This window comes from uncultured Methanobrevibacter sp. (assembly GCF_900314615.1).
Classification (GTDB): Archaea; Methanobacteriota; Methanobacteria; order Methanobacteriales; family Methanobacteriaceae; genus Methanocatella.
Genome location: NZ_OMWA01000022.1, coordinates 1 through 57,671 on the forward strand (window position 1 = coordinate 1; position 57,671 = coordinate 57,671).

Here is a 57,671-nt window from a genome sequence, read left to right on the forward strand (position 1 = left end):
GAGTGAATTCAGCCAATTAGATAGAAATGATATGCATCATTTAACTATTTGAATTCAAATAATTATCAAATTTCAAGTACACATTCTCTTCAAATTTTCTAAAAATTTTTTGTTATGTGAACTTGTTGTTACAACATCAACATTACATTTTAAAGATTGTTCTAAATCATGAATAAAATCAACGAAATCTATTAAACCTTTGATTTCACCTTTGTTTATTAATAAATCTATAATTACTTCTACAAAAGATTATGAAAAACATTGGAAATCCAAATATATATTATAATCCAAAAACTCTTTGGAAACATAATACTCTTTTTAATCCCAACCCACAATAAACAAGTGAATGAAAAATTTAATTATTTTAAATTTCAAAAAGTAGTGTAGAGAGAACAAAAGTTATATAACTATTACATGAGTTTTCATAAAAACTCTCTCCAAAATTATAATTAATTAATAATTTCATTTTTAAATTATATATAAATAGCTATTTAACTTAAAAAAATCATTGATGTAAAAGACACAACGAATGAAAACTGCGTTCATCTTAAACTATAAGAACGTTAACAATAACGATAGCTAAGAAAAAACTGAAATTTACTTTAACATCAGATTTCAGGATTTAAAATCTAATTCAAAAATGAACTTGATATATATGCACAACTTAGAATTAACTTCAACATCACCAAACCCCAATGTTAAAGTAAAAAGCCAATAATAATATTATAAGATGGAGAGTTACTTTTGATTTAATTAACTTTAACGTTAACAATAACGATAGCTAAGAAAGAACTGAAATTTACTTTAACATCAGCATTTCAGGATTTAAAATCTGATTCTAAAATGAGCTTGATATATATGCACGACTTAGAATTAACTTCAACATCACCAAACCCCCCGTTAAAGTAAAAAACCATAAAGAATATTATAAGATGGAGAGTTACTTTTGATTTAATTAACTTTAACGTTAACAATAACGATAGCTAAAAGAAAACTGAAATTTACTTTAACATCAGCATTTCAGGATTTAAAATCTGATTATAAAATGAGCTTGATATATATGCACGACTTAGAATTAACTTCAACATCACCAAACCCCCCCGTTAAAGTAAAAAGCAATTAATAATATTATAAGATGGAGAGTTACTTTTGATTTAATTAACTTTAACGTTAACAATAACGATAGCTAAAAGAAAACTGATATTTAATTTCAAACATCAAAACTTATTATCAAATTCCAACATATATCCAATTAACCAAAAGGGAGGAATATTTAATGAATAAGAAAATAGTATTCGCATTAATTATAGTGGGCTTGCTTGCTGTTTCAGCAGTCAGCGCTCAGAATTCATTATTCCTAAACGGCAATAATGATGATTCAATGTATCAAGTCTCATTGATGCAGGCTTTCATGCATGGAGAATATGACGGAGTAATCACAGTAGGAGATTTAAAAACACATGGTAACACAGGTCTTGGAACATTCGAAGGGGTAAACGGTGAGATGATAATTCTTGACGGAGTCGTTTATCAGGCAGCAGCTGACGGAAGCATTAACGTCATGCAAGATAACGAAACCATACCATTCGCTACAATCACCAACTTTGATGAAGATGGAAAAATAGACAATATAAACGCCAAGGACTTTGACGATTTAACAAGTCAGTTAAACAAGGAAATCAGCAAAAACAGCGCAAATAACATGTACGTAATCAAACTCAAAGGTGATTTTTCAAACATTACAGTCAGAAGTGTTGAAAAACAGGAAAAACCATATAAGGAATTCACAGAAGTTGCTGCAGTTGACCAAAAAGTATTCAACCACACTGACCAGACCGGAACAGTTGTAGCTGTATACTTCCCGGAATACATGAATGAATTAAACATGCACGGCTGGCATCTTCATTTCCTGTCTGACGATAAGACAAAAGGAGGGCATGTTTTAAACTTCACTGATTTCAAAGGATCCGGACAAGTTGATGAAATCCATGAATTCAACATGATACTTCCAAGTGATGACTCATTTGCAAAAATGAATTTCACAGAAGACATGACCAATAAAATAAGCAGCGTGGAATAACTCTCTTTTGAGTTATTCTTCTTTTTTTATCAGAATTATTTTTAATTGATTAAACACACTCAGAATATAGATTAACTGATTTTAACTACCAATTATCTTAAAGAACATCGCCACCACATATTCTTCCATACATTATTGATTTGACATGTAAAATTGTTTTGGGATTAAATCAACATCACTTATGAAACATTCAAACTACAATTCCCGAAAAATAGAAAAATTTTATATCTATGAACAGATATAACATATAATAGAATTCTAAATTTATGATATTTTTTGATAAATTGAATTCTAAATTAATGCAATTTATAGTCCTATGGTGTAATGGCAATCATACGAGTCTCTGGAACTTGTGACTCCGGTTCGACTCCGGATAGGACTATTTCATTATTTTTAAGAAAAAATAGATAATAATATTGAATTTTTTAAAAAAAAACATTTTTCAATGGGGCCCGTAGCTCAGTCTGGCAGAGCACTTGGCTCTTAACCTTGTTGTCGCGGGTTCAATTCCCGTCGGGCCCGTTTTTTATTAAACAATTTTACACTGAACATCCAATCATCTTTTTTAATGTTTCTTTCAAAAAAAAACGAAATTATGAATAAAACACATTATATATAATAATTTAGTGAAAAATGAACATAAAACTAAACAATAAAATGCAACTGCTGGCCATGTTTATTATTTCTACAAGTATCTTAACAGTGGCACAGTCAATAATTACAACAGCATAGTTTATTTAATGAGTGACTTTTCGACCTCATCAACACAGGCACAATGGTCATATTCAGTATTCCTACTCGTAGTGGGCGTAATGATCCCATTAAGTGCTTACATATCCCGAAGATTCACTGCAAGGAAAATATTCATCTTTTCATCGATTATATTCCTCATCGGATCAACCATTTGTTATTTATCAAATTCCATAATTGTTTTGATTATTGGCAGGATTCTTCAGGCAATTGGAAACGGTGTTATAATGCCCTATGTTCAGATTTTGCTTCTTAGAACTACTCCTGAAGAAAAATGGCAGACTTATATGGGAGTATACGGTTTGATAATTGGAATAGCTCCGGCCATAGGTTCATTTTTAGGAGGATTTGTCATAACTATCTATGGATGGAGAGCACTGTTTTCATTTTTCACAGTAGCAACAATAATTCTTTTGGTTTTAGGAGCAATATTTGTAAAGGACAATGCTTCAACTGAAAATTATCCACTTGACTATCCATCTGTCGTATTGTCAATAATCGGATGTGCCGGCGTAATGCTTGGTTTTACAAATGTTGCAGATTTTGGATTTGTACATTATCTTGTAATTTTGCCGATAATCATAGGAATTGCAAGTTTAATCCTATTTGTAAATCGTCAATCAAAATTGGAAAAACCTTTGATTAACTTATCCATACTTAAAAACAAGTATTTCTCAGCAGGTACAATATTCATTTGCATTCTATTTGCATGTTTAAACGGATGCACAGCGCTTCTTCCTATATTCATACAGGGAGTGGCTAATCATTCCGCAATCTTTTCCGCTTCAGTGCTTCTGCCTGGAGGATTATTAATAATTGCATTTAATATCGTAGGTCCAATTCTTACTAATAGAATTGGAATCAAAAAGGTCCTGATTATGGGATGTATCATTTCAATAATAGGATTTGCAACAATGATGATGTACACTCAGGATTCTTCATTTGAATTTATCTTAATAATGCAAGAATACCATGACCTCTTTTGAGGTCGTGGATGAATTGCACGGGGAGTGTACTTCTTTTGAAAGTAATTTTTAAGACGTATTTTTCTTATTTTGTTGCTTTAAATTTGTTATTTTTATTTTTGTATCTTATTCACTGTATTTTTTTTCTCATTTTTTTTAGGCGAATACTTTTCACACGCTCTCTCGCGATTATGTATTATATAACCATCATTATAATATATATTTGTCAATCAGAAAAAAAGTTTTTTTTCTGTGTGGTTAGATTGGGAGTTGTGATTTTTTTATGGTTTATCGTGCTTGTAAACATCGTGTTTATCCTAATCAAAAGCAGGAACGATTGTTTAATGAATATTTGGGACATTCACGTTTCATTCACAATAATGTAATTGGAGAGATAGAGTACAACAGACGCATAGCCAATCTATTCAATGCTTGTGCACCATATGTTAACAATAAGTATGTTGAATCTATATTTAACTATTTAAGAGTATGGTATCCTTTTATTAATGAATTGGACATTAATACAATGCAGGCATCTTATAAACCGGTTCTGATTGCTTATGAGAACTTTTTTAAACGAGGTTTTGGACATCCCAAGTTTAAAAAGAAAAACAGTGCATCACAATCAGTTAAAATCAACAACATCAACAACAGAATACGTGTAGAAAACGGAAAACTATATTGGAGGCCATTTGGATGGATTAACCTCAAAGGTTATCGGCCTGAAATAACTGGCAAAATCAAATATATAATACTTAAAAAACAAAACAGCCAATGGTTCATAATTGTTCAATATGATGCCCCGCTGCCGGAACCGCTCCCTAAAACCGGGAAAGAAGTAGGAATTGATTTAGGTGTTAAAACATTAGCAACACTTTCAGATTTTAAAGCAAAAGCCACGCTAAAACTAAATGAAATCAATGCTAAAATTAAAAAAACACAAAAAATCCTAAAACGCAAAACAAAAGGCAGCAGACAATATCAAAAAATCCTAAAAACACTACACAAACACATAAACAAAAAAAAACAACATCAAAAGAGAATACTATCATAAAATAAGCAAAGAAATAGTTGAAGAATACGATGTAATCAAAATGGAAAATCTAAACATAAAAGAAATGATTCTAGATCAGGATTACAGCAAAGGACTACATGAAGTAAGTCTAGGCATATTGAAAAACATGATAAAATACAAATGCGAACTATACAGTAAAAATTACATTGAAATACCAAGATATTATCCTTCATCACAAATATGCCATGTCTGCGGATACAGAAACAATGACTTAACCATTGACCAACGAAACTGGCAATGCCCACAATGCGGAACAATACTCGACCGAGATGTCAATGCCGCCATAAACATTTTAAACTATGGAAAATAAATATATAAAGATAATATTATATTTAAATGAACCCTGAGACCCAGGGGGATAGCTCGGTAAATTCTAGGACTCACAAGAGAACTACAGCCCGAGAATCTCCGTCGTCTACACGACGGGGAGGTTCAAGACCATAACCCAGTCAATCCGTTTTATCGGTGCAGGTTTGTCACTGATGCCCGCCACAACATGGGCTTTAACTATGGTATCCGACAAAGTCGAAGATGGAACTGCAGTCAACAATACATTAAGGCAGATTTTTGCGGCAATAGGCTCATCAATGACAGTTGTTATAATGGCTATTTTGGCAGGAGGCGCCATAGGCCATAATTTCGCTTCAGTCACAGGATTCAATCAGACTTCACTGATTCTGCTGATTTTACATGTCATCATGCTTATTTTGACTGTCATATTTATTGACGATAAGGAAAAAATTGAAAGTTCAAGTTCAAACTCATAACCAATGGCCAATAAGAAACTATAAATAACAGCCATTACAACGTATTTTTGTGATAAAATGAACATTAAAAGCATAATCGGAAAAAGCGTAATCGATAAAAGAGCTGAAAAAATAGGAAAAATAGAAGATATGGATTTAAATACTCAAACAGGACAAATCAACAGTGTTTTAATCGATTTAAAAACAAATATACGCAGTCAAGGAAAAATCATTGTGGAATTTGAACATGTAACCACAATAGGAGAATACGTTTTCATTGACATAGCAGTTGAATAGGAATGTTATCTGGTTACTGAAACATTCCCTTCATAAATGCACGGCTGATATTTTCCATTTCCGGCAAATGTGAAATTACTGTAACAGTGCACATCACCAGAACCATATTCGGCATTTACTACCTTAAATTCACCCTTTTCATCAGTAGTGGCATTAATGATATTATGATCAGGTGTTTGAATACAAACTGTCTGATTTGAAACGCCATAACTGTAAGCATCCATCAGCATACCGGCAAAAGTGCCGTTTTCAGCCACCTGAGTTTCGTTTATAATAATGAATGTTGAAACATTATTGTTGAACTGGAACCAGAACACTCCCATGCAGATTACAAGAGCGACAAGTAAAATTATTAGATAATAACTTTTCCTCTCCATAAAATCACCTTAGTACTATATTGGAGGAAAACTAAAATAAAGTTAACTTTTTGATTGAATCGCTTCACGGACCTTGTCAACTGCAATCTGCTTTTTGGCAGGAAAAGCTGCAATTTTTACTTTAAGATGAATTGCATCGCCTTTATCCAGAATGGTCCATTTTTCATCAAGAGCGTCAGCTTTGTCAAACCTTAAAAACCAGTTACCTTTTTCATCCATTTTGCGCTCTAAATCAGCATTCAATTTTTCCAAATCTGTCCATTCTAAAAGTGTGTTAAAAAAAGTCTTTGTGTATCTTTTTTTGGATACAACGCCAGATAAAATAATAATCTTATCTTCAAGTAATCCTTCGGCCTCTTCAGCTTCGATTTCGGCTTCAGGAAGAATATTTAAAATAGCTTGAGAAATCTCATCAACGCTTTCATTTTCATATACGAAAGCTCTGAATTTAATATTATGAATCATTTTAATCAAAAAAAAGGAATTGAAGAAAAATTAGATTTTTCTTCTTCTAGCTTGTTCTGAGCCTTTTCCTTTAGATTTGATTCCACGTCCTTTGTTACCAGCACTGGTTAAGCCTCTGAGAGCTCTGTTAGTGTGTTTTTTGGAGCAAATCCAATTGATTTTTTTATCGTTAATGATAGAAGGACTTTGTGGATCTACTAAAATTACTTCGTAATATTTATGTTTTCCTGTAGACCATACCCAGTAAGAGTTTAATACTTCCATGTTAGGGTATTTTTTAGCTACACGTTCTTCAGCAATTCTTTGAATTGATTTAGCTTGGGTAATTTTGTTTACACCCATTCTTTTAGGTTTACGACCGTTGAAGTGACGGGTTTTCCTTCTTCCACCACGTCTTACTCTGGCTCTTACTACAATGAAACCTTTTTTAGCTCTGTAACCTAAACTTCTAGCTCTGTCGAGTCTGGTAGGTCTGTCAATTCTTTGAACTGCTCCTTGTTTATTCCATTTAGGAGCTCTTTGCCACATGAGTTCACGTACGTAGGACTCATCTGGGTTTTTCCATGCGTCTCTAATATATTTATACATAATAACACCTTTTGTTCAGCCACTAGGGCCACATCCATATGGGAAATTATCCCAAAAAAAGTATTTTAGTACTGCTAAAAAATAACAGTAATCAAATATTTGTTTTATGTATTTATAAACGTATCGATATTTGAGGTCATTTTACCTGAAATCTGATTTCCCAATACAAATAAGTTTTTTCAATAGAATTGTAACTTCGGCGTTTAAGTACTGCAGGCAATAATCCATAATAAAGTTGTTAATATTCCGTTTAATTAATTTAAATGTTTTATTTAAAAAAGTTAAATTTAATCAGGCCAATATAATTTAATAACCTCAAATTATTATAGTTTAAAGTTGAAAACACACAATAATTAAGATAATCCTGCAACGCCTCTAATGACCAAACTTCAGTTATTGTGAAAATCATTTTATACAATTTAATATAAAAAATTATTTGAGAGTGTAAAATATGAAAATGCCAGATGAAATTGATTCAAAATTACTTGCACCATGCGGAATTAACTGCATAAGCTGTGAAAAATATCAAAACCCATGTGCGGGCTGTTTAATCAGTGATGATGGTAAAAACAAGGCCAGTCTGAAATGTAAAATCAAAACCTGCTTTGACAGCAAGAATTTCAGCTATTGCGGACGCTGCAGTGAGTTTCCATGCCCACTGATGAAAAAGCATTCAAAAAAATACGTAAAAAGGCATGATTTAAACACGCTAGACAGTGCCAAAAGAATCAAAACGACAGGAATCGGTCGCATGATGAGTCAGGATAGGGAAAGGTGGACATGTCCTGAATGTGGAGGCGTTGTTAAGTTCCAGACAAAAGCCTGCAGTGAGTGCGGATTTAAAGTTGATTAAAACAAATAGTTGATTGATTATTTTAACAGTTAATGTAATCATCATTGATTTAAAAACAGCTTACTTTAACATTAACGTTTTTAATTGAAAAAATTACAATTAAATTTGTAATATGTATATGAAAAATAATAGAAAGGAGTAAAATAACTCCTTTAAGGTCAACCAGAAACCATTACCAGCTCACCGGTAGTCGGATCTTCATAGACTTTTCCAACTTCATTGTATCCACTGTCCTCAAGACCTCCGGCACTGGTATAGTTTTGAGAAAAAGTATCTGCAGTAGAAACATCTTCTGTAGACTGTGACTGTGTAATCATATCCGGATTAACTGATAATGCCATGATTGCAAAAATCAGAAATCCTAAAGCAAGAACCAGCATTGCATCTGAAAGGTTGTTTAAACCACTCATAGGGTCGTCATCAACAGATTCAGAAATTCTTCTTCTTTTTCTAAGCATCAAATCACCATTTGTTTATTGTTTCAAGTTCAGCTTCAGCAACAGTTTCAACATCAATCAGTTCGGTTTCATACCACTGTTTTTTGTATTTGGAAATTAAAAACGCTAAAGCTCCTACAGTCAAACCTGTTACGGTTGTATCAAAAGCAATTGTTAAAGATTCCGCAAGAGTTGCAATATCACCTGTTCCTAATGCAGCAAGTCCAGGACCCAATGGAATTAAAGTTCCCAAAAGACCTAAACTAGGACCTACCTTAACTAATATATCAGTTTTATTAGTTTTTTTGATTAAACTAGTCTCCTGAGCAGATATAAGTTCGCTTGCTAATGCTTTTCTTGCATCTGGCCCGATATCATAGTTGTCTGCAATCCTTGTTAGAATTTCCTTTTGATAGTCGAATAAATCACTATTTTTAATTTCTTCCTTCATCTGATTAACATTAGCTGAAAATGAAACACGCCTGATTAAATCTTCCAAATCTTTTGATTTGATTGGTTTTCTTGACATATATTCATTTATCAGTCCTCCAAAAGCAAGAATGACAATTATTATTGAAATTACCAATAAAACAACAACCGGTGTCAGAAGGCTTTCGGAAAGTATATGAATAAATGAAGTCAATGCTTCAGTCCCTTGAATTATCATGAATTTCCTCCTTTTCTATCATTTACAAGCACACCAATGACCAAAATTACAATAACAGCTATAATTACATAAATCAACTGATAAGTTGGAGTCAATATTAAAAATGCACTAAACATTCTATAATTGAGATTTAGTGTAGAATAATAAGTCATTGAAAAAATAAACATTAATATTGAAAACAAAATCATGTATTCTCCAATTATTACAGAGTATTGTCTTTTTGCATGATGCAATAATTTTGAAAGTTGATATACACCAAATAGAATAATAAAAATCAATAAAGAATATAAAATCATTTCAAAAAAGCTTAAAGTTGCTTGAGATGACAATAATACAGTTGAAATTAGAAATAAAACTAAAACAGGATACAAAGAAGTTTTTAATTTATCGTTTTTAATAAAAAATAACATCATCGCAAACAATGAAATGGCAATAACTAAAAACAGATATCCAAAATAGTCCAATAAAAATGATAATGATGGATTCAAGTATGTAGAGGCATTCATCAAGACAAATGTAATGACAGCAAATGCAAAGGAAGATATACTAACTTTTACATTGCTGATTTTAAAATCTCCAATCAACAAAGCAATATTGCCTGCAAATAGAACCAATATTACTAACAGATACCCCCCAATCAGATTCATTATTCCAACCCATATTCTTTATCTAATTAAATATTAATCAACATGAATATATAAACATATCGTAATGAATAATTTAAAAATTAAATAATAATATAATTACAGTCAGTTTAGTCTAAAAATTAATTAAAATAAGAATTAGTTAAATTAAGTAAAAAATTTGGAAAAAAAGAAAAAAATAAGAAAAAATAATGATTAAAAAAATTTACAACATTATCATTCTATTAGCTCGTAGTATGAACCTTCCGCACAGGACTTGCAGACCGGTTTTCCACCAATCAACTTATGACGTCCGTCAGATACCTTTTCACCACAGACTGAACAGAATGCTGTTGTGTAAGGCTTTCCTGGCATATCACCGGGAGTCAGTTCTATTTTTACCTTATCCACTTTGAACAGCTCTTCAGGAGGAGTTCTTCTGAAACGTGCAATCATTTCCTCTTTTGTTTCTTCATCCTTGAATTTTTTGTTTGCATCAGCATCAGTAATTCTTAATGCCTCACCAGTATCCTGGTTCATGAATGTTGCTGCAAATTTACCATAATACATCTGTTTAAGAGTTCTTTTACCCATTGAACAACCTGTAACTGACTGAACTGCATCGGACATGCATCTGTCAATTTCCAGAAATACAATCAGGTTTTTATGTCTTTCATTCAAGGGCATTCCAAGAAGTTCAAGACCGTACATTGCAAGCTTTGTTCCGATTGCAATTCCTCCGCAGACATGTCCGTGAAATTCTGCAGCTTTTGCCAATTGTTCATCATAATCTTTTTCATTCATATTTTTCACCTATAAATCTAATATTAAGTTTGTTTTCATCGGTACACATACTTTTCTTTTATCGTCGAGTTCTATCAGTTTAACATCGATTGAGTATGCTTTTTTTAAGTTTTCTTCAGTTACAACATCATCAGGAGTTCCAAAATCAATGAAATGCCTGTCTTTCATAATAGCTACTTTTGTTGAGCTTAAAAATGCATGATCTGGAAAATGTGATGACATGATAATTGACAATCCGCTTTTGGAAAGATTGTCTATAATTTCCAGAAGTTTTATCTGGTTTCCAAAGTCCAAATGAGATGTCGGCTCATCCAATATAAGAACGTCAGGTTTCTGACATATCACTCTTGCCAGAAATACCAGCTGTCTTTCCCCACCGCTCAAATTTGTATATTCTTTATCTTTCAGGTCTTCTATTCCTAATGTTTTAAGGGCTTCAAGAGCTATTTTTTTATCTTCCCCTTTGGGGGAATCCGTCAGATTCAGATATGGTGCCCTTCCCATCAGGACAACGTCAAATACCTTGAACGGAAATGACGGAACATGTGATTGAGGAATATAGCCAATATGTTTAGAGATTTCCTTAAATGATAATTTTTTAATGTTTTTGCCATTGACAAGAATTTCTCCGGAATTTATGTCATGCAATCCATTTAAACATTTGATTAAAGTAGTTTTGCCTGTCCCGTTCGGTCCGAGAATGCATAACACTTCGCCGCTTCCAATGGAAAAGCTGATATCTGAAAATATTTCCTCATCGTTATATGAAAATGAGATGTTTTTTACATCAAGCAGTTTATTTTCTATGACCATTCTGAATAACCCCTTTTAAGTAGATACAGAAAAATCGGAACGCCTATTATTGCTGTTAAAATACCAATCGGAATTTCAATAGCTATAACAGCTCTTGATATATTGTCGATTAACAGAAGAAAGCTTGCACCCAAACTTAATGATGCTGGAAGCAGTATCCTGTTGTCCGGCCCTACAATCATACGGGCCATATGAGGAATGATTAAACCTACCCAACCGACAATTCCGCTTATGGAAACTGCAGCTGAAGTCAGCAAAGTACATCCTGCAATGATTAAAAGCCTGATTCTTGAAGGATTAAGACCAAGTGACTGTGCCTCCTCATCACCCATTGCAAGCAGATTCATATGCCATCTGAGCACCAAAAGAATTACAAGACCTATGATGACCGGAATGACAATCATGAGAATTTTATCCATATTTATGGAAGCCAGTGATCCCATAAGCCAGTATACGATTTCAGGCAACTTGTCATCAGGATCTGCTATGAATTTGATTGCTGAGATTAATGAATTGAAAAATGCTGATATTGCAACCCCTGACAAAACCAGAACCAATATTCCGCCTGCTTTATATGTTTTTGATATCAGATAAGTAATTGAAACTGATATAAGACCAAAAATAAATGCAAAAAGCTGAGTTATTATATTGGTGCCACTAATTAAGATAGCTAATGCCGCTCCAAATCCTGCACCATTAGATACACCCAGCAAATCAGATGATACCAATGGGTTTTTAAAAATTGACTGGAATGCCGCTCCTGAAATAGCAAGACATGCCCCTACAAGAAATGCGCCGATGATTCTTGGAAGCCTTATCTCATAAACAATTGTTGTAATTGTTGATGAAACTTCCATTTGCGGAAATATCGGACACAGCAGTGTCTTTACCACATCAACAGGACTGACAGGATATCGTCCTATTAAAAATGAAGCGAAAAATAAAATTATTGGAAAAAAGATTAAAAGTACAATACTTATAATCTCTTTTGTTTCTTTATCCATAAAATCACTATAGATTTGATTCCTTAAGTCCTGAATCCAATAAAATCTGTTTTGCATCGCTGTCGCTTAAATCAATATGATAGAAGTTAGAGTAAAACTCTTTTGTTGCATCAACCATATTAATATCGCCATAATCTTCAGGATAGAGAACTTTTGCAGTCCACGGAACGCCGATAATCATGTTTGCTCCAACAGGCCTGTCAAACCATTTGAACGGAGACTGTGGAGAGAGATAGACTTCATGATTTTTGACTGCATCGATTTTACCCCAGTTGGAGTCATTGTAGACACCTGCATAAAACTCAGGATCATTTGTAATGATTTTTTCAGGATTCCAGCTTATTACCTGTTCCATTGACACCTGAACACCGCTGGTTGTATTTCCCTGAGCGACTGAATCTGCAACATTTTTTCCGCCGACAAGGTCAATCAGCTGGCCGTGAGTGGAATGTGAAGGATTGGTCTGAAGTCCGTCATCACCCTGAGCATAGTAAACAGTCTTCTTATCGCTGTCAGACAGTTTGGATGCCTTGTTATGTACAATATCCAGATACCTGTTGTTAAAGTCATTGAGCTGGTTTGCCTTGTCCTGTGCACCAACGACTTCACCCATGAAGAGTATGGATTCACCTATTTTTTCCACATTTGTTGTATCGTTTACTGCAATGACAGGAATTTTACCGAATTTGGTCTGACGTTCATTGACAGTTGACAGGTCCCCGTCACCGCCTTCATCAATGGATTCTATTACAATATCAGGTTCAGCTGCAATAAACTCCTCATAGCTTCCGTCCTGTGTACCGTACCAACCGCCGATTACAGGATAATTCTGGTATTGGCTTGGAACGTATTTCAATTCAGCATCTGTCCACTGGAAGTTGACTGCTTTCAGTTTATCAGGTGCAATCATATACAGTACAGTAGTCATAGGAGGGCTTGTTGCAACGATATTTCCTACAGAAGCAGGTATTTCAACTGATCTGTTAATCATGTCAGAGACATTTTTTGACCCCTGAGTTTCTACGGTCGAAGGAGTCAGAAACATATGAGTAGCCACACCGGCTACGACTAAAACAACTAATAAAAGTATAATTACCTTAATTTTCTTTTCCATTTAAAAACCCCAAACATAAACTATCGATAAGAATATATATTAACAAAGGTATTTAATAACTTTTCTAAAATATCAAATAAAATATAAAAAAATAAATAAAAACTTTTAAAAATTTAAATATAATAATAAATAGATTAATTTAATTAAAATACTTATTTTTCAATTGAAATTTATATAATTAAAGAATATTATCGTTGATAATATATTTCAAAAGGTTTATTTCAAAAATTCACAAAACAACTACATCAAAACGCCAAACACCCCTGGAAACAAAATTAATTTAAACAGATAACCGATTAATAATTTTAATAGTTATTAATGAAAGCGTATTTTAAAATGATGATTACTTTAACATTAATGAATTGGCAATGAAAAAAGCTTTGAATAATATTGATGAAGGCATATGAAAAAAGAAAAAAAAGAATAAATATGTAAAAAACATATTTATTTTGGAATTTCAGATTCAGGAACATTGTATGTTGAAGTTATTTTAAATGTTCTGTATGTAGACTGAAGCAGTGACCCGACAGATATTTCAATGACATTACCTTCATCATTGTAATTGTCCGGATTGAAAGTGAATGTACCTACTCCATTAACCACCATAAATTTAATTTCCACTTCTTTAGATGTTGCCCTGTTTAATGCAGCATACATTTCAAATTCAGGAAGATTTGACGCAACATCCCCGTTTTTGTAAAATACAATGCTGTAATTGCCCGGAGAGTTATATGTTAAGTTATTGAATTTGATTGCAGTAGTGCTTATTCTTGGACACATTGTTCCATATCCTACAACCCCAGTATCGTTATCCCATGTTACAAGATTATTTGTACCGTACCAGTTAGAATCCAATTTAAGTCTTAATGACTCATTATATTGACCAGGACCATAGATACCTTCAGGATTTGCACTCATTTCACCTAAAATCATCATGCTCGGACCGACTGCATTTCTGTAAATTGCATTATCGGTTACGACTGGTTCAACAGCATTTTGAGCTAAATCATATCCTGCATTGAATCGGATTCCTTCAAGTATATTGTCAGTGATTACGTTTTGAGTAATTACAATTCCGGAAGAGTAGTTTGCATCAAGGGAAATGCCCAAATGATTACGGGCAATGTGATTTTGGTTGATTGTCACATTAACTGCAGAATTGTTTAACAATATTCCATATCCGGACGGACCTTCAGGAACGGTCATAATATACAAACCTGTTTGATCGGTAATTTCATTGTTTGTAATATTAGTGTTTGCAACTCCAAATCCGTATTTGATACCATAGTTATTTTCGCTTAATGTGTTACTGCCAATGAGTAAATCTGAGGAGTGTTGTGCAAAAATACCGCTTTCAAATAATGATACACTATTTGCGAACAACAATACTGCTGATGAATTAGAAACACAGATACCATATCCCGGCAGATTAACGGTTCCATCAGCATAGCTTCCGATTTTAGATTCATCCAGATGATTTACCATTGAATTATTAATCAGATTTACATTATGGGCGTTTATAATGTCAACTGCATCGCTTGAATTTCCGCAAATGATGAGGTGACTTACGGATACATCATCGGCAGCTATTTTTAAAGCAGTGCTATTTAAAGGTGCATTTAAAATAGATCCGTTTCTTGAATAAATATTCAATCCCTGATTAACTGTTAGAGAAATATCAGAGTAGTAATCACCTAAAAATTCAACATAAGACCATATAGGAGCATTATCCAAAATGTTCTGGATTTCTGAATTTGGCAGCTTCTCATCAACAAAAATCACACCAGTTTCATTTAAAATAGTGATTTTACTTTTTAAGGAGCTTTCCTTATATTTGTCACTGCCTGAATAATTAACGGTTATTTCAAATGATGAAGGATTGCTGCTTGCCAAATCAAATGTGATTTGACCGTTTTCATCAGTTGATTTGGAATAGTTAGCACCATTGAATGAATAGCTTAATGTCTGATTAGCCAATGCGTTTCCGGAACCATCCCTTAAATATATCCTGTAATCTTTTTGTGAATCAATGGAAAATGTCCTGTTATAGCTTTCAATAACAGTGCCTAATTTAGCGACGGTGATTTTACCAGTTGCTTTTGAAGCTTTATAATATGTGTTTCCGGCATAATTTACATTGACATCATATGTCTTTTCATCTGCAAAATTAACATTTATGCTAGCCTGACCTTTGCTGTCAGTGGTTCTTGAATATGTTTTTCCATTAACTTTGACAGTTACTTTCTGTTTTGATAAAGCCTTATTGTTTGCTTTTAATGTTACAGTGTATGTTTCGTCGTCTTTCGGAAGAATTGAAACTGAAGGAGCTGTGATTTTAGTAGCTGTTTTAGTTACAGCAATCTTTCCGCTTGAAGATGCTTTTTTATAAATTTTACTTCCCCCGTAAGATGCAGAAACCTTATATGTTTTTAGACTGGAGAATTTGACCTTAATACTGATTTGGCCTTTTGAATTGGTATTTTTGGAATATGTCTTGCCGTTGAGCTTAACTACAACCTTTTGTTTGGAAATTCCTTTGCCGTTTCCATCTTTTAATGTTACAGTGTATGTTTTGGATGTTTTTGGAGGAATTGTAATTTTAGGAGCAGTTAATTTAGCAGTTTTAGAGGAATATTTAACAGTGATTTTATTAGTTTTTGAAACTGCTTTGTATTTGTTATTTCCTTTAAAACTTACAGCAATCTTATATGTTTTCTTGTTTTGTGAGAATTTTAGTTTGACTTTAGCGACACCTTTGCTGTTTGTGGTTTTGGTGTAAGTCTTACCGTTGACTTTGAAAGTGACTTTCTGACTGGAAATTGCATTGCCTGATGCATCTTTCAATGTTATTGAGTAATATTCAGCCATTTTAGGTATCATGTTTAAATTTGAACTGACAATTTTAGAAGCAGTTTTTTTAACTACAACTTTTGTCTGGGCACTGCTTGGCTCATAGTCAACTTCATCTCCTGAATAAATAATGCTTGCAGTATAGGTTCCCTCTTTTGAAATTGAAACTTTTATTGCAGCATTACCTTCAGCATCACTAACTGGAGAGTAAGTTTTGGAGTTGAGTTTAACTGTAACTGTTTCACCCGCAATCGGATTTCCATTGATATCTTTTAGCAAAACAATTAATTGCTGATTTGAGTTAGGATAAGTGTTTAAATTGGAAACTGTTAAAGTTGTGTTTGTAGGTGTTCCAGGAATTGCTGCATCATCAACAGCAAATGTTTTGGAAACCTTATCGTCAAAGTTTGCGCCGTTTGTCGGAACGACTGCTGTAATAACATTTTCAGTTTCGCCAAATTCGTTTTGATAAAACCTTACTGTTGCAGTTCCGTTTTTCATCATGACGGTTCTGAAGACATCCCCTTCCTGAGGAGCTACACTTTTTCCGACCTTATTTAGATAGAATGTTACAGGAACTGAACTCAAATCTTTTGCAATGTTTCCGTTCTCATCGACTATGGAAATTGAATAGATTCCTTTTTTGACCTGTGTTATCTCTGAGAGATGAAGTTCGTAGTTTCCGCTTAAGGACCACTGAACGCCCCCTTCATATTTGAAAAATATTACCGGACAGAATACATTTTTATTTATTTCAAATACATAACGTAAAAATACTGCTCCTTTGTTTGTAGTATAGTCTCCTTTATTGTTTCCAACATATTTATAGACATCATTGACTGAGTCATAGGTATACTCCCCTTTTCCGCTGCCTTTATAATCATAGGTAATGCGGTATACTGGCCTTTCAGCTTCAGCACCTGCCAGACCGACCATATAATTGTTGTCAATGACTTCCAAATCAGCATATCCTGTTTTTTTATTGGAACTGATTAAATTTCTTACCCTATAATCATTCAGTACTTCGTACATGGTATTCTGGTTAAAGAAGTTACCTTTGATTTCAATTTTTGTAACGTTGCAGTTTACATAAACACCATGATAATTGTATGCAATGTAATTGCTTAAAATACGGACATTGTCTGATGATGTTAAATTGAAACCTACGCCGTTGTGTGTTACATTAGAATATGTGACTGTTGTATCCTTGCTTGTGCCTGCAACGGACACTCCTGAAACCTTATTGTTTGAAATGTAACTGCCAGTAATTGTTGTTTTTGCTGAATCAATAATATTGATACCATGGATTGCATTATCAATAGTTACATTATTGATTTGAATGTTTTTTGCATTAATCAAACGTATTGCATCACCGTAGCCGCTGTTTGAAAAGGTACATTTTCTGATTATGACATTGGAAGCACCGTTGATTAATATGGCATAACCTTCACTGTCATACAGTACACCGTCATCATTGTTGAAATTAAATCCTTCAATTACGGTTCCGCTAGCACTTGATGTGAGATAAAACATTCCCTGATGACCAGAAAATGCAGTACTTGAACAGGAACTCAGTTTTGTGCCAACATTACTTTTAATGGTTAGTTTCTTATTAATTTCAATATGGCAATGCTTATAATCGGCACCATTAATTATTATTGTGTCGCCGGCAGCGGCTGACTGAATAGCATTTCTGATGCTATGATCATTCATTTCATTATGATTTTCACCAACATTATCAACGACAATTGTACTGGAAGCAGATAATGCTTCATTATCATTGGATATACTCAATTCAGATTCATCACTGATTTCAAGTTTCTCAGTGGATGAAACTGATGTTAAATTATTATCAGATATATTATCCTCATTTGCTGCAACTGAAGCCATACACAGCAAAGCCACAAGCAAAACGGATAAAATTATAAAAATATTTTTAAATTTCATACAATCTCCTACAGTTTGATTTATTTTATAACAATTGATATAAGTCAATATTACTTATTATACTATCGATATAATTAAAGTATTTCGGTTCATTTATAAAAAATATGCGATTTTTTTAAATTTTTTTAGAATGATTTGAAAAAAAATACATATAGACCAACAAATATAACAAAATATATCTAATCTGACGGAGGTCCAAATTATTAAACACAAAATAATTTTATTAAGCATCATATTTGCAATTATACTATCTGCATCATGCGCAAGTGCTGCAGAACAGAATTATTCTTCACATATATCTGAAAATGAAAGCAATTACATTTTAAATGAATATATAAATGATTTTACAAAGCTTGATGAAGAAATTAAAAGCTCATCACAATCGAAAACACTGAATTTGACTAAGGATTATGTTTTTAATTGCGATAATGACCAGAAATATGCATCTGGAATCAGTATTGACATTGATGATTTGACTATTGACGGACAGGGATACACAATTGATGCAAACAGCCAATCCAGAGTTTTCAATGTCAATTCCAATAATGTCACTTTAAAAAATCTGATAATAACAAATGCTAAAAGCGATTCCTATGGTGGTGCAATATACTGGAGCGGATCAGACGGCAAAATTGACAATTGTGTTTTAAAAAACTGCAACTCCCCAAACAGCGGAGGAGCTGTTTATTTTAAAAATTCTGCAGACATCATAAACTCAAAATTCCTAAACAACACAGCATTTTTTGCAGGAGGAGTCGATTTTGAAAGTGACAGTACTATTGCAAACTGTGAATTTGAAAACAATTTCGCAACATATCTCGGAGGTGCACTCTTTAGCTCAGAAAAAACAACCGTTTTAAACTCCACATTTACTTCAAACGAAGCTGGAGACGGCGGTGCAATATATTTCTTTACAACAGGTATTATTGAAGATACAACTTTTAAAAACAATATAGCAATCGGATACGGAGGAGCAATAACCAATGAAAATACAATTTACGTTAAAAATTCAGAATTTATTAAAAATACCGGCGCCTATGCAGGAGCAATATATCTGAAAGGAGACGGGCACATTGACAATTCAACATTCGCTGAAAACTGTGCAAAAGAAGGCGGAGCAATATCATCAGCATGTGACAATGCTTCCATCACAAACAGTGAATTTAAAAATAACAATGCTTCTAAAGGAAACTCTCTAGACATATTTAATAAGAATATTCAAATAGAAAACGTAACTTTCATCAATAATGCCATATCATATGAATCAGAAATCCATATGAAGTGTTCCAATCCAGTATTGTTTAATTTAACTTACGTTAACGTTACACAAAAAGAGGAATCCAACAATACTCCTAAAACAGTAACCAAGAAAAAGACAGCGATTACTGCGAAAACTAAAATATTCAAAGTGAAAACTAAAACAAAAAAATACACAGCATTGTTAAAATCCGGAAAAACACTTCTCAAATACAAGAAAGTTACCGTTAAAGTAAAAGGAAAAACATATTCCTCAAAGACCAATAAAAAAGGTCAAGCAATATTTAAACTTAAGATTACTACAAAAGGAACATTTAAAGCAATCATTAAATTTAACGGAGACAAATTATATAAATCTTGTAAAAAAACAGTTTATATTAAAATCAAAAAATAGAGGATAATTTTATATCCTCCAAACTTATTTTTTAACTTTCAAAGTTGTTTTAACTTGAGAGTTTAAGTATTTTACAACAATTGAATATTTTCCAGCTTTTAAATTCTTAAAACTGACAGTAGCTACACCTTTTTTGTTTGTTTTGGCACTATAAGTCTTGCCATTGACTTTAAAAGTTAACTTTTTATAGGAAATGGCCTTACCCTTGCTTGTTTTTAAGTTAGCTGAATATTTAATATTTTTGGCTTTTTTAACACTTTTGCTTTTAGCATATAAAACTTTCTTTACAGTTATTGTGTTTTTAACACTGGATCCCTTATATGAAGAAGTTATTGCATATTTTCCGGGTGTTAAAGTAAATGTTTTTGAGGCATATCCTTTGCTGTCTGTTTTAACATGGTATGATTTCCCGTTGACTTTCATTACTACAATTTCATTTTTACCGATAAACCTGCCGTCACTACATTTCACACGTACCTTAAAGGTAACTTTTCCGTTATAATCAACTGCAACATTCCTATTGTTGATGATTTTAGATGGATTCTTAACTGTAGCAAATGAAAAGCTTTGATTATTTAATTTAAAAGTAATCGGATTATTACTCGGAACTGTAATTGAATTGGAGAAGTATCCTTCATTGACAAATAAATCTTTTGAATTTGTAAGAGTTACTTTAAAGGTAGGCAGTAATTCTTTTGAATCCAAGCTCAAAACAGAATTATTGATGTTTTTTACTTCACCGAAATCAATTATGAATAGGGATTGTTCATACTGCATTATTTTCCCAGTGCCGTCTACACTCATCAATATCCAATAAAAGTCATCAGAAACATTGATATTAAGCAGCCTGTCAAAGTTTGGAGTGTTGGATCCCCACCAGTTATTGGTTAAATTGCTATTTTTCCCATTTACAAAAACAGCCCCACCTTCCATAGCATCATTATTGTATAATGCACTATGGGTTAAATTAATGTCATTTCTGGCTATGATTGCTCCGCCCTGATTGCCTGCAATGTTATTTTCAAAAATGGTGCCGACAACATTCAGTATGTTATTGTTGTCTATAGCTCCGCCGTTTTTAATAACCTTATTATTGGTGAAATTGGAATTGATGACTGTTAAATCGCCTCCGTTATCAATTGCACCTGCACCATATGCCTGATTTTTATCAAATAATGAGTTTAAAATTATTAACTGACCGGCATTGTCAATTGCACCGCCGTAACTTAACGCTTTATTTGATATGAACTTGGAATTATTGATTAATATTGAACCATCAATGTTGAATAAAACTCCGCCTTCGTCAGAACCGGTGTTTGAAGTAAATGATGAATCTGAGATAGTTACGTTTCCGCTGTGAATGTCTATTATTCCAAGACTGTGAGATACAACATTTTTGTTAAATTGAGATTCTGAAATGATTAATTCACTATCGGAATAAATGACTGCACCGTTATAGGCCTTGTTGTTAGTAAATATTGAGTTTGAAATGTTTGCCATTTTGGCTGAATTATATATTGAACCTGCAACATGTGCCTCATTTGAATCAAAGCTACATCCTTCAACATTTAAATTGGCCACATTATATACGACACCACCAAAATTATCTGCTTTATTGTAGTTAAATTTTGAATTTCTTAAGTTCAAGTTAGCATTATTATAAATAACTCCATCAGCAGCAGTATTTGAGATTAAATTAGAGTCAACAAGTTCCAGATCTGCAAGATTATAAATTGCACTGCCCTTAACAGCCACACTATTCAAAATATTGGAGGATTTAATAGTTAATGCTGCCTTATTATAAACAGCACCACCATAATCAGCACTGTTTAAATTGAATGTGAATGCATTAATGTTTAAATTTCCGGTATTGTAAATTCCCCCACCATTTTCTGCTGAATTGTTGTTTAATGTCACTTTATTGAAACTGCCGATAATTCTTCCAAGATTTAAACCGCCACCGTATTTTGCAGCATTATTGTTTAAGGTAATGTTGTTAAAGTTGCATGTAAACTGCACTCCCGCAATTTCTCCAAGTGTGCTTGCTATTGCGCCTCCGTTATACTTTGCACTATTATTTTCAAAAATACAGTCTGATGCATTCAAATGACCGCAGCTACTTGATATTCCTCCACCAATTTCGGCATAGTTGTTTGATATGATGGAATTATCTATTACGAGAGTACCGAATGAATCTGAAATCAGACCTCCGCCCTCTTCTGCAGTATTGCCATCGACAATTGTGTTTTTAACATGCATTGTGTAATCTGAAATATAGACTCCGCCACCGTACTGGCCCGTATTATATCTTATATCGCTGTCGAAAATGTCACAGAGACCCCAGCTTTTAACGCCTCCCCCCAAATGGGATGCGGAATTGTAATAAAACCTGGAATTTTTTATTACAAGATATCCTCTGTTGTTATATATTCCTCCGCCCCTGGTTGCTGAATTGTTAAAGAAATTTGAGTCAATCAGCTGAATGTCACTGAATCTGTTATAGATTGAACCGCCTTCATGTCCCCAGTTATTTACAAAGGAACAGTTTATGATTTTAGTATCTGAGTAATAGCTGTCAATAGCTCCTCCACCACCGTCAGCGCGGTTATTTTCAAAAACAGTATTATAAACAGTCAAAGTAGAACCGCTTGATCCTCGTATTGCACCATAGTCCGCTTTGTTGTTTATGAATTTGGAATCATGGATTGTTAAAAATCCGTTGCTGTTAATTGCTGCACCATTTTTTGAAGTTCTGCCGTTCATGAAAGTTATTCCATAAATATTTACTGTGACCTTATCGGATATTTCAAAAATACCTGATTTTGAATTTGCATCAAGTATTGTACCTGATGAATCAGCACCGTAAATATTAATATTTCTGTCAATTCGAATTACAGAACCGTTTCCTTCATAAGTCTGATTTTTTAGATGAATAGAGTCACCTGACTTTGAATTATCTATTAAACTTTGAATAGAATCAAAATCTGAGATTGTCGAATTAGCAGTGAAATTATCTTCAGCGGTTACTGCACCAAGCATTAACATCGAAAAAATTAGCATCAATAGAATTACTAAACTAAATTTGAATTTTTTAATGATAAATCCCCCTTAATCTAATTTAATAATATTCAAAAAATATTTGTTGAAATTTGAAAAAATACTCCAATGAGTTATGAAAAAAAGAAAAGAAAAAGAAAAGTAATAAAATATTACTTATCTATTTTACAGTGTATTTAACAGTTTTAGTTACTGCATTGTAAGCTCCGTCACCTGCAAATTTAACAACAGCATTGAATTTGCCTTTTTTGAGTACTTTTACAGAAATGGTAGCTTTACCTTTGGAGTTGGTTTTTGCAGAGAAAGTTTTACCATTTACTTTAATGGTAATTTTTTTACCTGCAACAGCTTTACCAGCAGATTTTAAGGTTACAGTTACTTTTTTAACTTTTTTAACTTTTAAAGTAGCTTTTGCTGCGGTTAATGCAGTAGCTTTTTTGGTTACTGAAATTTTAGCTGTAGCCATTGATGATTTGTAGAGGTTACCTTCACCAGCATAAATAATGGTAGCGTATTTGGTTGTAGCGCTAGCATATTTAACATCTAAAGAAGCACATCCGTCATCATCAGTTTTAACAGTTTGAGCTTCACCATCGATAACGATAGTTACATCTTTATTGGATAATGCAACACCAGTATTATCGAATAAGTAAGCATATAATTTGCCTGCGTCTCCTGCTTTAACAGCTACGTTATCAGTAGAGATTTCAGTAGTGTATAAAGTTTTTGCACCGTAGTATTGGTTTGCGTCTAAAGTTTCATTTAAGATAATGTTGTTAGCGGATAATATTTCATTATCATCAAACCAGATTGAAATACCAGTAGCACCGTTTAAAACATTTTCAGCTACAATAATTGGAGAAGTGATGTTTAAACCGGATGCACCGTCTCTTACTAAAATGTGGAATAAAATTACATTGGCCATATTACCATCAGGACTGTTTAACTCAACAGTGTTTGAAGTGATGTTGATATTTCCAATAGGAGTAGGAGAACCGTGAGCTTCGTTACCTTTTTCAGCAGCGATTAAAACATTGTCAGATCTTACGAAGAAATGATTATTTTCTACAGCAATATCATCTGATGCTTTTTGCATACTGATAACTGGTAAACCTTCCCATTTTATGTCACCTTCTTCGAAGTAACCACAATTGATGAAAGTATTGTTTTCGATTTTTGATCCTTTAGTGGATGCTCCACCGAAGTAAATAGAGTAACAGTTATTAATGAAAGTGTTACCGATTACATAGTTTGCTCCACTACCTTGTGCAATTGATACACCGTCAAGAATAGGTCCGTCAAAAGTATTGTTTTTAACCATTACGCCAGAAGATTGTCTGTAAATGTTTAATGATTTGGAACCAGTTTCTTTATTTACAGTAGGGTCATTTAATAATTGAGTTGTGTAACCGCCGGTGAATTTATTGTTTTCAACAGTAAATCCAGTAGTTTGCATTATTACAATACCACTGTTGAAATCTTGGAATTCACAGTTTTGTACAAGACCACCGTTAGCAGCTGAAGCACTTATACCCCAACCGTTAGTGGAACCATTGTATTTGAAATCATTTTTAGGGTTGGTGTCTATGAATTTAATTCCTTGAATAGTAACGTTTTGAGCGTTAATACGGAAAATTCCCTGTCCGTCACCATGACCTTTGATTGTTGTAGTTCCTTTACCATCAATAATAATACCAGGATTATTAATTGTTACTGTTTGATTAGTAAAATCATATTCTGCATTTTTACTTAAATCAACTGTATCTCCGACATTTTTAGCTGAATCAACTGCAGTCTGGACATCTGCAACACTAGCACTTGCAGGTTCAATTGAAGTTGCATTGTCGGATAAAACATCTGCTGAGTCTGCTGCAGATACTGAACCGAGAGATATTGCAATTAAAACAACTAAAAGAAAAGATACCAATATCTTTTTGTTATTCATAATAATTTTCTCCATTAATAATTTTTTTGAAATTGATACTAATATGAACTAGTCAATATATAAGAAAATCATTTATTGAGCATACAATAAATTAACTAAAATTCTATACTAGTAATTATAATTTATATCGACATGCAATATAAATATTATCGTTTATCGATTTTAAAAAAATGCTTTTAAAACTATCAAATAATGATAATAATTTATGCAATATTTATTTTAAAAAATAATTTTAGATTTTAAGAGATATAAAATTATTTACAAGAATTAAAATAAAAATAAATACATTTAATTAAAATTTTATCGATGAATACTAATTCATATCAAAAAAATTTATGAAATAAACTCCAATAATTAAATAACCAATTTTAAAACCATAAAAATAAAAATAACCAATTATTTATAAAAATATTTTTTTATTGTTGAGAATATAGTTATATATCATTACAGACATAAATTTCCATAATAATCATCTTTAAGGAGGTGAAAACATAAAAACAAAATGCATTTCTATTTTATTATTGTCAGTTATTGTTTTGATTTCCTTAAGCTGTGTATCAGCAAATGAAAATGCAACAGACAGCATTGAGTTAAGCGCAAGCGAAGATGATAATCTCAGGGATATTTCAACATCACTTGAAGAAAAAATCATCAATGCCCAAAATAATGATAAGATTACAATAGAACCCGGACGATACACAATCAATAACATCTACATTACCAAAAATATTACATTACATGGAAATGGAGACCCAAGAGAAGTAATTTTTGACGGACAAAACAAATCAAGCATCCTGTTAATCAGAAGCCCGGATGTTTATATGACCGTGAAAAACATTACATTCATCAACGGACTGACAGACAACTTCGGAGGAGCGATATCCATAGAAACTGGCCATGTTACAGTAGATAACTGCATGTTCATTAACAATACTGCATTAGAAGATACAAATGCAGGAGGAATATCAAATTACGGCACTAAAGAGAACAGAGGATACCTTCTGGTCAATAATTCACTCTTCATCAATAACCATGCAGACCATGACGGCGGAGCAATTACAACATGTTATGCCGACTCATACATCTACAATTGTGTTTTTATAAACAATTCGGCTCACCGTGACGGAGGAGCAATAAGAGTCAGCGTTTATGGTTTTGGAGATGTTCAGGATTGTATTTTCATGTTCAATCATGCAGACGAATGGGGTGGAGCATATTACAGCTGGTCAGGTGAATCAGACATCAAAAGATGCATATTCATGAACAATACTGCTGGAACTAACGGCGGAGCAGTAATGGTTTCAGGAAACATCAATCTTCAGGATTCAATCATCATGAACAACAATGGAAATGAAACCGGAGGTTCATTTTATATCCAGCAACCGATGTATGATAAAAAAACTGTCATAAATATCCACAATAACTTAATTACCAATAATACATCACCATATGGACAGGAAATATTCATAAAATGGTGGGATGCATATAACCTATACCCTCAATTTGACAATAATGACTGGGGAGATGAAAATCCGAACGACTCATCAGTAATTGATCCGAACAACGTAACATCCAGAAGCAAAGTATCATCAACAATCAAATCAGATTTGTTTGGCAAACTGAATGTTGATTTACTGGACAAATACAGAGATTTGCTTGAAGATTATTTTGCCGATGACTCACTGGACAATCTTAAAAAACGTTTTGATGATGCAAAACCAAAACAAAACAATAATCAAAATTCAAATGACAATACCCAATCCGATAACGAAAACCGCCAAAATACAATAGAGCAAAACAATACAAATGATAATTTGAATATCAATTCACAAACTGAGAGCTCCCAGATAACCAATACAAATTACGACAGCCAACTGGTAATCGGAAATTCAACAACTGCAGGAAATGAAAAGAATGCCTATGAAATAAACAAAACTCATCCTGCCGTCAAAGAGATAAATATGGATCTCAGATATTTCGCAGCCGCTTTGATTATTGTATTTATTTTATTAGCCATAGGATATAAAAGACATGAAAATGAGGAGTAAATAGCTTAGCTATTTACTTAATTCTATTTTTTTATTTAAATCACGAGCCATCAAATAATAATAAACATAAAAACCGCACCAGAAAACAGCTCCAAATACAAGAGCAATTGCAATCCATGTTATTACAGGACCTATTCCAAATTCAACTGGCATCCATTTGAGATATATCGCTATTAAAAACAGTACGGTCATTCCGATACCCATCTGAAAGATTATCTGTAACGGCAGTGCAATGTCATCCCTTTCATAAATCATACCTGTAAGAGAGAATGCCCATCCTGCAACAATGCATCCTAAAAACAGATTTATAATGTCAACTCCTGAAAAACTGATATTTTGAGGGCCTGCCTCAAGTGAAATCAGGACTGCGACCAGCAAACCTATAAAACAACCAACGAAAGCACCTAATGCTAAACTTTTAATTAAATCTGTAAACTTCATTTTAACACCTATAAATCCAGAGCCTGCTTAAAATCAGGCAAATATTTTCTTGATATATTGTCCTTTAAGCCATTTTTAAGTTCTATAAACATCATTCCTTTTAAAGAAGGAGCTACCCTTTTAATTTTTTTCAAATTAACAATAGTTGTCTTTGATATTCTTACAAAATCCCCGTTTAATGATTCTTCAACCTGATAAAGTGCCTTTTTAACCACATAAGAATTATTCTGAGTATATACATTAACCTGTTTATCCTCAACACGAAACATGTAGATTTCACTTAATTCCAGAAGTGCAATGTCTGAACCTTTTTTAACTGCAATCATATCGCTGGACTCATCGCTTTCCAGAATAGATATTGCTTTTGACACATTGCCGGTCAGTTCATTTGTATGAATATCTGCATGGGGCTCGGTAATATCTCTTGAAACAAACAAATTTACTTTCATGATTTAATTCCTTAATTTTTCCATCTCTTCTTGAATTTTACGTTCTCTATAATCTTCGCTGTCAAAATTATCAACAAATACAAAAGCCACTAAAAAGTCTTTCAATACTCCTATTCCCCAAAAGAATAATGGAAATGCAACCCACCAAAACTCTGGAGTAAACCACCAGTTAACAATAGCTAAAATTGCATTGACAATCAGATAGGCTTTTAAGTTCCTATAAAATTCAATTTTGTTATCTACACGTTCTTCTGCTCGTAATCTTAAATTATCTGACATAGTATTATCTCCTCGCTTGATAATACTACTTGGTTAAAATATATATAAATGAATAGTTATCAACTTAACTGAAATGCAGAAAATAGAATGTGAAATGCAAAAAATTGAAGTTAAAAATATATGGGACCAAACACCATCATTTAAAACAAATGGGATGATATTAATTAGCCAACAGATTTCATGAAAAAATAGTCCTTAAACTGATATTTATAAACCTACCGTGGTTTTACCACTGCTATTGGGATCTGCAAAAACCATAACTTCCGGAAACCTATTTTTCTGAGACATAAACTCTCCTTCCATCATGATACTCTAAATAAGCACGTTTATTTTCATCATCATAACCAGCAATAGGAAGTCCTTTAATTTTACATATATCTTGATCAATTTTAATAGATGCTTAAATCTTTCCGTAAGTTCGTCATCAGAAATTCCATATGTAGAATCTAATTCATTTTCTTCAACCAAAACAAATCCTCCTTATTACTAATTTATAATAAAAAATATCAAATTCATTAATAAAGTTCAGCAATCACCTTTTAATTTGAAATAGTTCAAAAAAATATATAAAATATAGATTTATTTATTATCAATTTCTGAGATATTGTAACGTTTAGTATCTCAGATGATGGCTGTATGGTTTTTTCGAATGTTTGAAAGAAAAGAATGATTTTTACATTTTTAACTGAAAAAACATATCTTGGACAAAATACATAGACAGTATCAACTGAGCCTATTTTAAAAAAGATGAATTTTGGGAAATATCATGGATGAAAAAGAATGCTATAACTGCAAACATGTGGAATTTGATATTGGCCTTTGCACCCAATATTACTGCAGATTCCATGAAAAATTAGTTGATGACTGGAGCAAATCATCCAATTAAGCCAATTGTAAAATAAAAATTATTTTAGTTCAAACACCATCTATGCGCTCAACTAAAATTAAATGTAAATCATGACCTATTCAACATCAAAACCCTTTTCTATCATGCTGTTTTTAAGAATCTCCATGGCTCTTATCGTATCAGGTCCTGAAACCCGCTTAATCATCCGGTTGTTTTCATTGAATCTTCCGACAAAATAATCCTGCTGCTGCTTACTGACAAGGTCAAGTCGAGTATAGTTTGTAAGGCATTCCAGAAGCGCAAAAACTCCACGATTTAAAGCCTTTGCACATGGATGGTTCTTGACGATTTCCACAACATCACTGCTTATGATATAAGCCTCTCCATTTGATGTCACATGGTCTTTAATCGGATTTCCGATGGTTGAATTTACAAAATTTATAGGGTCAAAAGTAATATTTACAACGTATTTGCCTGTTTCCATAATGTTTTTCAGGGTTTTTGTACCGACAAATAACCTGCATCCAAGTTTGTCTTTGCCTTTGCATACAATTCCTATTGGAGCTGCATTTTTTACACCGTCCCTACTCATGGTAGTGTAAATCCCTTCATATTTCTGTCCTTCTTCAATTCCGATATCTGTCAAATCAATAGCCATTTTATCATCCATATCAATTTACATTTTCAATATTACTATCTATTCCTAATCTAATTAAAAATTATTGTGAAAAATTATCATTTCCCAAACAGAAATGTTTAAAAAATACAAAAAAATAGAAATTAAAGGCAGCTATAATACAGCCACCAGATAATATAAAATAGAAGTAATGGCAGGAACGGATAAATTATCGATTCCACCATAACTTAAAGCTTCACAAACTGTTGCGACTGCTGAAATAGCTATAATGTAGACAAGGTTGAATTCAGGCATCGCACATCCGATTGAAGTGAAAACCATCCATACGAATACACTCATTACAGTGGTTATTACAAACATTGTAAGTGATCCTTCAAGGGATTTTGTTCCTCCAAATACTGTGTATTTGACTTTACCGAATTTCTGACCGATTAAAGCTGCAAATCCGTCACCATAAACCATAGGAACAATAGCCAATGCTACAATCCATATGTAGTATTTAGGATCCCCTGCAGGAGCAATTGATGCAAATATTGCAATTAAAAGTGTCCAGATTCCAGCATAGAAAAATAATCCCAGAGCGTGACCGGATTCAGTTACACTGTTTTCGATTTTTATTGGTGAGTATTCAGTCAGGAAGAACAGCACTATTGTAATAGGAAGTGTTAAAAACCAGACCATTACCCAGGGATCTGAGAAAAATGGCATGGCAAATATCATGTTACCTACCATAATATGCAAAAATTTACGTGAAACTTCAGGGCGTGTCTTTAAAACCATTTCCGCTACAACGAAAATGATAGCTACATAAACATATACAACAATTAATGCAAGGACATCAGAGAATATCATTAGTCATCATACTCCCCGTATTCGCAGCCGGCATTTTCAATTTTCACATGGTCAATCAGGGTTCCGTCTTTTTTGTATAGCTTGATTTCACCCCAACCGTTTCCACCGTTCCATAGGCGGTTGTGTCTTTTAGTTCCATTTGGAGCTTCATAGTTGAAAAGCATCATTTCATCACGTTTGCAGTAAAGAACCAGTTCCATTTTGGAGTTCTTATTGCTTGCATTGATGTGCCATGTGTTAACGTCCTCACCTTCCTCAAAGTCAAAGTCAATTTTGACAAGATTCCAGAACCTTGCAAAGTTGTACTCATACATGGTTCCTTCATAGTAAAATCCTATAAGAAGTTTACGAGGTATCTCAATACCGAATGCCTTTGGTCTTCCTCCACCGGCTTCGAAAGCGGAGTTGTGTAGTTTTTTACCTGATATTAAACTGGTAATGTTACATGATGAAATCCAAAGCCAAGGAGATGTGAAATCTCCTCCCCAGTTTTTATCAGCATACCCGTAGGATTTTTCAGGAATAACTTCATATTCTTCACCATCCAGCCATATGGTTCCACTATATTCAGTTTTAATTCCTTCAGCATGCCAGAACATTTCAAATGCATTTAATTTTCTGAAAAAAGAATTTGCACCATATCCGACATTGAATGTGATTTTTTTATCGATGTCCAAATCCCACATCATGTCTCCTGCATCACTCATATATTCAGGGTGATTTTTAGCGTCCTCTTCAGACACCCTTGAAAATCCGCTCATATGAGTTTCTGTCAGACTGCAGTCTCCCACCTGGATGTTTAATTCATCATCAGGACAGTTGAAGTATTTCATTGAATAGAAATTGTGAATCTGTTTTGGATTTTTACCCCATGTACCTGCTTTAATCATACAGTAAGACGGTCTTTTACCTGCTTTCTGATTTTCTGGAAGCTGCCCGAGTGTTGGTTCTTCTTCAGCAAGGTCAGGATTACATACAAAATATTCAATGAAAAATGGTTTTGGTTCACCGGTTTTTTTATTGTATGCAGTTAATGAATGCCACCACCAGTCATATCCCTTTTTGGCGAGTGGTCCTTTAAGCATATAATGGTCTCGTTTCAAATCACTCTTATTCATAAAAATCCTCCTAAGGTAAATATGATATAATGTTTATTAAAAATCGTTTAAATAATTTATTAAAAATTTTATGAAAAAATAAGTAAAAAAAGAAGAAGATTATCTTTTAGAGTTCATTTCTCTTATATCATCACGATAATAGAAACCTATAGTCAATATTATCAGCAATATTATAAATGAAATTCCAGTAACCTTATAGAAATCATCTTCATCAAAAATAATTTGTTTTACAACGGAATTCTGTTGGGATTCGGAATTTCCAGCATCACCGTTGCCGGCATCAGAAGCTGCTTCCGGTGAAGTGGTAGTTTGTGTATCATAGCTTTGGTCCACATTATTTACAGGATTATTTGTACTGCTGCTCGGATCGGTTCTATGACTTTGAGTGCTGTTACCTGTATTTTGACTGCTTGGTTGATTGGATGCACCGTTGCCGCTGTTTGAGTTTCCACCATTGCCGTTACCATTTCCCCCAATATCTTCATATGGAATGGACGGATAAACATAATCCAAAGTGACACCATTTATCGGTTTGAGAACCTGAGATTCACCGTCAAAGGTATTGTCTCTTCTGGAGTTGTCGACTGTCGCTTTAATCTTATCGCCGTCATTTGCATCAACAGTAAATACCCCTGCACCTCCACTGATTGTTACACTAACCTTTTCTCCATTGTTGGTTGTGTATGTAAGTGTTCTGTCAGGCAGTAAGCTTGCAACATTGCCGTTTGAATCTAAAAACAGTGCCTGGAACTGATTAGGACCAATTTGTGTAACTGTGAATTTGAGATTGTTTGATTTGATTTTAGGACATATTCCTGCAAAATCAGTATACCAGTTATCTCCCAATTCAAGTCTGCTTCCAGTATCCTGATAGTAAGTGTCTTTTGCTTCAACATCCATGTGGAGATTGCTGTAAAGAGCATTGTAACTAATTTCCTGGAAAACCGGTTTTACATAATTGTCAAAGAACTGTATACCATTCTCCCAATTTTCAGTGACTACATTGGACTGAATTGTATTGATTCCGACATGTGCAAGAGATATTCCGTTTCCCCTATTGGAGCTGATTTCATTTGATTTGATATTCAGATAGTTTCCGGCATTATTTACCAGAATACCGTCAGCTTCATTTTTGGAAATGGTATTTTTATTTATCTGAACATTTTTAGGTCCTTCTCCATAGTCAATGCCATTAACACTCTTTTTTAAAGTAATTCCATTCTTTTTATTGTTTGAAATGGTATTTCCATGGACGTATACCTTATCAGATTTTGCAAGCTCAATTCCGTCTGCACCATTGCTTTTAATGTTATTGTAGAAAATATATGTTGAAACAGTATCCCCAATAACAATACCAGATTTAGAGTTTTTGTTAATGTTGTTTTTAGTTATATTAAGATATACTGTTCCTGTTGCAACAATACCGTTGCCAGAAGTAGTTATATCATTGTTTATGATCCTTACATAGTCAGAATCAGTAACTACAATACCATTGCCATTACCCCGAATATTAAATCCATTAACAATACTATATGAAGCGGATTTACCTTTTATAGTGATTACAGGGCTTGTAGAAGTTGATTTTAATACAGTATTAACATTTGAAAGCAAACTCATGCGTTTGTTAATCACCAGATTAATATCTGAATAGACAGTTCCCATAAATAAAATAACATTTTTATCTTTTGCACCATCAATAATTTTCTGGATTTCTGAGTTGGACAATCCTGCATCAACCACACGGGTATTGTTTACAGTTATCGGAGTGGTTAAGGACGAAGATTGAAAATTAGAATTTCCATTAAATTTTGTTGTAATGTTGTAAGATCCGTCATTTAAGTTAATCTGAAGAGAAGCTATCCCATTGCCGTTTGTGGTTTTACTGTAGGTATTTTTCAAAACAGTGAATGTTACTTTGGTATTTTTCAAAGTGTTACCATTCTCATCAGATAATTTAACTTTAAAGTAATCACCAATAACGTCAAAAGTAGTGTTGGATACAACTTCAATTTGGGTTTTGACGGGAGATTCCTTTAAGACATTGCTGTCAGCATCACTGACTGACAATACAGTATCATCGCTTTTGGCTGTTAAATCTTCAGCGGTTGAGTTATCGATTTCATGAGCAGCACTGAAATTCAGGCCGAATAAAACCAGCACAAGCAATACAACAATAAAAGCCTTTTTCGTTTTTTCACCCCCTATACCATCGATAATTAAGAATTAATTATTGACAATTAACCTTATGATATACATATTAGGTTTATTAATATATATTTTTGACTATTTTAACTTTAAAAATTGATATTTAAAAAATTAAAGAGAATTATTAAATTTAAAATTAAAATAAGAAAATTAGATTAAAAATTAAAAATAGAATATGAAATAAAGTATTATCGCAAAAAAATTAAAAAAAAATAATGAAATTACATTAAATCATGAATTTCATCTTTAATATAAATTATTACAATCACTAATGAAACAACAGCTAAAACTGCCATGACCAGAGAAGTCTGTCCGAATGCTGCAACAGAAACTGCATTACGGGCCACATTTCCTCCAGCAAATATTGCCATTAAAACTACTGCAAGAGCAGAACCGATTGCACCGATAATCTGTCTGACTGTGTTGTTGATTGCGGTTGCATCTTCCACATCACCGGAAACTACTGCAATAGTCCATGTTACAGCAGGCATCAATCCTAAACCTGCACCGACAGCACGTACTATTTGTGTTGCAATCATATATTCAACGCTGCTGTCAACCCTGTAAGTCATCATCAGAAGGTAACCGACGATAGTGAAAATACATGATAAAACCAGTACTTTTCTCACACCGATTTTATTGGCCATCAGAGGACCTACAAAGTTAAATACAATCATCACCAAGGTTGCTGGAAGCAGAACCAAACCTGATACTGTTGCTGAATGATATGCTACGTTTTGAACAAACAAAGGCATGATAACATTCAATCCACACATGGTGAAGTAAAGCAATGCGGAAAATAATGTTCCGAAAAAGAAATACTTATTTTTTAAAGCTTTCAAGTCAAGAAGTGGAGTTTCAATTCCGAATTGTCTTTTAACAAAGAGCACCAATGAAACTGCACCGATAACAATAGGTAGTATTACCCAAATTAAATCAAAGCCGTTTTCTGCAATGTTTGAAAATCCGAGCATTATTCCCACACATGCAAGCACACATAATACCAATGAAGATGCATCCAGCGGATACGGACCTGTTTCAAATTCAAGTTTAACAACTACTAAAGCTATTACTATCAGAACTGCTATTGCAGCTGCAAAAATCAAAAAGATTGATCTCCATCCCACATAATCTATAATCAGACCTCCTGCGGTTGGAGCAATAGCCGGAGCTATTCCAATGATAAATCCGAATAAACCCATATAAATTTGCCATTTTTCTTCAGGAATTACTTTAAAAAGTACAATTTGAGTTATAGGAAGTAAAATTCCAGAACCTACAGCCTGAATCACACGGGCCAGAATCAATGCTTCAATATTAGGAGCAATAAAAGCTATCAGAGATCCTATTAAAAACAATGACAGTGACGCCAGCAAAATTGTCTTAACTTTAAATCTGCGTGTGAAAAATGCAGACAATGGAATCATAACACCCAAAACAAGTAAAAATGAAGAATAAATCCATTGTGCGGTTGTTGAAGATATGTTAAAATCGGCCATGATGCCTGAAATTCCAGTTGTAACAACACTTTGAGCAGCACTTAATATTGCCGCTGCAACAATGAATACTATTAACGTTGACATTCCCCTATCTAAATTCTCATTCATAAATATACACTCTAATAATTATTTAAAAATATATTATGCAAAAAAAGTATATAAAATTAATTTATATGATTTTTATTTAAAAATTTAATTAAAAAAATGAATAAAATTATAAAAAAATAGGACGGAGGTAAATAAATATTGCCTCTTGAAAAATTCATCTAAAAAATATTAGTTAAAAAAAGAGATATGGACATAAAAAATCATATATAAAAATCAATTTTCATCATTGGAATCCATAATATCCAAAAGCCCCAAATCAAAAATCAGCCTTCTTAAATGTCTTTCTGAATAAGTAACTCCAAATTCCTTTTGAATTTCTTCTTTAATTTCAGAAACACTGGACAAGCCTTTTGAAACAATATTTTCCTTTAAAATATTAAACTGATAATCAGACAGTTTGGAAACTCTTCCGGAATTACCTTTTCTAAATAGACTGTCCAAACCTTCCTCATTCCAGCTTTTTAACCATTTATACCCTGTTTGAGGAGTTTTTCCATGCTTTTTAATAGAATCTTTTACAGTTTCATCCTGATATAAATCCTCTATAAAAGTAATTTTCTCATATAAAAGAACAAATTTCTCCAAATCCCTTTTTACTCTGCGTATTTTTGAAATAGGAATATCTTTATTAACATAGGCCTGCCTACTCATAAAGATATTTTTAAAATAAAATACTATAAAAATTTTTTGTCAAAAAAATTAAATGTTAATTAAAATAAGGCCAACCATGCAAACGAAAAAGCCCACGATTTGAGTGAATGAAACGTTTTCCTTATACAGCAGATATCCGACGATGAGAAGAACACATGCCAGACCGATATTTGCAACAACGCTTGCAGTACTTACCGCCCAGCCTGCACGATAAACAAAAACATAACCGACTTCAAGGCCAACTATAGCTATAGCTAGAATTATGGAAGTCCAGTTAATTCTGGACAGTTCAACTGTCACATTAGAAGGTCCGACCATAAAGGCAAAAATAACTGCTGAGATAACTGAAGCTGCAAAATAAGTAACCATCAATGCTCCAAAGGGATTTACATCACCAGGCATCGATTTCATGCAAATATTATAGAATGTATTTGCCAAAATAACCATTAAAATTGGCCAAATCAGGTTCCAGTTCAAAATTAACACCCAAAAAAATAAAAAAGAAGTGAAGTTAAACTTCACTATTTTGTTCCGTAAACTCTGTCACCTGCATCCCCAAGACCTGGCAGAATATATGCATTTTCGTTCAGTTCCCTGTCCACTGTTGCGCAGAATATTTTCACATCAGGATGATCATCCTCAATTGTTTTGATTCCTTTCGGAGCGGCAACAATACACAATAATTTAATTTTAGTTACCCCATCCTGTTTAAGACGTGAAATGGTTGCGGATGCACTTCCACCTGTTGCAAGCATAGGATCAATTACAAGGACTTCTCTTTTGTCAATTCCTTCTGGCATTTTATAGTAATATTCAACTGGTTCAAATGTTTCTTCGTCTCTGTAAAGTCCGATATGTCCTATTTTTGCATTTGGGATAACATTTAAGATTCCGTCAACCATACCCATTCCTGCCCTTAAGATTGGAACAATAGCATAGTTGTCTTCATTAAGCATTCCAGTATCCATCTCTTCAAGTGGAGTATGGATAGTGGTTTTTTCAAGTTTTGCATCCCACATTGCTTCATAGATCAAAATTGTGGAAATTTCAGTAACCAATTCCCTGAACTCTTTAGTTCCTGTATTAACATCCCTTAAAATTGCAAGTTTATGAGTTATTAACGGATGATTCAATTCAAATTCATTCATGTTTTTCCTCCGGCATACATAAATTAAGAATTACGCCAATAATAGCTGCAAGAGACATTCCTGAAATGGAAATGGATAAATCAGCATAAACAATGGATAATGCTGCTCCACCTAATCCTAAAACAAGCATTGTTGCAGCTACAACAACATTTTTGGTATTGTTAAAGTCAACTTGGTTGTTGATTAATATATCTGAATAAAGTTATAAAATACTTTTTATTTTTTAAAAAAAAATTAAATATGAATGATTATAAAAAAAACCATTCAAAAATGAACAATTTAAGCCCAATAATAGTCAGGATTGTTTATTTGTGGAATTCTTTCGGAAGTATTTTTAGCAACCCATCCTGCACCCATAGAAGAATATGTATTTTTCAGCTTGGATTTGGCACTGGAAGACAGAGAATACTTAAGCTTTACAATCAGACTGGAAGTATCATAGTTGTTGAACATTTTCTTCATATAGCTTACAGTCAGCCATTTTGTTGGAATGCTGTGACTTCCAAGATTATAATCTCCAGAAGGATTTCCTACAAGAACCTTTTTGCCGTCTGCGCTGATATCCAAAATGGCAACATAATGACTCCAGGTATGGAATACTAAAGCACATCCTCCTTTTTTAAGCTGATTAAGGGCTTTATCGAATGTGGATTTATAAAAGTAACTGCATTTGAAATTGCATTTCTCCAAACCTTTTTTCAGCTGTTTGCAAGTTGTTCCATAAATGTATGAGGATCCTGAAAGTTTTGCAATCTGTTTTTCACAGACGTAACTTTTCAGCACCTGAAAGCACATGCTTCCTGAAGTAGGTCCGCAGGTATAATCAGTATCCTGGATATCCCGAACATACGGATAAGAATATGATTTTCCTTTAAGTGAAACAGTAACAGAGCCCGGCCAGTAGTTATGCTTATTTTTCAGAACTATTTTTGTATTCACCGCACGTTCAATAACATTCCATTTCTCACGTGGAATAATATGATTTAAATTAGGTTCAGACTTTGTCTTGAAGAAAACGTATTTGCTCAGCTTATTTGTCAAGTATAAATACTGACTATCTCTTTTAATAACGTTTTGATAATGTGCTTTTAAAAGAGTGTATTTCCCATCTCCGTCAGCCATGACGTAGTTGCCCGGCATGACATCAATGTCCGGAGTGCCGTTGACAAGAGGAATTTTAGTTTTTTGAGGATTTTTAATGTTTCCATTAATACATTTGACAATTTTTGTGGCATTAGAAGAAATTATTGTGGAACTTCCTGCAAACTTAACTTTAATAGTATATTTGCCTGCCTTTACCTTTGGCTTGAAGATGATTATTCCTTCTGAATTTGTTGTTTTTGTATATGATTTTGAACCTATAGTGATTTTAACTGCCTTATTGGAAACGGCAGATATAGTATCTCCTTTTAAATAAACCCTTAAAAATCCATTTGTTAAAAGCTTAGTGTTTCCGATGACCAGAGAAGTTACAGCCGGAACAGTCAGCGAAACAGTTTTTGAAACTGATTTATAATAGTCATTTCCTGCAAAATAAATTTTCATTGAATATACAGAATTTGGAGTTAAACTAATTTTAAGACCGGCCTTTCCCTGTGAATTTGTTTTTGCAGTGTATTTCTGACCGTTAACAGTGAATGTAACATCACCATCTTTAACAGCATTTCCATAGCTGTCCTTTAAATAAACATAGAAATATTTGTATTTAAAAACAGTAGTGTCAACTGGTGTGATGGATGATGGAAGCTTTAAAACGTTAATGTTAAATGTCTGACTAACACCAGAGTAATTGTCATTTCCAGCGTATATTACCTTTAATATGTAATTATCGGCTTTCAGATTTAAAACCAGACTTGCAGATCCTTTTTTGTTAGTCTTTAAACTGTAGTTTTGATTGTCAATATTTGCAGTTAAATCCTCACCGGCAATTGCAGTATTATTAGAATCCTTTAAAGATATGCTTACTGATTTACCAGTATAGACTTTTGAAGCACTTAGGGAAATTACAGGAGTGTCTTTTACCGGTTGTGCATCAGTTGAAATATGGTCAGTTGCATTGTCACTGGCTGAAACGGCAGCAAAACAAAATAAAGACAATGCAATGCAAATAATAAAAAATTTTATTTTTCCATTCAATTTTTCACCCAATTCTAATAAATATTATGAAAAATCAAATTATAAATAAGTATTGTAAAAAATAGTTTACACAATCAAATATAAAAAAATAATAAGACTGCTTAGAGCCTTATTTTAAATTATTATACAGTTAGTGTGGAATAACAAAAGGTTTGTTCTTGAAATATTAGTTAGTTAGTGTTATTTTCTTGCTTTTCCAACACGACGGGCAATAACCATTTCCCCGACAGAAATTAAACCTGCGAAGAATTTTTCCAAACCTCCGGTAGCCCAGATAGCTTCTCCGAATGTTGAATCCTTAATATTTTCTTCATACTGTTCAGGAGTAATCTTTTTACCGGTAGTTTTCTTGGACACCAGTGCAGATGCAGACATGAGCTCTTCCCATGTTACGCCTTTAAGCTGGTTTTGCATTGCTTTGTATAATTTTACAACTTTAATATCATAAAGTTCAGACAGCAGTTCTACAATGTCACATGCACGAACCATACCTACGACCTGATTGTCATCATTCAATACAGGCACTGTTACGAATTTGTTGTTTGCTGTTAAAATTACTGCAGTTCTTGCAGGATCATCTTCATGAACAGTTGAGATATCTTCGTATCCACTCATGATTTCTGAAATTTTATCATTTCCTTCCCTTAATCCTCTTGTAATGTCAAATGATGTTATCCATCCGACCAGCTGTTTGTTGTCATTTACAACAGGACATGTAAAACGTCTGATTTCTTCCATTACTTTTGAAACTTCGACAACACTGTCATCACAGTTCAAATATACAAAATTTTTATCCATTAATTCTTTTGCTTTCATAAACAAACCTCATTTTTATTCTATTTCTACTCTTTTTAGTGCTCCTACAGGACAATGACGTGTACATTCGATACATCGTATACATTTATCATCGTCCAGAACCACTTCACCATCCACTAATTCAATTGCACCGGTTGGGCAATTTTCTTCACAAAGATAACAGTTGACACATAAGTCATGACTTATATCAAGATTTCTGCTGTGAATAATAGGTCCTATGTACCTATCAAGTTCAATTGCATCCTTATTTTGAGATATTTCAACACATGCACTGCATCCGATGCACATTTTATCATTTACATGAGGATACAAAGTGTCTTCTTCCAAATCCATATCATTCTCATCAAAGAACTCTTTAAATTCCAATGTAAAGGCATTGGTCGGACATAGATTTGCACAGTCTTCCCAGTTGTTTTCCTGAGAACAATCAACTGAGATGCTATTCATCCTAACTACTCTATGAGAACAGCTGACGTTGGATAAGTTGTATTCAATGAAATCGTTTTCATCCTCATTATTATAAATAATTGAATTGTCAATTAATTTAATAGCTGAAACAGGACAAGTCTGAACACATATTTCACATTTAACACATTTATCTGTTATTTTAGCTATTCTGAAAATATTAGCTGGTTCAATTGCATTAACTGGACACTCTCCAACACAGGTGTTGCATCTCACACATCTTGGTGCTATAGCAATAATCTCTTCATCTGCCTTGAAATCATCAAGTTCAAACTGGAAATCATCACTGTCATCATCTAAATCAACAGATTTCAGGAGAACTTCGCGTTCCAAATTTTTCATCTGTTTTTCAAAAGACACATTCATATTATTACCAACTAACTGTTTTATTAAATAAATCTAAAAGGAATCCTCCAATTCTTTTAAAGAAGGGAATTTTTCCATACCAAATCCTTGAATAGCCCTGCTGGCCACCCAATTCGCAATTTTACAGGATTTTTCCAAATCATATCCTTTCAGATATGAATATAAAAATCCGCTATTAAAGCTGTCTCCAGCACCTGTGGTATCAACCACATCGCATTTGAATGCCTCAACATGACATTCTTCATTATTGTTAATAGCATAAACACCACTGGAACCCTGTTTAACTACTACGGTTTCAATTCCTAAATCCAGAAAAGCGATAACAAGTTCTTTAAGTGGCGCTTCATTATTATTACATAATAATCTTAATTCTGATTCATTGATAAGCAATATATTGGTTCTCTCCAATATAGGTTTTAAGGCATCAAATCCTTTTTGAACATACAGCATTCCAGGATCAAAGCTCAGTAGAGTTTCCTGGCTTAAAAGTTCCAAAAGGTCGATTTGCGCATTGAAGGAATCACCTACAAATGAAGTGTAATGCATTATTTTACATCTCATGATGTTTAACGGATTAATCTCACCGACTTTGATTTCATCGTTGACGCCGGGATCTATGTAAAGGCATCTCTCACCGTTACTGTCAACAAAACCCAGGCATTTTCCGGTAGAGCCTGTATCTGAGTAAATCAGGTTATTTGTATATACTCCATTTACAGCCAGATTATATTCTATCAAATCACCGTCTTCATCTTCGGCTATTTTTCCGATGATTGAAGTGTCAACCCCCAGTCTTGCAAGACCTACAATAGTATTGGCTGCAGACCCTCCAGGAGTGTCGGTTTGGCTTTTAATGAAGCTTTCCTCATCTGCTCCAACGATATTTTCTACAGAGTATAGCTTGTCGACATTCAATGCACCGAATCCTATTACTTCTGCATTCAAATCATTGTCAAATATTTCCATATTAAAACCCTAGTTTAAGATATCCAATAAGTTAATGTTTTTATCTCCCAGTTTTCCATCGAAATTACCTGCAGAGATTTTAACAACACCATCAAATTCCAAAGCAGCATCAATACCTGCTTTGATTGCTTTGTTCATTGCTTCTTCGCTGATTGCATTTACTACAATTTCAGGAATGTAATTTACACCTTCAGGAACCTTGGATTCATCACCCAATGATTCTTTAAGGGAAGGACAGTAAACGTGATTTGTGGTAGGTCCGATTTCAGGGTAATTTGTCTCAGGTTTGGAAGCTGCAGAACATACGTCAAATGGAGCTGTTGCTCCTTCAACACCCATTATAGCATCAATTACTGCATCGCCAGCTTCAATTACTGCTTCAGGAGTTTCACATAAATACCAGAAGTTTCCGCCCATAATTCCATCATTGATTTTGAATTTTTCTTCAATCTGGAAATCCGGAACCGCAATTGGAACGTTGATCATTTTTCTGCCGTATTCTTCAACAGTCCATTCATATCCGTCTCCGCAGTGACCCACAATATCCATCATTTCAATGTATTCTTCACTGTCACTGTCAGAATAGTCGAATATTCTTGTAAACGGCTTTACCAGTACGTCCTGACGCAGTCTGTAGGAAAGTTCAAATGCGAATTTTTCCACATCATCGCTGCCTAACCAGTACTGTACAACAGCACCGAATCTGCCGTCAGGTGTTTGGGATTCATCTAAAAATCCTTCCACACCACCTTCAACTCTTCCGATTACTGCACTTGGAGTTGAAGTGGAGTCGTATGCTGCCCTTTTAACTATTTTTTCAGTAGGACCTGTAATTAAAGCTCTTACGTATTTTCCTTCAAAAGCTTCAAAGAATGTATCATCTACTTTATCATAATTCATTTTATTACCTTCTTTTAACCTAAACCACCGATATCCTCGCCTCTGATATTATTTCTCATGTATTTGCTGGCTTTTAAGATATCGTCGAAATTATTTTCATCTATTATTTTAATTATAGGATAATTATTATCATCAAATACTTCAAAGAATTTCTCTTTGATTTTTAAGTCTATTTTATAGTCATCAAATAACTCTTCATAATTTTCACATGCATTATAATTCTCAATGAATTTTAAAACTTCAGATTTATCGTTTTGTGCATAGATATTTGCAACAACAGCAGTTGCCACCGCACTTGGGGACACAATTGCTATTTCAGCCACTTTAAGAGGATATTCATTTCCATTGAATGATATGCTGATGCCGCCATTGTCTCTTGCAAATGCCAAAGGTTCAACATCTGTAATGCTGTCTCCAATGTACCACATGTTATTAACATCAATATTGTCCCTTTCTATAATACAATCAATTGCAAGTTTCTTGCCCTGCCCGCCAACGACTTCAATATCTTTTATTTTATCATAAATGCTCATTTCAGCTATCTGCGAATAAAATATGTCATCAAACAGTTCATAGTCTTCAGGATTTTCAAGTATCAAATCTTTAAATTCCTGAATTTTTTCAATTTCATCATCATTTAGACTCAAGGCATCTACATCAACATCTGTGTAAAATGTATTTTCAAATGGAACTTCAAGATAATCAGAAACAGCTTCAATATATTGACCATAACTGGTACTAACTATATAAGTATTCATAGCTTCCTTCAAGTAACTTAAAAGCAATTTTGCATCTGCAACTGAATAGATATTGTTTTTTGAAAAATCAACCATATCCTTATTTTTAAGATTTTCACAAACAAAGAAAGGAAGAATGAATTTTAAAGTGTTGCCCACTTTATAATTTTCTTTCTTAACAATATCTGCCAAATAATCATCATATAAGCTTAGAACCTTAAATAATTCATCGCCGTCTTCTATAAATTTGGCTGCCATCTCAAAGGCATTGTCATTTAATGTCAAAGGACCTTCGCAGTCTGTAATGAATGATTTTTCAAACATCAAATCACCTGAAGTTAACAATTCTGATTGCATCAAGAGGACATATTGCCTCACAGTTTCTGCAGTAAATACATTTTTCACTGTCAAATTCTATTTTATCATCATCAGTTAATGTCAATGCTTCAACAGGACAATTTTTGGCACATATTGCACATGCCTGACATTTTTCACTAGACAGTGAAAAGTCACCAAGTCTTTGAGCAAAGAGATAAGACCTTGCATAGTATAAATCTGTGTCTTTGCTGTAGAAGTAATCATCATAAGCTCCGATTGCATCAAACTGACACTGTTCTACACATTTACCGCAATAAATACAGTTGTCATTGATTTTTATTGGATTTGGACCATCGGTTTCAATAGCTCCAACAGGACATACGTTTTTACAGTCACCGCATGCGACACATTTTTTGTCATATACTTCGATGTTTCTGTCCATCAGATAAGATCCGAATAGCTTTGTGAACTTGGACACTTCAATGTGAGAGTCAAGACTTATCTTCAGCTCACGTTCCATCATGTCATTGACTTTGCACTCTATGAAGTTTTCAAAGTTCTGGTCATTGAATTCGATTGCTATGGATTTTCCGACTTTTTCAAGGACTTTGTTTAAACTGATTAAATCCAAAGACAGACGTTTCATGTCATGATCTATGATTTCTGAAACGATATCGAATGATTTTATCTCACTGTACATTTTGTATGCTTTTTTACGTGAGGAATATTTGATTGCTGTTGAAGGACAGGAATGCATACACTCTTCACATCTTGCACAATATCCCGGATTGATATATGGAAGCTTGTTTGTTCTTGCAACATTGATTGCGCCCATTGAAGGACATACTCTTGTACATGTCATACATCCTATACATTTATCCTGATTAACGACAATTGCTTTTCCTCCCTTAACTGTTTTAGGAAGCAGCTGACCGTATTTAATCGCATCGGTCGGACATACTCTGAAACAGTATCCGCACCTGACGCAGGTATCCTTGTCGATTTCACTGTGAGGTTCATGTTTTCCGTCGGCCTTGATATGTATGGAACCGTTTTTACATGCCTGCACACATGCTCCGCATGCCTTACATAATTTTGTGTTGATGTTTGGAACGTTTTCCTTTTTAGGAGCGTCCATATGAACATCAAGAGTAATTGCATCATATGGGCAAGAATTACGACATAATACACAGCCGAAACAGGTATTTCTTAATTTTATAAGACCATCATCTTCATCCATATAGATTGCATCAATCGGACATGAATCAAGACAAGGCTTATCACTGCATTTTGCACATTTTGTCTGATCAACAAGATAATCGACATCAACATGCCTTAATGGCCTTGGTGTTTTAGTATAACTATCAATCATAACACTCACTCCATAAATAAATCCTCATTTAGATTTGATGCCTTTACAGTAGTATGTATAATCTTGTCGTCTTCCATTGAGAATTTAGCAATGAAATATTTAATTACTGAAAACGGACAGGTCTGATAACATATACTGCAACGTAAACATCTATCCTTATCTCTTACAATTGTATCGTTTTGTTCATCAAATGAAATGCATTGAGTCGGACAGTCAGGAATACACAGCTGACATTTTTCACATTTTGATTTGTCCCAGTCAATGATTCTTACCTTAAGCCTGTTGACTGCATTGGAAATTATCTCGAAAGCAACTTCATCATCAGGCATTATCTTCAATGCATCATCCCAGATTTCTGAAAGAGGAACCTCATACTGCAGGAGTCCGTCAGTATCCAGTGCTCTTAAATCTTCTTCCTTGTTGTTGATGAAATCTTCAAGATAATCTACGCATAAAACTATTAACTCTTTCTGGTCCTGTAAATTGTCAACAAATACTGCCTTCATAGCTCCGTTTACAGGACATACATCAACACATTCACCGCAGGAGATACATTTGAGCTGGTCTACAGCAACTTTATCGTTTACGAGTGAAATTGCATCGACAGGACATTTTTTCATACATTTCTTACATTTAATGCAGAGATAATCATCTACAATGTACTGTCTTTTTGATGGAATAATATTGAATTCAGGTAAAATATGATGGTTTACACCACATTCCAAGGTTTTAGGATCAGTAGGACAGACTTCAGCACAGAATCCGCAGCGAATACATGCTCCTAATTTAATTACAGGATATGTCAAACCTGCACCTTCTTCTGAGTCCTCATCACGGACCAGTTTGATTGCATTCGGTGAAGGACATGATACTGTACATGCACCGCATCCTATACAATATTCCTTATTTACTTTTGGAAAGTCCCTGAACCTTTCAGGTTTTTCTGAAATATCCGGCAGAGAATGTGCATTTGTAAATGCATCCGCCCATCTTTTTCTTGCAAACTCGTAGACATACCACATTAGAGATGACATTTTATTTCACCTCATAAAAGTCTTTGATTGCGGTTTTTCCAGCTTCATCAGTTATGGCAACCCTTTCGGCACATGCAACACAAGGATCGCATGATGCATAGGTTGCTACTGCATCTGCAACAGTCGGAACATCACGAATCATGTATTTTGCGCATGAGTCCATGTTTGCAATACTTGGAGTTCTGATTGAAATGTTTTTAATCAGATTTCCATTGGTTTCAATCATATAAGTTACTTCACCACGAGGAGCTTCATTTTGACGCATAGCATAACCAGATTTGATATTTGCAGGAGTACGAACTTCACCTTTTGGTATATTATCTATAGCTTGTCTAATAATTTTGATTGATTCAGGTATTTCATCAAATCTTGTCATTGTTCTTGCGTAATTGTCTCCTTCATGCCTTACAATAACGTTAAAGTCAAAGTAATCGTCATAAGTATAGTGACCTATACGGAAATCTTCTGTAATACCGGAAGCTCTTCCGATTGGACCTACTGCTCTTCCTTTAATTGCTTCTTTTTTAGACATGTATCCTATATCTTTGCATCTTAAAGCCAGAGCAGGACCTTCTGCAAACAGATTACGGGTAATGTCAAAAGTCTCTTCGATTTTTTCAAGGTTTTTAAGAATCGGTTCAAAGTGACGCTCATCAGCATCCATTCTCACCCCACCTACAACATTCCAACCCATATTAACCCTGTTTCCGGTTAACAGTTCAATTGAATCCATTGCATATTCCCTTAACTCCAGAACATGCATAAACAGAGTTTCATGATCCATTGATTTGAAGAATGTTGAATTTGCAAGCAGGTGACTTTGAATCCTGTCAAGTTCGTTTGCAATTACCCTTAGGAACTGGGCCCTTACAGGCACATCAACATCAGAAATCTTTTCAATAGTTTCAGCAAATGTCTGAGTGTGCTCATATGAACAGATACCGCAGACTCTTTCTGAAAGATAAATTCCTTTCTGCCAGGTTTTTCCTTCAATTATCTTTTCAATTCCCCTGTGAACATAACCGTATTCGATTTCTGCTTTAACAACTCTTTCCCCTTCAGTCTGAAGTTTTAATCTTATAGGTTCTTTTAAAGCAGGGTGAATTGGACCAATAGGCACTATCATTGTTGCTCCCTCCCTCTGTCAGCAATAGCTTGCGGTCCGACAGCCAAAATTGCCTCCAATATTTCATTAGGTCTTGGAGGACATCCCGGAATTTCTGCCGCAACCGGAATGAAATTGGATGCAGGTGCATTTACATGACCCCCTTCCTGATTGAATACATCTCCAGATATCGGGCAGTTTCCAACCGCTACTGCAATTTTTGGTTCAGGAGCCTTATCATATATTCTTTTTAAGTTATCTTTCCATTGTTCGGTTACAGCACCTGTTAACAACAGAACATCAGCTTCACGAGGATTATTGTGAACATAAATACCATACTGCTCTAAGTCGTATCTTGGAGATAACAATGCGACACATTCTACGTCACATCCGTTACATCCGCCACAATTTACGATACAGACGTGAATTGAGCTTTTTCTCACAACATCCCTTATAGCATTTAACATTGTACTCCCTCTTTTATTTTATAATTAAATATGAACATGATTAGTATTCGCTTCTTTTTTTAATAATTCAAATAATTCTAATTGACCTTCTTTTAAGGCATCTTCATAAGATTTACCATTTTTTACTTCTTCAACAAGTTTCATTTTAAGACTTTTAGCATCTTCCGGAGTTATTGCTTCAAGTGTACCGCTGAACCAGCATAATCTCAAATCGGCATTGAATTTCTGATAAAGGCAAATGTCTTCTGCTGATTTGAATGTTCCATGCATCGCTTCTAGAGTATCCATATTGAACAAATTAAAGAACACTTCCTCCAGTTCTTCTATAGTACAGTCAAAATCTTTGGAAAGCGGCACTATAACATCCCTCTGCCATGCAAAACTTTTTACGATTCTTGTCTGCATCAACCTTAATTTTTCTGCATCATCCATTCCAATCACATCATAGCGTTAAATTTCAATAATACATATGCAATTATTCCAATAACCAGACCTATTGCGGTTTCCTTTCTACCGTAACCAGGTCTTTCGCCCATTACAAATCCTGCAAGGAGAAAACCTACTGCAGATAAAATTATGTTTCCTGAACAAAATCCTAAAACCCAACCGACAATTGAAACTACTGTAAATGGAATATTGATTTTAGTCACTGCAACAAACGGTTCGCCATGCTGTTTGTAACTGTAAAGCAGCCCAAGAATGGATCCGACTGCAAATGTAATTATATAAATCATATAATCTAACATAATATCCCCTCTACATCGGTTTATAAAGTAATATAAATGAGCAAATTATTGCTATAAGTGTTATTACAAAACATATTTTCTCAATACTTTCAATCTTGTGTGCAAAATTGCCTTTGGCCAATAATACAAATATAGCCAGGACAACGCCAATAATCACTATCGGAGCTATGAGTGTTGAATGCAGGAATGTTGTCAAAAGTCCGACAACAATTATTCCGACAGCAACCAAAGCAGTGAAATAGACAATTACATCTTCGCTATTCATGCTACCACTCCTGTAAATATCATCAATACTGTTCCAAAGAAGCATATTGCTCCTATAGTAATTTGAGTCATGACTGAATGATTAGGACTGAAAAGCGGAGTTGCCGCATTGATAAATCCTGTGATGAATGTAATTGCAATCATTCCAATAAGATATCCGACAGCGTTGAGCGGACCGAAGAATATTGTTAAAAATACCCAAAGCATCACATACCATGCAATTGACTCTGAAAAGTGCATAAATCCTCTTAAAAGTCCAAAGTGCTCAGTTTCAAATCCTGAGATTAAAACTTTATCTTTTGTTATTGCAAATGGAGAGTAAGGGGATTTGGTAATAATCAGCATGAAAAACATCAGTGCTGCAAGCGGAATTGTGAATATTAAAGGACCATGTACTGACTGATATGTTATGATTTCTCCAATGTTCATTGTACCGGTAACAAGGTAAACAAACACGATTGCTGCAAACAGAGGAAGTTCAGTTGCCGCTGAAAGAACAGCCCTTACACAACTTAATTTACCGTATGGAGAACCTGAACTTGACCCTGAGTTATGCTCAACAATCTTGTAGACTGCATAAACACCGAATAATATTAATAATGAATCATGAGCTACAGGACCTGCAATAACACCGACAATCCAAATCAATGCTAAAATAAATGTAATTCCTACATAAAATACTTTTGAAACAGTTTTTGGAAATGCGGTTTCTTTAAAGAAGAATTTTAAAGAATGAATCAGATGCTGGACTATAGGTGGTCCCGGACGTTTCTGAACACGTGCCATTACTTTTCTGTGCAAACCTAGAAGAAGACTTCCCGCTAGAAATGCAATTACAACTTGAATTAATATTTCTGCCATCAAATTCATAATACCACTCTAATATCCAGTAAATGGTTCTTTGACCCTTTCTTCTGCATCTTCCGCTTTCGGTTTTGCCATTGTAAGCAAACCTAAAGATAAAACCCATGTTGGAATACCAAAGATAGCTACAGTATAAACAATCCATACATCAAAGTTTATGACTAAACATGCCAGAATAGCTATGGTTGATAAAACCAATAATATTATAGATATGATTTTTTGACTAGCCATGCTACCACTACCACAATACCAATAACAATATTTCAACAGCTCTTACAATAATAAACAATGAACTTAAGTGAATAATAACAATATATGGAGATCCCGCAGTTCTAAACATCTCTGCTTTACTTGCAAAGAACGGTGCCACTCCACTTTCACCTAAAATACCTATCAACATCAATACTGCACCGAATACAACCATCGGACTGGCAGGCATTTGTGACAGTACTGCCAGTGATAATGTTCCGGTAGACGCAAGAATTATTGCAGCTCCTCCGAATAAAGGCAGACTGCACATCATAGCGATTAAACCGTAGTTAAATGCTGAGTTTAATACGCTTGTCTGTTTAACAGCTGATACAATACCGATGTTTAAAATACCAACCAATGCCATGAAAAGGGTAAAGTTGAACAAATCTCCTGTAATCATGGCTCCAGCTGATGCCAAACCACAAATAATTGATAAAAATCTTCTTTGCTTTAATTCCTTTGGAGCAACTTTGACTTCCGTATTATTTAAATAATGCATTGTACCTTCAATTTGGGTTTCAGGTTTACTTAAAGCAATTAAAAGTGTAAACCCAAGCAATACCGCAAAGAGGAACAGGTTAAATGGTGTAAGATATAATACGATGTCTCCAAGTGGAATTGTTCCAAGTAAATCTCCGCCAAGTGTAACAAAATCCATCATATCACTACTCCTTATCAATATCCTCTCTCATAAGCAGTCCAATTAAACCGACTTTTGAAGCTACTTTTAATAAAAGTCCACATGCTGCCAAGAATAAACTTAATAACCAATATTGAGGTGCTACGAAGAACAATAGGAAACCTATAATCCATAAACACCATGCGATTCCAGAAACTCCTGCAATGCCGTCGAGCATGAGCACAGGAAGACCTCTTGCTTTTTTGGACAGTGCGTACAGTACTATTCCTCCACCGGCTACTGCTCCTCCAGTAAAACCGGTTAAAAATATTCCATATCCTATCAGTACCAATGCAATAAAGTTAGGAGCTGTATTCAATATCTCCATATTCAGTGCAAAAGGCTGTGGGAATAGTGAAGAAGATTTGGTTAAATTTCTTCTTGGGTTCTGCTCAATTTTACGCATTTCTCTTGTAAGCAAAATTTCTGAAATTGCCAAAGTCTCTGCAAGTTCAACTACCAGACCAGGTAAAATCAATGCCTCTGCCAGGTCTGTACCGACTGCTGAGACTACAAATATCATTGCAAGACCGACCAAATCGGTAAGGATAAGAATGTGTATTTCTTCCCTTTTAAGAGCAATTGCCATGGTTGCTATAAATCCGACTATCAGACCCGCATAGATTGCAGGCAGATACATTGAAATGAATACGTCAGGAACATACGGAGGTATTAAAACCATCAGTTATCCCTCCTCAATTGCTTTGATCTTGCTTTTGCATCATTAGCTTTAACTTCATTAGCTACTTTTGTTGAATCAGAAATAGCTTTTTTAACATCCTCTTTAATTTCGCCTTTGTCATTTTTGCGGTTCATGGTGTAGTTTATGGACAGCCATGAAGCGATAATGAATGACATCATCAATATGCTTGATTCCAGTATTGTATCGAAACCTCTTGTATAATAGAGGATTTCATCAATTAATCCACCAGGGGATGAATAGATTGATGTTCCAAAGTAAGGAGAAATTGAAGAGATGAACTGTGCCAGCGGTGACATATATCCTGTTATCATACCTAAACTGGCGGCATTATCAGGATATTGAGGATTAATTTCACCAGGCTGAGTTAAAACTTCTCCGCCCCTGTCGTAAGGTGCGATAGCTAAACCTTCATCGATTTGCTCTTGCGGAGCTGGTCTAACATATAATTGATCTGGATTTAATGCCATAGGCACAATTAAACCTGCAATTAAAATTACTCCTAAACAAAACGCAAATAGACGAGGAACATTTTTAGGGTCAGCCAGTTTATTCCATAAAGCTCCGATCCTCATACGTCTGCCCCCATTTCTTCCAAACGAATAATAGCTCTAAATAAAATTAAAGAAATCACAACAGTTGTTGCAAGTAAAGTTAATAAAGCTAAAACATGATTATAACACAATAAGACTAAACAGACACCGATTGATGCCACTTCAGTATTGAATGTTCTTACGATAGGGTCATTGACTCCAGGACCCCATGCGGTAGCTATACTTCCTACAATAGCTAGAAATATTCCAAAGTAAAAGAATAAAGGAACACTAAGCATTTATATCACCACTTTCTAGCTTCTTTTTTCTAATCTCATTGACTTTAACAATAGATAAAATAAATACTAAAGTAGATAACGGACCTGCTAAAGCTGCAAACAAAGCTACATCCAAATATTTGAATAAGACAACGACTAAAACGAAACCGGCATCCAATATTGAAAACATTATGACTTTATCCAACGGTTTTTCAAGAAATATGATACCGAATGCACCGATTACCATCAAAGCGATTGCAATAATTGATACTAAAAACTCCATTTCATCTCACTCCAATAGTATTTCATCATCGAGTCTTTTTAAAGTATATGCAATCGCATTTGCACTGATTGTAGAACAAATAAAGAATGCAGCCGCAACAATAAGAGCGAATGGAGTGTTGATTACCAATGCAATTAAAGCTGAAACTCCAAATCCTATGACATTTATATACAAAAGTCTTTCAGCCTTGTTTTTAGTTATTAATGCCCTTAATGCTACGAATATAACTATAACTCCAATTATTTCAACATACATATTACCACTCTCAAGCATGCCTATTGAATTTTTCTGCTATTTTGCCTAAAAGAACTGAAGCTCTCTTATGGTCCAGTCCCTGAACGGTAAGTATTGCAATTACCATACCTACAATGAACATTTCGGGAGTGAAACCTAAAAATGAACAGACAAAAATTATTACAGTAGCAGTTAAGCTTCCGACAGTTCCCGCATATCCAGGATCTGCACATAATCTGTTTCCTATAAATACTAAAAATGCAGCTATAATTCCTCCAGGAATTCCTAAAAGCAAATATCCAATAGCGGCTATCAATGTACCAGCAGATGCGTCAGGAGAACAAACAATGTTTCCCTGGAAGAATCCACCAGCAATATCTCCCCCTCTTTTTTCAACACTTTCACCAATTATTCTGGCTCCTTTAACACCAGGTTGCTCGGGAAGTCCGAAATAGGTATCTACAATTACAAAATTCAACCAACATAGAATTGCAGCAATTATAATACCAATTACTTCATTCATTATATATCCTCCCCCTCATCTCCATTCAAAGGCTTTGGAAATACAAAATCAAATAAATATTTCACAAATAATGCAGATAAAATACCAATAATAACAGCTAATAACAATCCATTATACATAAATGTGTAATTTAAAACTAAGAAAATAGAAAAAATACCAATAGCTATTATCGGAGTCGGATATATAGCACTTACATCAAAAGAATACCTGTATGGTTTGCTTGGAAGTAATGGAATCCTTAAAGCTAAAGCTACAACTATGGAAACAATAATAGTTACAACATAAGCTAATAAAATATCAAATGAACCGAGTGTTACATTGCCCAGTCCAAAAACATTACTGTATGAAGCAAAGAATAAGGTATTGTACACCAAATCAAACATATTATTAGACTCCTTAAATAATAAATATATTATATAAAAATATATAAATGTTGTTACTTAAAATTATTAATAATAGCTTAAACTATTTAAAAGTTGATAAATGGTGGGTTAATGAGGGATAAAAATATTTTAATAACTGGTGGGCTCGGATTTATCGGTTCACATATTGCTAATACATTATTGGAGAATAATAATATTGTTATTCTTGATAATCTTACTACAGGTAACATCAATAATCTAAACAATCCCGATAATGAAAATTTGAAAATTGTAAAAGAGGACATTCGTAATATTAATCTGGATGATTTGACATCGGATATTGACTATGTATTTCACCTTGCGGCAATGGCAAGTGTGCCTTTAAGTATAGACAAGCCCGTCGAATGCAGTGACATAAACCTCAACGCTACCATAAAACTTCTGGAATCCTGCGTAAAAAATGATGTTGAAAAAATAATTTTTTCATCTTCATCTTCCGTTTACGGACCTAATAAAAATATGCCTTTAAAAGAAAGCGAACAGCCAATGCCAAAATCACCATATGCCGCTTCAAAGGCAAGCTGTGAATTATACCTTAAAGCGTTTAACGACAGTTACGGCCTGAATTACACTGCATTAAGATATTTCAATGTTTTTGGTCCTGGCCAGGACAAGAATTCACAGTATGCAGCAGTAATTCCGAATTTCATAAGCTCAATTTTAGAAGGAGTTCAGCCTGAAATCTACGGTGACGGTGAGCAGACAAGAGATTTTGTTTACGTTAAAGATGTCGTTAAAGCAAACATCAATGCAGCAGAGTCCGACTACAACGGAATCGTTAATGTTGCATCAGGTGAAAAACTCAGCGTCAATCAGCTGTATGAAATCATTAAAACAACCCTCAACAGTGATTTGGAACCCGAATATTTACCTGAAAGACAGGGAGACATCAAGCACTCCCTGGCCGATGTAAGCAACATGATCAAAATCAACTGTAAAATCGACTCCAAGGATTTCGAGTCCCAGCTTATTGAAACAGTCAACTGGTTTAAAACAATTTTATAGGCAAATAAAACATGGACAAAAGTGTAAAAGATTTTAATATTCGTCTAAGGACAATTAAACTTAGAGAACTGCTTGTCGGGATTATTCTTGCTGTAATTATTACAGCAGTGCTGATGGGGATTTTTCCAATAGTTTATGAAGACGACAACATATTTTTCATTGTGCTTTTATCAGCAGTGCTTTTATTTTTCATATGGTGTTTGAGAGGCAGCACAGGTCTGTCTAAAAATTTCAGGAATATTACTGAAGCAAAAATTCGAAATGAAATTCTGTATGTCTTTTTGATAAACATAATATTTGCATTTCTGTTTCCCTGCCTGATTTCCGGGCTGGACTTGATTATGGGATTTTATGACCCGAGCTGGGTAACCGGCTTTACCGACATAGATTCTGTAGACATTACTGCCGGAATGCTTATTTTAGAAATTGTTTCATCTGTAATTTTTGCTCCGCTTATGGAAGAACTGGTATTTAGAGGAGTTATCTTTAACAGACTGAAAATCAGAGCCGGAATCATCCCTGCAATGCTCATTTCATCATTTCTGTTTGGAATTGGTCATTCATTTGGAGGAATGACAAGTGCGTTTCTCTTTGGAATCTGCATGTGCATATTATACTTGAAAACAGACAATATTCTCGTTCCGATGAGCGTTCATTTCATAAATAATGTTACTGCAACAGCTCTGGAATTCACACAGATTGATCTGATTATATCCCAAATGCCATGGATTATACCTGCAACAATAATAACATTGATAGCGACAGTTTTACTGGTTAAATACATCGTTCAGGAAACCAGCGCTTTAAAAAGCAGATTTCCTTAAAAATTAAAAAAAGTTAGTGGAATCCGCATCCACTACAAGTTTCACATTTTTCTTCTTCTAAAGGATCATACTGTTTATCTTCCTGAAGTGTAGCTGAGATAAAGTACTGGTCCATTTCATCCTTGTTTTTTAATATTGGAGACAGTCCTTTAAAATCACATTTGATATCGCCAGTACCACCAATATCAACCATAATAGGTTCACCTAGTTTAAATCTTTTGAAATAAGCTTCAACGTCTTTAATTAAATCTCCAGGAACTCTGAAGTTAAAAGATAATATATTATTTTCCTTCATTTTTAAGCCGACATATTTCTGGTCGATTTCATAGTTTAAACCTAATTGTTTTTTGAAAATTATATTAGTACCTATTTCATTAGATGACATATTATAACCTCCTGAAATATTTTAATTACTTAAAGTTAGTTTTTTATCATATATAATACTTATGTAACATCAGCCAAATAATATTCAGCAAATTTCTACAATTAAAAAAATTTTGTTTAAAAAAATTATAATGAATTATCATGATTTTTAATAAGGTTTATATAATTCGAAATTCAAAACATATAATATTATAATATATATTATAATAGAAAAAAATCAATTAGAAAATAGGTGTTTATGAATGAATGAATACAACAAAGATATTGGAAATAGAATTAGAGAACTACGCGAACTTTCAGATATTACAATTAAAGAAATTGCAGACAACTTGAACATTAAACAAGAAACTTACATCCAATATGAAAACGGTGAAGTAGACATTCCGGCAAGCTTTTTATATGAACTTGCACACATCTTTAAAGTTGATTTAGGATTATTACTGACCGGTGAAGAAAGCAGAATGAGCATCTTTGATGTTACCCGTGCAGACAAAGGGGTTTCAGTTGACAGAAGAAAAGAATATACACACCAAAACCTATGTTCTAATTTCATTCACAAACAGGCTGAAACATTCCTTGTAACAGTGGATCCTGAAAAAAATCCTGTGCCTTCACTTAATTCACACCCCGGTCAGGAATTCAACTATGTTTTAGAAGGTTCCTTAAAAATATATATTCACAATAACGAAATTATCTTAAACGAAGGAGATTCCATCTTTTTCGATTCAGCACACAGACACGCTATGGTAGCGCTTAACGACAAACCCGCTAAATTTTTAGCAGTAATCATATAATATTTATGGAGATTATTAAATGACATCAGTAATAGCAGATTTTGTAGAAAGAGTTGACTTTGACTCTTATGAAGATTTTTATAAAAATTTTAAATTAACCTATGAAGAGGATTATAACTTCGGATTCGATGTAGTCGACAAATATGCCGAAATAGATCCGGAAAAGATAGCTTTAATATGGACCAACGACTACGACGAAGAGCACACCTTCACTTTCAAGGAAATGAAAGAATATTCAAATAAAGCTGCAAACTTATTTAAACGTCTTGGAATTAAAAAAGGCGATTGTGTAATGCTTACCTTGAAAAACAGATATGAATGGTGGTTCTGTATGGTTGCATTACATAAAATCGGTGCAATAGCAATACCTGGAACCCATATGTTAAAACTTCACGATATTGACTTTAGAATAAAAGAAGCTAATGTTAAAATGGTAATATCCGTAGAGGAAGATTCATTATTGCCTGATTACGAGGAAGCTGAAAAATCATTAGGAATTGATTTGAAAAAATTAGTTATAGAAACCGATAGGGACGGTTGGATAAACTTCAATGAAGCAATTGAAAAGGAAAGTGACATATTTGAAAGGCCAACCGGTGAAGACAAGACCTATGCTGAAGAGATTTTCCTAATTTATTTCACATCAGGAACAAGCGGACTTCCAAAAATGGTTTCACACAAGCATACCTACTCCTTAGGACATATCCCAACCGCAAAATATTGGCATAACGTTGTTGAAGACGGAATACACCATACTTCAGCTGATACCGGATGGGGAAAGGCAGTATGGGGAAATCTGTACGGACAATGGATT

62 protein-coding genes, 1 tRNA gene and 1 pseudogene (1 of these 64 running past the window's edge) are annotated in these 57,671 nt (G+C 33.9%); 14 read left to right on the top strand and 50 right to left on the bottom strand.

Annotated features, from left to right (window positions below):
• The first annotated feature begins 1,276 nt into the window (after nucleotides 1-1,276).
• The 7 genes and pseudogenes from budA (at nucleotide 1,277) to QZN33_RS08040 (ending at nucleotide 5,913) form a co-directional block, all read left to right on the top strand.
• Nucleotides 1,277-2,080 carry an acetolactate decarboxylase gene (budA, locus tag QZN33_RS08010; protein WP_296790773.1) on the top strand — a complete coding sequence of 268 codons (804 nt, stop codon included), beginning with the start codon at nucleotides 1,277-1,279 and terminating at the stop codon, nucleotides 2,078-2,080.
• Nucleotides 2,081-2,528: 448 nt separating this feature from the next.
• Nucleotides 2,529-2,602: transfer RNA gene (locus QZN33_RS08015), tRNA-Lys, on the top strand.
• A 158-nt stretch (nucleotides 2,603-2,760) separates the two neighbouring features.
• Nucleotides 2,761-3,816 (top strand): annotated as a pseudogene (locus QZN33_RS08020) (MFS transporter); the annotation flags it as partial.
• Nucleotides 3,817-4,078: 262 nt separating this feature from the next.
• Nucleotides 4,079-4,849, top strand: a complete 771-nt coding sequence (locus QZN33_RS08025; protein WP_296790775.1) for a transposase — start codon at nucleotides 4,079-4,081, stop codon at nucleotides 4,847-4,849.
• 13 nt (nucleotides 4,850-4,862) lie between these two features.
• On the top strand, nucleotides 4,863-5,180 hold the full coding sequence (locus tag QZN33_RS08030) for an RNA-guided endonuclease TnpB family protein (protein WP_296790946.1): 318 nt from the start codon (nucleotides 4,863-4,865) through the stop codon (nucleotides 5,178-5,180).
• A gap of 163 nt (nucleotides 5,181-5,343) precedes the next feature.
• A complete protein-coding gene (locus tag QZN33_RS08035; protein WP_296790777.1) occupies nucleotides 5,344-5,637 on the top strand; it encodes a hypothetical protein in 294 nt (97 codons plus the stop codon).
• A 57-nt stretch (nucleotides 5,638-5,694) separates the two neighbouring features.
• Nucleotides 5,695-5,913 carry a PRC-barrel domain-containing protein gene (locus tag QZN33_RS08040; RefSeq protein WP_296790779.1) on the top strand — a complete coding sequence of 73 codons (219 nt, stop codon included), beginning with the start codon at nucleotides 5,695-5,697 and terminating at the stop codon, nucleotides 5,911-5,913.
• 5 nt (nucleotides 5,914-5,918) lie between these two features.
• Here the strand turns inward: QZN33_RS08040 and QZN33_RS08045 are convergent, their stop codons facing one another.
• Genes QZN33_RS08045 through QZN33_RS08055 form a run of 3 tightly spaced genes read right to left on the bottom strand, consistent with a single transcriptional unit; the run spans nucleotide 5,919 to nucleotide 7,343 of the window.
• On the bottom strand, nucleotides 5,919-6,290 hold the full coding sequence (locus tag QZN33_RS08045; RefSeq protein WP_296790781.1) for a hypothetical protein: 372 nt from the start codon (nucleotides 6,288-6,290) through the stop codon (nucleotides 5,919-5,921).
• Nucleotides 6,291-6,332: 42 nt separating this feature from the next.
• On the bottom strand, nucleotides 6,333-6,755 hold the full coding sequence (locus tag QZN33_RS08050) for an RNA-binding protein (RefSeq protein ID WP_296790783.1): 423 nt from the start codon (nucleotides 6,753-6,755) through the stop codon (nucleotides 6,333-6,335).
• 30 nt (nucleotides 6,756-6,785) lie between these two features.
• A complete protein-coding gene (locus QZN33_RS08055) occupies nucleotides 6,786-7,343 on the bottom strand; it encodes a 50S ribosomal protein L15e (RefSeq protein WP_296790784.1) in 558 nt (185 codons plus the stop codon).
• Between the two features lie 451 nt (nucleotides 7,344-7,794).
• Here QZN33_RS08055 and QZN33_RS08060 point away from each other — a divergent pair, with 451 nt between their 5' ends.
• Nucleotides 7,795-8,196 (top strand): DUF3795 domain-containing protein, encoded by a 402-nt coding sequence (locus tag QZN33_RS08060; RefSeq protein ID WP_296790786.1) that lies wholly within the window; start codon nucleotides 7,795-7,797, stop codon nucleotides 8,194-8,196.
• 158 nt (nucleotides 8,197-8,354) lie between these two features.
• Here the strand turns inward: QZN33_RS08060 and QZN33_RS08065 are convergent, their stop codons facing one another.
• The 8 genes from QZN33_RS08065 to QZN33_RS08100 form a co-directional block, all read right to left on the bottom strand.
• Nucleotides 8,355-8,654 carry a DUF2149 domain-containing protein gene (locus tag QZN33_RS08065; RefSeq protein WP_296790788.1) on the bottom strand — a complete coding sequence of 100 codons (300 nt, stop codon included), beginning with the start codon at nucleotides 8,652-8,654 and terminating at the stop codon, nucleotides 8,355-8,357.
• A gap of 4 nt (nucleotides 8,655-8,658) precedes the next feature.
• Nucleotides 8,659-9,300 carry a MotA/TolQ/ExbB proton channel family protein gene (locus QZN33_RS08070; protein WP_296790790.1) on the bottom strand — a complete coding sequence of 214 codons (642 nt, stop codon included), beginning with the start codon at nucleotides 9,298-9,300 and terminating at the stop codon, nucleotides 8,659-8,661.
• Complete coding sequence (locus QZN33_RS08075; RefSeq protein ID WP_296790792.1) at nucleotides 9,297-9,947, bottom strand: peptide ABC transporter permease; 651 nt, start codon at nucleotides 9,945-9,947, stop codon at nucleotides 9,297-9,299. The genes QZN33_RS08070 and QZN33_RS08075 overlap by 4 nt, the downstream gene beginning before the upstream one ends.
• Before the next feature lie 213 nt (nucleotides 9,948-10,160).
• Entirely contained in the window at nucleotides 10,161-10,727 is a 567-nt protein-coding gene (locus QZN33_RS08080) for an FmdE family protein (RefSeq protein ID WP_296790794.1), read from the bottom strand.
• A gap of 9 nt (nucleotides 10,728-10,736) precedes the next feature.
• Nucleotides 10,737-11,540 carry an ABC transporter ATP-binding protein gene (locus QZN33_RS08085; RefSeq protein ID WP_296790796.1) on the bottom strand — a complete coding sequence of 268 codons (804 nt, stop codon included), beginning with the start codon at nucleotides 11,538-11,540 and terminating at the stop codon, nucleotides 10,737-10,739.
• Nucleotides 11,531-12,544: an iron ABC transporter permease gene (locus QZN33_RS08090; RefSeq protein WP_296790798.1), complete on the bottom strand. Its 1,014-nt coding sequence runs from the start codon at nucleotides 12,542-12,544 to the stop codon at nucleotides 11,531-11,533. Before QZN33_RS08090 ends, QZN33_RS08085 begins: the two co-directional genes overlap by 10 nt.
• 7 nt (nucleotides 12,545-12,551) lie before the next feature.
• On the bottom strand, nucleotides 12,552-13,658 hold the full coding sequence (locus QZN33_RS08095) for an ABC transporter substrate-binding protein (RefSeq protein ID WP_296790800.1): 1,107 nt from the start codon (nucleotides 13,656-13,658) through the stop codon (nucleotides 12,552-12,554).
• A gap of 444 nt (nucleotides 13,659-14,102) precedes the next feature.
• Nucleotides 14,103-18,455 (bottom strand): right-handed parallel beta-helix repeat-containing protein, encoded by a 4,353-nt coding sequence (locus QZN33_RS08100; RefSeq protein WP_296790802.1) that lies wholly within the window; start codon nucleotides 18,453-18,455, stop codon nucleotides 14,103-14,105.
• Nucleotides 18,456-18,852: 397 nt separating this feature from the next.
• Between QZN33_RS08100 and QZN33_RS08105 the strand changes: the two genes are divergently transcribed.
• A complete protein-coding gene (locus tag QZN33_RS08105) occupies nucleotides 18,853-20,106 on the top strand; it encodes a hypothetical protein (RefSeq protein WP_296790804.1) in 1,254 nt (417 codons plus the stop codon).
• A gap of 24 nt (nucleotides 20,107-20,130) precedes the next feature.
• On the opposite strand, the gene QZN33_RS08110 is transcribed toward QZN33_RS08105, so the two are convergent.
• Complete coding sequence (locus QZN33_RS08110; protein WP_296790806.1) at nucleotides 20,131-23,151, bottom strand: right-handed parallel beta-helix repeat-containing protein; 3,021 nt, start codon at nucleotides 23,149-23,151, stop codon at nucleotides 20,131-20,133.
• Between the two features lie 172 nt (nucleotides 23,152-23,323).
• Complete coding sequence (locus QZN33_RS08115) at nucleotides 23,324-25,108, bottom strand: right-handed parallel beta-helix repeat-containing protein (protein WP_296790808.1); 1,785 nt, start codon at nucleotides 25,106-25,108, stop codon at nucleotides 23,324-23,326.
• 521 nt (nucleotides 25,109-25,629) lie between these two features.
• Here QZN33_RS08115 and QZN33_RS08120 point away from each other — a divergent pair.
• Nucleotides 25,630-27,156, top strand: a complete 1,527-nt coding sequence (locus QZN33_RS08120) for a hypothetical protein (RefSeq protein ID WP_296790809.1) — start codon at nucleotides 25,630-25,632, stop codon at nucleotides 27,154-27,156.
• 9 nt (nucleotides 27,157-27,165) lie between these two features.
• On the opposite strand, the gene QZN33_RS08125 is transcribed toward QZN33_RS08120, so the two are convergent.
• The 36 genes from QZN33_RS08125 to ehaA form a co-directional block, all read right to left on the bottom strand.
• A complete protein-coding gene (locus tag QZN33_RS08125) occupies nucleotides 27,166-27,597 on the bottom strand; it encodes a DUF3021 domain-containing protein (RefSeq protein WP_296790811.1) in 432 nt (143 codons plus the stop codon).
• 8 nt (nucleotides 27,598-27,605) lie between these two features.
• Nucleotides 27,606-28,046: a LytTR family DNA-binding domain-containing protein gene (locus QZN33_RS08130; protein ID WP_296790813.1), complete on the bottom strand. Its 441-nt coding sequence runs from the start codon at nucleotides 28,044-28,046 to the stop codon at nucleotides 27,606-27,608.
• Between the two features lie 3 nt (nucleotides 28,047-28,049).
• Nucleotides 28,050-28,325: a 2TM domain-containing protein gene (locus tag QZN33_RS08135; protein WP_296790815.1), complete on the bottom strand. Its 276-nt coding sequence runs from the start codon at nucleotides 28,323-28,325 to the stop codon at nucleotides 28,050-28,052.
• A gap of 312 nt (nucleotides 28,326-28,637) precedes the next feature.
• Nucleotides 28,638-28,793: a hypothetical protein gene (locus QZN33_RS08140; RefSeq protein ID WP_296790817.1), complete on the bottom strand. Its 156-nt coding sequence runs from the start codon at nucleotides 28,791-28,793 to the stop codon at nucleotides 28,638-28,640.
• A gap of 494 nt (nucleotides 28,794-29,287) precedes the next feature.
• The gene (locus tag QZN33_RS08145; RefSeq protein ID WP_296790820.1) at nucleotides 29,288-29,842 is read right to left on the bottom strand and encodes a DUF447 domain-containing protein; all 555 of its coding nucleotides are present in this window, start codon (nucleotides 29,840-29,842) and stop codon (nucleotides 29,288-29,290) included.
• Nucleotides 29,843-29,962: 120 nt separating this feature from the next.
• Nucleotides 29,963-30,661: a diacylglycerol/polyprenol kinase family protein gene (locus tag QZN33_RS08150; protein WP_296790822.1), complete on the bottom strand. Its 699-nt coding sequence runs from the start codon at nucleotides 30,659-30,661 to the stop codon at nucleotides 29,963-29,965.
• On the bottom strand, nucleotides 30,661-31,779 hold the full coding sequence (locus tag QZN33_RS08155; protein WP_296790824.1) for a tocopherol cyclase family protein: 1,119 nt from the start codon (nucleotides 31,777-31,779) through the stop codon (nucleotides 30,661-30,663). Before QZN33_RS08155 ends, QZN33_RS08150 begins: the two co-directional genes overlap by 1 nt.
• 99 nt (nucleotides 31,780-31,878) lie before the next feature.
• Complete coding sequence (locus tag QZN33_RS08160) at nucleotides 31,879-33,939, bottom strand: right-handed parallel beta-helix repeat-containing protein (RefSeq protein WP_296790827.1); 2,061 nt, start codon at nucleotides 33,937-33,939, stop codon at nucleotides 31,879-31,881.
• A gap of 266 nt (nucleotides 33,940-34,205) precedes the next feature.
• Nucleotides 34,206-35,591 (bottom strand): MFS transporter, encoded by a 1,386-nt coding sequence (locus QZN33_RS08165; protein ID WP_296790828.1) that lies wholly within the window; start codon nucleotides 35,589-35,591, stop codon nucleotides 34,206-34,208.
• Between the two features lie 213 nt (nucleotides 35,592-35,804).
• Nucleotides 35,805-36,242: a helix-turn-helix domain-containing protein gene (locus QZN33_RS08170; protein ID WP_296790830.1), complete on the bottom strand. Its 438-nt coding sequence runs from the start codon at nucleotides 36,240-36,242 to the stop codon at nucleotides 35,805-35,807.
• Between the two features lie 48 nt (nucleotides 36,243-36,290).
• Entirely contained in the window at nucleotides 36,291-36,719 is a 429-nt protein-coding gene (locus QZN33_RS08175; RefSeq protein ID WP_296790832.1) for an EamA family transporter, read from the bottom strand.
• A gap of 44 nt (nucleotides 36,720-36,763) precedes the next feature.
• A complete protein-coding gene (gene upp / locus QZN33_RS08180) occupies nucleotides 36,764-37,390 on the bottom strand; it encodes a uracil phosphoribosyltransferase (RefSeq protein ID WP_296790834.1) in 627 nt (208 codons plus the stop codon).
• Nucleotides 37,383-37,520 (bottom strand): hypothetical protein, encoded by a 138-nt coding sequence (locus tag QZN33_RS08185; protein WP_296790837.1) that lies wholly within the window; start codon nucleotides 37,518-37,520, stop codon nucleotides 37,383-37,385. Before QZN33_RS08185 ends, upp begins: the two co-directional genes overlap by 8 nt.
• Before the next feature lie 149 nt (nucleotides 37,521-37,669).
• Nucleotides 37,670-39,526 (bottom strand): hypothetical protein, encoded by a 1,857-nt coding sequence (locus tag QZN33_RS08190; RefSeq protein ID WP_296790839.1) that lies wholly within the window; start codon nucleotides 39,524-39,526, stop codon nucleotides 37,670-37,672.
• A gap of 180 nt (nucleotides 39,527-39,706) precedes the next feature.
• On the bottom strand, nucleotides 39,707-40,342 hold the full coding sequence (locus tag QZN33_RS08195) for an HPP family protein (protein WP_296790843.1): 636 nt from the start codon (nucleotides 40,340-40,342) through the stop codon (nucleotides 39,707-39,709).
• A gap of 15 nt (nucleotides 40,343-40,357) precedes the next feature.
• Complete coding sequence (locus tag QZN33_RS08200) at nucleotides 40,358-41,173, bottom strand: 4Fe-4S binding protein (RefSeq protein WP_296790845.1); 816 nt, start codon at nucleotides 41,171-41,173, stop codon at nucleotides 40,358-40,360.
• A 33-nt stretch (nucleotides 41,174-41,206) separates the two neighbouring features.
• The gene (locus QZN33_RS08205) at nucleotides 41,207-42,139 is read right to left on the bottom strand and encodes a carbohydrate kinase family protein (RefSeq protein WP_296790847.1); all 933 of its coding nucleotides are present in this window, start codon (nucleotides 42,137-42,139) and stop codon (nucleotides 41,207-41,209) included.
• A 9-nt stretch (nucleotides 42,140-42,148) separates the two neighbouring features.
• Complete coding sequence (locus tag QZN33_RS08210) at nucleotides 42,149-43,039, bottom strand: formylmethanofuran--tetrahydromethanopterin N-formyltransferase (RefSeq protein ID WP_296790849.1); 891 nt, start codon at nucleotides 43,037-43,039, stop codon at nucleotides 42,149-42,151.
• Between the two features lie 14 nt (nucleotides 43,040-43,053).
• On the bottom strand, nucleotides 43,054-44,100 hold the full coding sequence (locus QZN33_RS08215) for a hypothetical protein (RefSeq protein ID WP_296790852.1): 1,047 nt from the start codon (nucleotides 44,098-44,100) through the stop codon (nucleotides 43,054-43,056).
• Nucleotides 44,101-44,104: 4 nt separating this feature from the next.
• Nucleotides 44,105-45,475 carry a 4Fe-4S binding protein gene (locus QZN33_RS08220; RefSeq protein WP_342764148.1) on the bottom strand — a complete coding sequence of 457 codons (1,371 nt, stop codon included), beginning with the start codon at nucleotides 45,473-45,475 and terminating at the stop codon, nucleotides 44,105-44,107.
• The gene (locus QZN33_RS08225) at nucleotides 45,472-46,500 is read right to left on the bottom strand and encodes a 4Fe-4S binding protein (protein WP_296790856.1); all 1,029 of its coding nucleotides are present in this window, start codon (nucleotides 46,498-46,500) and stop codon (nucleotides 45,472-45,474) included. Before QZN33_RS08225 ends, QZN33_RS08220 begins: the two co-directional genes overlap by 4 nt.
• Before the next feature lies 1 nt (nucleotide 46,501).
• A complete protein-coding gene (locus QZN33_RS08230) occupies nucleotides 46,502-47,626 on the bottom strand; it encodes a nickel-dependent hydrogenase large subunit (RefSeq protein WP_296790857.1) in 1,125 nt (374 codons plus the stop codon).
• Entirely contained in the window at nucleotides 47,623-48,072 is a 450-nt protein-coding gene (locus QZN33_RS08235) for an NADH-quinone oxidoreductase subunit B family protein (protein ID WP_292740522.1), read from the bottom strand. Before QZN33_RS08235 ends, QZN33_RS08230 begins: the two co-directional genes overlap by 4 nt.
• Before the next feature lie 24 nt (nucleotides 48,073-48,096).
• Entirely contained in the window at nucleotides 48,097-48,504 is a 408-nt protein-coding gene (locus QZN33_RS08240) for a DUF1959 family protein (protein ID WP_296790860.1), read from the bottom strand.
• A 5-nt stretch (nucleotides 48,505-48,509) separates the two neighbouring features.
• A complete protein-coding gene (locus QZN33_RS08245; RefSeq protein ID WP_296790862.1) occupies nucleotides 48,510-48,818 on the bottom strand; it encodes an energy-converting hydrogenase subunit EhaL family protein in 309 nt (102 codons plus the stop codon).
• Between the two features lie 10 nt (nucleotides 48,819-48,828).
• Nucleotides 48,829-49,083 (bottom strand): hypothetical protein, encoded by a 255-nt coding sequence (locus QZN33_RS08250; RefSeq protein WP_296790864.1) that lies wholly within the window; start codon nucleotides 49,081-49,083, stop codon nucleotides 48,829-48,831.
• Entirely contained in the window at nucleotides 49,080-49,952 is an 873-nt protein-coding gene (locus QZN33_RS08255) for a respiratory chain complex I subunit 1 family protein (RefSeq protein WP_296790866.1), read from the bottom strand. Before QZN33_RS08255 ends, QZN33_RS08250 begins: the two co-directional genes overlap by 4 nt.
• A 9-nt stretch (nucleotides 49,953-49,961) precedes the next feature.
• Complete coding sequence (locus QZN33_RS08260; RefSeq protein WP_296790868.1) at nucleotides 49,962-50,177, bottom strand: DUF788 domain-containing protein; 216 nt, start codon at nucleotides 50,175-50,177, stop codon at nucleotides 49,962-49,964.
• 7 nt (nucleotides 50,178-50,184) lie between these two features.
• The gene (locus tag QZN33_RS08265) at nucleotides 50,185-50,856 is read right to left on the bottom strand and encodes a hypothetical protein (protein WP_296790948.1); all 672 of its coding nucleotides are present in this window, start codon (nucleotides 50,854-50,856) and stop codon (nucleotides 50,185-50,187) included.
• Between the two features lie 7 nt (nucleotides 50,857-50,863).
• Entirely contained in the window at nucleotides 50,864-51,559 is a 696-nt protein-coding gene (locus tag QZN33_RS08270; protein WP_296790871.1) for an EhaG family protein, read from the bottom strand.
• The gene (locus tag QZN33_RS08275) at nucleotides 51,559-52,152 is read right to left on the bottom strand and encodes an EhaF family protein (protein ID WP_296790873.1); all 594 of its coding nucleotides are present in this window, start codon (nucleotides 52,150-52,152) and stop codon (nucleotides 51,559-51,561) included. Before QZN33_RS08275 ends, QZN33_RS08270 begins: the two co-directional genes overlap by 1 nt.
• On the bottom strand, nucleotides 52,149-52,409 hold the full coding sequence (locus QZN33_RS08280; protein ID WP_296790875.1) for a DUF2107 family protein: 261 nt from the start codon (nucleotides 52,407-52,409) through the stop codon (nucleotides 52,149-52,151). Before QZN33_RS08280 ends, QZN33_RS08275 begins: the two co-directional genes overlap by 4 nt.
• Complete coding sequence (locus QZN33_RS08285; RefSeq protein ID WP_296790877.1) at nucleotides 52,402-52,671, bottom strand: DUF2108 domain-containing protein; 270 nt, start codon at nucleotides 52,669-52,671, stop codon at nucleotides 52,402-52,404. Before QZN33_RS08285 ends, QZN33_RS08280 begins: the two co-directional genes overlap by 8 nt.
• Nucleotides 52,672-52,677: 6 nt before the next feature.
• Nucleotides 52,678-52,926, bottom strand: a complete 249-nt coding sequence (locus QZN33_RS08290; RefSeq protein WP_296790881.1) for a DUF2109 domain-containing protein — start codon at nucleotides 52,924-52,926, stop codon at nucleotides 52,678-52,680.
• Nucleotides 52,927-52,936: 10 nt separating this feature from the next.
• On the bottom strand, nucleotides 52,937-53,428 hold the full coding sequence (locus tag QZN33_RS08295) for a hypothetical protein (RefSeq protein WP_296790883.1): 492 nt from the start codon (nucleotides 53,426-53,428) through the stop codon (nucleotides 52,937-52,939).
• The gene (gene ehaA, locus QZN33_RS08300) at nucleotides 53,428-53,811 is read right to left on the bottom strand and encodes an energy-converting NiFe hydrogenase A subunit EhaA (protein ID WP_296790902.1); all 384 of its coding nucleotides are present in this window, start codon (nucleotides 53,809-53,811) and stop codon (nucleotides 53,428-53,430) included. Before ehaA ends, QZN33_RS08295 begins: the two co-directional genes overlap by 1 nt.
• 111 nt (nucleotides 53,812-53,922) lie before the next feature.
• On the opposite strand from ehaA, the gene QZN33_RS08305 reads away from it, so the two are divergent.
• The gene (locus QZN33_RS08305) at nucleotides 53,923-54,855 is read left to right on the top strand and encodes an NAD-dependent epimerase/dehydratase family protein (RefSeq protein WP_296790906.1); all 933 of its coding nucleotides are present in this window, start codon (nucleotides 53,923-53,925) and stop codon (nucleotides 54,853-54,855) included.
• 11 nt (nucleotides 54,856-54,866) lie between these two features.
• Nucleotides 54,867-55,679 carry a CPBP family intramembrane glutamic endopeptidase gene (locus tag QZN33_RS08310; RefSeq protein WP_296790907.1) on the top strand — a complete coding sequence of 271 codons (813 nt, stop codon included), beginning with the start codon at nucleotides 54,867-54,869 and terminating at the stop codon, nucleotides 55,677-55,679.
• 13 nt (nucleotides 55,680-55,692) lie between these two features.
• Here QZN33_RS08310 and QZN33_RS08315 read toward each other — a convergent pair whose 3' ends face one another.
• Nucleotides 55,693-56,064: a hypothetical protein gene (locus tag QZN33_RS08315; protein ID WP_296790911.1), complete on the bottom strand. Its 372-nt coding sequence runs from the start codon at nucleotides 56,062-56,064 to the stop codon at nucleotides 55,693-55,695.
• A 241-nt stretch (nucleotides 56,065-56,305) separates the two neighbouring features.
• On the opposite strand from QZN33_RS08315, the gene QZN33_RS08320 reads away from it, so the two are divergent.
• Together QZN33_RS08320 and QZN33_RS08325 are read left to right on the top strand one after the other, a co-directional pair.
• The gene (locus QZN33_RS08320) at nucleotides 56,306-56,857 is read left to right on the top strand and encodes a helix-turn-helix domain-containing protein (protein WP_296790913.1); all 552 of its coding nucleotides are present in this window, start codon (nucleotides 56,306-56,308) and stop codon (nucleotides 56,855-56,857) included.
• 19 nt (nucleotides 56,858-56,876) lie between these two features.
• Nucleotides 56,877-57,671: the 5' end (the start) of an AMP-binding protein gene (locus tag QZN33_RS08325; protein ID WP_296790915.1), read on the top strand. Its footprint extends 873 nt past the window's final position; 795 of the gene's 1,668 nt are visible here — the first part of the coding sequence; the start codon lies at nucleotides 56,877-56,879; its stop codon lies beyond the right edge, outside the window.

Bases quoted from the DNA above. Each gene is read 5' to 3' on its own strand.
- budA (WP_296790773.1), top strand. From the start codon at position 1,277: ATGAATAAGAAAATAGTATTCGCATTAATTATAGTGGGCTTGCTTGCT.
- QZN33_RS08025 (WP_296790775.1), top strand. From the start codon at position 4,079: ATGGTTTATCGTGCTTGTAAACATCGTGTTTATCCTAATCAAAAGCAG.
- QZN33_RS08040 (WP_296790779.1), top strand. From the start codon at position 5,695: ATGAACATTAAAAGCATAATCGGAAAAAGCGTAATCGATAAAAGAGCT.
- QZN33_RS08045 (WP_296790781.1), bottom strand. From the start codon at position 6,290: ATGGAGAGGAAAAGTTATTATCTAATAATTTTACTTGTCGCTCTTGTA.
- QZN33_RS08050 (WP_296790783.1), bottom strand. From the start codon at position 6,755: ATGATTCATAATATTAAATTCAGAGCTTTCGTATATGAAAATGAAAGC.
- QZN33_RS08055 (WP_296790784.1), bottom strand. From the start codon at position 7,343: ATGTATAAATATATTAGAGACGCATGGAAAAACCCAGATGAGTCCTAC.
- QZN33_RS08060 (WP_296790786.1), top strand. From the start codon at position 7,795: ATGAAAATGCCAGATGAAATTGATTCAAAATTACTTGCACCATGCGGA.
- QZN33_RS08065 (WP_296790788.1), bottom strand. From the start codon at position 8,654: ATGCTTAGAAAAAGAAGAAGAATTTCTGAATCTGTTGATGACGACCCT.
- QZN33_RS08070 (WP_296790790.1), bottom strand. From the start codon at position 9,300: ATGATAATTCAAGGGACTGAAGCATTGACTTCATTTATTCATATACTT.
- QZN33_RS08075 (WP_296790792.1), bottom strand. From the start codon at position 9,947: ATGAATCTGATTGGGGGGTATCTGTTAGTAATATTGGTTCTATTTGCA.
- QZN33_RS08080 (WP_296790794.1), bottom strand. From the start codon at position 10,727: ATGAATGAAAAAGATTATGATGAACAATTGGCAAAAGCTGCAGAATTT.
- QZN33_RS08085 (WP_296790796.1), bottom strand. From the start codon at position 11,540: ATGGTCATAGAAAATAAACTGCTTGATGTAAAAAACATCTCATTTTCA.
- QZN33_RS08090 (WP_296790798.1), bottom strand. From the start codon at position 12,544: ATGGATAAAGAAACAAAAGAGATTATAAGTATTGTACTTTTAATCTTT.
- QZN33_RS08095 (WP_296790800.1), bottom strand. From the start codon at position 13,658: ATGGAAAAGAAAATTAAGGTAATTATACTTTTATTAGTTGTTTTAGTC.
- QZN33_RS08100 (WP_296790802.1), bottom strand. From the start codon at position 18,455: ATGAAATTTAAAAATATTTTTATAATTTTATCCGTTTTGCTTGTGGCT.
- QZN33_RS08110 (WP_296790806.1), bottom strand. From the start codon at position 23,151: ATGTTAATGCTTGGTGCAGTAACCGCTGAAGATAATTTCACTGCTAAT.
- QZN33_RS08115 (WP_296790808.1), bottom strand. From the start codon at position 25,108: ATGAATAACAAAAAGATATTGGTATCTTTTCTTTTAGTTGTTTTAATT.
- QZN33_RS08125 (WP_296790811.1), bottom strand. From the start codon at position 27,597: ATGAAGTTTACAGATTTAATTAAAAGTTTAGCATTAGGTGCTTTCGTT.
- QZN33_RS08130 (WP_296790813.1), bottom strand. From the start codon at position 28,046: ATGAAAGTAAATTTGTTTGTTTCAAGAGATATTACCGAGCCCCATGCA.
- QZN33_RS08135 (WP_296790815.1), bottom strand. From the start codon at position 28,325: ATGTCAGATAATTTAAGATTACGAGCAGAAGAACGTGTAGATAACAAA.
- QZN33_RS08145 (WP_296790820.1), bottom strand. From the start codon at position 29,842: ATGGATGATAAAATGGCTATTGATTTGACAGATATCGGAATTGAAGAA.
- QZN33_RS08150 (WP_296790822.1), bottom strand. From the start codon at position 30,661: ATGATATTCTCTGATGTCCTTGCATTAATTGTTGTATATGTTTATGTA.
- QZN33_RS08155 (WP_296790824.1), bottom strand. From the start codon at position 31,779: ATGAATAAGAGTGATTTGAAACGAGACCATTATATGCTTAAAGGACCA.
- QZN33_RS08165 (WP_296790828.1), bottom strand. From the start codon at position 35,591: ATGAATGAGAATTTAGATAGGGGAATGTCAACGTTAATAGTATTCATT.
- QZN33_RS08170 (WP_296790830.1), bottom strand. From the start codon at position 36,242: ATGAGTAGGCAGGCCTATGTTAATAAAGATATTCCTATTTCAAAAATA.
- upp (WP_296790834.1), bottom strand. From the start codon at position 37,390: ATGAATGAATTTGAATTGAATCATCCGTTAATAACTCATAAACTTGCA.
- QZN33_RS08185 (WP_296790837.1), bottom strand. From the start codon at position 37,520: ATGCTTGTTTTAGGATTAGGTGGAGCAGCATTATCCATTGTTTATGCT.
- QZN33_RS08195 (WP_296790843.1), bottom strand. From the start codon at position 40,342: ATGAAAGCAAAAGAATTAATGGATAAAAATTTTGTATATTTGAACTGT.
- QZN33_RS08200 (WP_296790845.1), bottom strand. From the start codon at position 41,173: ATGAATGTGTCTTTTGAAAAACAGATGAAAAATTTGGAACGCGAAGTT.
- QZN33_RS08205 (WP_296790847.1), bottom strand. From the start codon at position 42,139: ATGGAAATATTTGACAATGATTTGAATGCAGAAGTAATAGGATTCGGT.
- QZN33_RS08210 (WP_296790849.1), bottom strand. From the start codon at position 43,039: ATGAATTATGATAAAGTAGATGATACATTCTTTGAAGCTTTTGAAGGA.
- QZN33_RS08215 (WP_296790852.1), bottom strand. From the start codon at position 44,100: ATGTTTGAAAAATCATTCATTACAGACTGCGAAGGTCCTTTGACATTA.
- QZN33_RS08225 (WP_296790856.1), bottom strand. From the start codon at position 46,500: ATGTCATCTCTAATGTGGTATGTCTACGAGTTTGCAAGAAAAAGATGG.
- QZN33_RS08230 (WP_296790857.1), bottom strand. From the start codon at position 47,626: ATGATAGTGCCTATTGGTCCAATTCACCCTGCTTTAAAAGAACCTATA.
- QZN33_RS08235 (WP_292740522.1), bottom strand. From the start codon at position 48,072: ATGTTAAATGCTATAAGGGATGTTGTGAGAAAAAGCTCAATTCACGTC.
- QZN33_RS08240 (WP_296790860.1), bottom strand. From the start codon at position 48,504: ATGGATGATGCAGAAAAATTAAGGTTGATGCAGACAAGAATCGTAAAA.
- QZN33_RS08245 (WP_296790862.1), bottom strand. From the start codon at position 48,818: ATGTTAGATTATATGATTTATATAATTACATTTGCAGTCGGATCCATT.
- QZN33_RS08250 (WP_296790864.1), bottom strand. From the start codon at position 49,083: ATGAATAGCGAAGATGTAATTGTCTATTTCACTGCTTTGGTTGCTGTC.
- QZN33_RS08255 (WP_296790866.1), bottom strand. From the start codon at position 49,952: ATGAATTTGATGGCAGAAATATTAATTCAAGTTGTAATTGCATTTCTA.
- QZN33_RS08260 (WP_296790868.1), bottom strand. From the start codon at position 50,177: ATGGCTAGTCAAAAAATCATATCTATAATATTATTGGTTTTATCAACC.
- QZN33_RS08265 (WP_296790948.1), bottom strand. From the start codon at position 50,856: ATGGATTTTGTTACACTTGGCGGAGATTTACTTGGAACAATTCCACTT.
- QZN33_RS08270 (WP_296790871.1), bottom strand. From the start codon at position 51,559: ATGGTTTTAATACCTCCGTATGTTCCTGACGTATTCATTTCAATGTAT.
- QZN33_RS08275 (WP_296790873.1), bottom strand. From the start codon at position 52,152: ATGAGGATCGGAGCTTTATGGAATAAACTGGCTGACCCTAAAAATGTT.
- QZN33_RS08280 (WP_296790875.1), bottom strand. From the start codon at position 52,409: ATGCTTAGTGTTCCTTTATTCTTTTACTTTGGAATATTTCTAGCTATT.
- QZN33_RS08285 (WP_296790877.1), bottom strand. From the start codon at position 52,671: ATGGAGTTTTTAGTATCAATTATTGCAATCGCTTTGATGGTAATCGGT.
- QZN33_RS08290 (WP_296790881.1), bottom strand. From the start codon at position 52,926: ATGTATGTTGAAATAATTGGAGTTATAGTTATATTCGTAGCATTAAGG.
- QZN33_RS08295 (WP_296790883.1), bottom strand. From the start codon at position 53,428: ATGAATGAAGTAATTGGTATTATAATTGCTGCAATTCTATGTTGGTTG.
- ehaA (WP_296790902.1), bottom strand. From the start codon at position 53,811: ATGTTTGATTTGGTGTACAATACCTTATTCTTTGCTTCATACAGTAAT.
- QZN33_RS08305 (WP_296790906.1), top strand. From the start codon at position 53,923: ATGAGGGATAAAAATATTTTAATAACTGGTGGGCTCGGATTTATCGGT.
- QZN33_RS08310 (WP_296790907.1), top strand. From the start codon at position 54,867: ATGGACAAAAGTGTAAAAGATTTTAATATTCGTCTAAGGACAATTAAA.
- QZN33_RS08315 (WP_296790911.1), bottom strand. From the start codon at position 56,064: ATGTCATCTAATGAAATAGGTACTAATATAATTTTCAAAAAACAATTA.
- QZN33_RS08320 (WP_296790913.1), top strand. From the start codon at position 56,306: ATGAATGAATACAACAAAGATATTGGAAATAGAATTAGAGAACTACGC.